Below are 53,908 nucleotides of genomic sequence, written 5' to 3' on the forward strand. Positions count from 1 at the left end.
ATTTTCTTGGGTAGCACGTGCTATTTTCTTATATGGATTAGGCTTACGGATAGAACAAAACAATTGGTATTTTCTCATGAGTCGTTGAATTTTTTTGCGGTTCATTTTGATTCCTTGGTGTAATAGGCGCATATAAATCCCCCTAGAGCCACACGCTTTTTCGTATAAATGATAAGCCTTTAGGATGATCGTAAAATCAGCTTGGTCTTTTTCTTCTTTTGCCTCACGATATTCTTGGCGCTTTACCCAATTGTAATAGCCAGACCGAGACACTTGAAGGGCTTCACATACCCATTTAAGAGTCAATAAGTTCTTGCCATGAAGCATCAGGCATTGGATGAAGGCGAATTTTTCTTGCGTTTCATTGCCGCTTTCCGGTTGAAAAAAAGATTTTTTTTTAGAACTTCAATTTGTTGGTCTTTGACTTTCATTTGATGGCGTAAGTAGTCGATTTCTTCTTGTTCTGTTCGTTTTATACGGCCGGTTCTAGGTGCGTAAGCGCGCTGATCCTCCACCCCTTCGGGTCTTTTGGCATAGCCTTTTACCCGTCTAGAAAACTCTTGGATCCTAGCTTGCCCAAGCACGCTCGCATCAAAACCAGCCTCACGAAAGATTCTAGTAGGGAATTTTCCTGAGGCATATTCACTGATAAAGTGCTCTTTAAAGCTGTCGGCGTAGGTGATTGTCGTAGAACTGACCTTTTTGACATAGGGGTTCTTTTTCAATTCCTCTACCTGTTCTTGTGTAAAATAGTTTAACATCATATCAATCGCTCCAATCCACTGGTTGTATTCATTGTACGATACTAGAGTAGAATCGACAAATGAACCCTATAAAATGAACACTGTTTTTTTGGTCGTGTCCATTTTATAGGGTCCATTTTACCAGGTTAAAACTGATTTTTTGTTATTAGGTGGACCGCGTCTAGGAACCTATTACTTAGAGACTGGAGTTGGTCAAAGGCCGGCTTCTGTGATATATGATAGGGCTCATTCTAGTTTTGCGGATATGAATATAGAAGAATGGGATTTGGAGACACTGTTTAAAGGTGTAACTCTTTTCCATATTAGTGGTATTACTGCTGCTTTGTCCCAATCATGGCAAGTCGCTACCTTGAAGTTGATACAAACAGCCAAAGAAAAAGGGTGTAAAATTAGTTTTGATATCAATTATCGTGGCAAACTTTGGACGCAAGAAGAGGCTGGAGAATTTTTGAAGCAAGTTTTACCTCATATTGACTACTGTTCAGCTGGTAGCTTGGATGCTAGATATCTACTTGGTATTGACGAAAAAAATAATTCAGAAAATCAACTGATGGATGACTACCAAGAAATTCAAAAACGCTATCCTAACATTACGGTTCTCTATTCAACAAAACGCGAGATTATATCCGCTAGTAATAATTCTCTAAGTGGTACTATTTGGATAAATAAGAAATTCTACCAATCTAAAATGCATCAAATCACCCCAATTGTGGACCGTGTTGGCGGTGGAGATGCTTTTGCGGCCGGTGTTTTACATGGTTTAATTCTAGAAATGGAGCCGCAAGAATTGATTGACTTTGCTACAGCAGCATCTGCTTTGAAACATACGGTTCACGGAGATTGCAATCCGTTTAGTGTTAATGAGATTAAAGCATTTTTGGCTAGTGGAACAGGAAAGATTAGTCGCTAAAGAGTAAATGGTTATAATTAGTTCGTTTATCATGTAGACTTTCATTTAATTTGCTAAAGCTCTTTCTTCCACTCCCTATATTCGCTATGTATAACCAGTAAAGAAAGTTAGACACTAAAGTCTGTAATGACTAAATTTACTTCTAGATCATAAAAGAGTTTCCAAGAAAAGCATCAGAAATGACGGTGGTACCGTTATTTCTGATGCTTTTCTTGGAAACCCTTTTGCTTTATTAGGATAAAGCCCTTTGATTAGTCTTCCTTACTGGTTATACATGATTAAGTTTGTAGGTCATATGTCTATTTTAGTATTTCTTGATTATTCTTTTGAGAGTATTGCGTAATATCGGTAACTTAAAAATCTATTTCCTACTCACAACATACTATAGAAAGTTTGGAAAAATAAGAAAAAACGATTTTATATGGAAAAACGGCAATAGTTTTAAAGGATTGATTTGATGTAATTTTGTGGAGATAGTGATGTAATTCGTTTAAAAGCTCTAGCAAAAGTAGAGTAGTCTTTGAAGCCTAGTGAGTCAGACACATCATTGGGTAAGGAGCTGTTAGCCAATAGTTCCTTGGCTAGGGCAATTTTATTGAGCAGAATATAGTTGTAAATGGAGATGCCCAAGTCATTTTTAAAGACACGATTCAAGTAATGACGGTTCATGTTCAAATTGGTTTCCAAGTCTGACAGAGAAATGGCTTGATGAATATTAGTACGAGTATAGTCGATGATTAATTGAGCGATTTCTGAAAGGTGGTTTACTTTTTTCTCTAATAGTGGAGGAGTATCTTTGAGTGCTTCTCGGTTAATCAAAATCAGAAGATAGCAGAGCATATTATTAATCAAAATATCATCGCCATAGACAAATTTACTCTGTTTTTCCATTTCTTCCAAGCGGTCAGTAATGTCTATAAATGTTGCAATATCTTCTTCAGATAGATGAATCAGGTGATTTTTTTTACTATTAGGACCAATGAAGCATTTTAATAAATCCGTATCCTTCGTTGACAAGTTGTTCGCAACTTTTGGTGAAAAATGAATGATGGCACGTTCATAAACGGAATCTGACAACACTTTTGGGCCATGAATTTGGGTATTGTTGATTAAAAATAAGTCGCCTCTTTGAGGTTGGATAGAATGCCCATCGATAAAAAACAAGACATCACCATCTAAGAAAAGATTGACTTCATAGTGATTATGAAGGTGTGGAATAAAGATGGATTGCTCACTTGTATGTCCATGTGACGTTAAAGTGTTGGTTTCAAAATGCTCAATAATATATTCCATGAGGATAGGTTCCTTCCTATTAAAGAATTAGGGACGTATTTGCCTAGTCCCATTGTCATTACTATTATACAAAAATTTCGATTAAACATAAAACTTTCTATAAAAAATTGCAGCTTTTCATTAGAAAACAAAGGCCATAGCTTAGATCTAGTTTTTTTTTGTATAGTAGTAGTTTTTTTTCGTTCTTCCGACCGTGAAAGCGTTACACTATAATTGGTTCATAAGTAAGAGTAAGGGAGTTAGATGGAATGGCAGAGAGAATTAGTCAAATGAATTGGGTCGCAGACGAATTATTTAGAATTGATCATAAGATGCAAGCTCAATTAAAAAGAATTGGCAATGGGATTCCCTATATCTCTTTAAAGGGAAACTATGACAACAAATTGAAAACGGATATTGCTTGGTGGACAAATGGTTTTTATGGAGGTGTTAACTGGCAACTATTCAGTATCACAGGTAACAAAATATACAAAGAAAAAGCTATTAACTTAGAAAATCAATTAGATTTGGCCTTATCAGAATTTGAACACCTACATCATGATGTTGGATTTATGTGGTTGCCAACATCGGTTATCCATAACAAATTACTTCCCAACAGGCGGTCGTATCAAAGAAGCATTCATGCTGCCAACATTTTGGCAGCTAGATACAATTCAAAGGGGCAATTCATCCGTGCTTGGAATAGGGAACAAACAGAAGTGGACTGTTCAGGTTGGGTGATTATTGACAGTATGATGAATATACCGCTCTTATTTTGGGCAAGTCTAGAGCTAGATGATCCTCGGTTTAAACAAATTGCGGTTAATCATGCACACAGTATTGCTAGAAATTTGGTCAGAGAAGATGGTTCTGTTAACCATATAGGTGTCTTTGATGCCTATACAGGTGATTTCTTAGAAAGTCAGGGAGGACAAGGTTTTTCAAGTGATTCATCTTGGTCAAGAGGACAGGCTTGGGCAATTTACGGATTTGCTTTAACCTATAAATATACAGAAGATGCTTTCTTTTTAAATGTTGCTAAAAAAGTTGCCCATTATGTCTTGAGTCATCTAGCACAAACAGATTACTTAGCTCGAATTGACTTCAGAGCACCAAAGACGACAGAAGATACAGACGCAAGTGCTACTGCAATTATTGCATGCGGATTACTGGAAATTTCCAATCATGTTGAAGGAAATGAAAAAGCATTTTACCAAGACAATGCCATCAAAATATTAGAAAAACTATCTGAAATAGCTAATTATGATGATAATTATGACGGAATTATCCATGGTTGTGCTGTTAGATACCATGATGAATTAGAAAAAAATTCCTCATTAATTTATGCAGACCACTATTACATTGAAGGGCTGTTAAAGCTAATTGGTAAAGAACTAGAAATTTGGTAGAGAGGAGAATTATAATATTAATGATATTAATTGCCATATAAATTAAAAGTACCGCTCAATCATCAAATGATGAGCGGTACTTTTAGTTTTAAGAGATACTCAACACTGTCAAAATCTCTTAATTATTCTTAGAAAAATACTCCACAAGAAAACCAATAACATCAAACACAACCGGAATCAGAGTTAGGGCACATAATATACCAATCATTGTTTGATGAAGTCTTTTGGTTAGTACCAAGTAACCAACATATTCACGAATAAAGGCAGTTGGTAAGTAGTAGAGTCTAGTTTTTGAACCAACACCTCGCACAGGTATTCCAAGTGAATGAGCTAGTTTACCAGCACGTAAGATGTGGTAATTGTTGGAAGCAACTACAACTGATTTCTTAGAAAAGCCGGCAATACCGTCATGTTCTTGAGCAACAGCTTGCGAGAAGAGTAGGTTCTCTTTGGTATTAGTGGATTTGTCTTCGAGATAGAGTTTATCGACAGCATAGCCTTTTTCTTGAATGTAGTTAGCCATGGCTTGAGCCTCAGAGATCTCTTCGTCCGCACCTTGTCCACCAGATAAGATAATAGTAGGCTGGTACCCTTTTGCGATTTGCTTGTTATAAAGTTTAAGGCCCGCTTCAATGCGGCTTGCTAATAAAGGGGTGACTTTGTCCTTATCTAAACCAGCTCCAAGGATAATAATGTAGTCAACCGGCTTTCTGATAGGGTACTGATTAAATAAGATGGATGTCAAAGCATATAAAATAAACAATAAAGCAAAGTAAACAAAGCAAGAGTTAATTAGGGTCATTATACTCAAAATGGTTACATTAGTAACAGTCCTTATCACAACCCAAAAAATAAGCTGAAAAAGGATAATGGCACTTCCAACAATCAAGGGTAAGAAGTTGGCAAATGATGCTCGTTCGTACTTTAGTAAAACTCGTTCATTCCAAAATAGAGCAATCGCCATTGCATAAACCCCAAAAACTGCAAAGAATAATAAAATAATAGCCAAAGGTATTGCAATGGCTGCCGCCAAGAAAGTAGAAACCTGTTCTATGAGCACTACTAGAATAATAGTACTACAAGCCGCAAATAACAAAAACCAAAAGCCTGTCCATAAACTAGTTGGTTTTTTTCGTATCCAATAAGCAAAAGTAAAAAAAGGAAATAATAAAATAGCAAACGCTAATAGTTGATACAAAATAACTCCTCCCAAGCATAATTTTTAGAATAGTGTAGCATAAATCCCGTTTTTAAACCATATTTCTCTTATTGAAATGTGGGGTATTAAGTTGGGATTAGTTGATCAGAGGTTTAGTAATAAAAATAAAATGGAGTTGGAAAAGAAGTTTCTAGTATAACAAAACAAAAGAGTTCCCGAGAATTATAACCGAAATAACGGTGTATAGCATAGCTGACGCACAGTGGATGTTTCGGCTTCAGCCGATTTACAGCCACGTAGACAGCTAAGCCAGTGAGACCAAGGCTCACGGCGGTGCCACCGTTTCGATTTCGGCTATAGTTCTCGGGAACTCTTTTGTGAATTAGAAATTGACTCTACTCACTAGCTCTTGTTGCTTAAGCTCGAATACCTCAAACAAAAAAGAGACTAATAATCTAGTCCCTTTTAAGTTAAAAATATTCAGTTGTTTTAGAATAGTTTTATTCTTTAGCATACGCAGCAGATTGTGTTCCTGCTTGACGACCGAAGATAATGATATCAGCAACAGCATTTCCACCGATACGGTTTTGTCCATGAATTCCACCAGTTACTTCACCGGCAGCATATAGACCATTAATGACGCTTCCATCTTCTTTTAATACCTGTGTATTGGTATTAATTTTAACGCCACCCATTGTGTGGTGGATACCAGGTGCGATTTTAATAGCGTAATAAGGAGCAGTTGCCAAAGGATTTTCCATAGCAGTAGTACGCCCAAATTCGCTATCTGTTCCAGATTCTACAGATCCATTCCAGTTTTCTAAACTTGTTTTTAAGGCATCGGCAGGAACACCAATTTTTTCAGCTAAGGCTTCAAGTGTTTCACCTGATTCAACGACGCCTTGTTTTTCATAGAAGGCAATGGCTTTGACACGGTCTTTTAGACTAGCATCAAAAATTAGATAAGCATATTTTTCAGGCAATCCGATAATAGCTTGAGATACTTTATCACGAGTTTCCATTTCATTAAAGAAACGAGTTCCAGCTTGAGATACTAAGATAGCCCCTTCACCACGGACAGCTTCTGTGATTAACATAGAAGTCTTTTGTTCAACAGTAGGGTGAATTTGAATAGCTTCGATTTCGGTAGTAGCAGCACCAAGTTCTTGAGCCATTTTGATACCGTCCCCAGTACTTCCGGATTGATTAGTTGTGACAAAGCCATCTAATTGTGGTTGGTATTCCTTAACCATATCCATGTTAGCACCATAACCACCTGTTGCAATAACCACTGCTTTTGCTGAAATAGTCTTCTTGTCTTTGCCGTTAAGAACTAGTTCGACACCGGTAACTTTTCCATCTTTCTCGGTGATTTTAACCACGTCTGAATTAACGAACAGTGGCACTTTGCGATCGTATAGATTGCGTAGTAAGCCAGCAACTAAATATTCACCAACTGCAGAACCATCAGTTGGACGGTGAGTACGTTTTTGGCTCATTCCACCAGTTGTGGTTAAGTTGTCTAGAGTGATGCCCATTGAATCCAACCAATCAATAGCAGATGATGAGTTATCTACAAGGTAACGTAATAATTCAGGGTCATTTGTCCCTTTTCCACCTTTTAGTGTTTCTTCATAGAACAAATCGTTTGAATCCGTGATGCCTTCTTTTTCTTGGAACTTAGTTTGTGATGCGTTCATACCAGCAGATGATTTGATGGTATTTCCACCAGCAACAGGCATTTTTTCAAAGATAACTGGGTTCAGTCCAGCATCTTTAGCTTGGATGGCAGCAGACATACCAGCACCACCACTACCAATGATGATGATATCATAGCTATCTTTCATCTCTGCTGGGTCGGTGTATTGTTGTTCGGATGCACCTGTTACGACTTCTTCAGAAGATGACGATTGTGAGCTTTCTGATGAGCTAGTTGACTCACTAGTCGCACCATTTCCACAGGCAGCTAAAAACAACATAGCGGCAAGTGTCAAACTTGATAGTAATTTCTTTTTCATGTTTTCCCCTCCAAAATAAATTCTATTCCATATAGAAATAATAACATATGATTGTGAAAAATCAATCATTTAATGGAAAAAGCTCTTATTTTTTTCATGAGAAAACTATTAGATATGACATTTAAAAGAAGGGCAACGATATTGGCAGAAAATATTTTTTCACAAGAGGGCAACCTAGAAAAAGCAAGGCAAGTATTGAGAAAACTATTTTTTCACGATTATAGATTATTTTTGTGGTTAGACGTATGATATAATGAGTGCAATTGAGAAAATAATTTCCAGGAGAATGCCATGAAAGATTACGCAAAAAAATTAATGGATACAGCCATCCTCGCCGGACAAATCATGTTGGAGTGCAATGCCGAAACTTACCGTGTTGAGGAAACGATGAACTATATTTTATCTACGTCTAATTTTGAAACCTGTGAGGCCTTCGCCATGGCAACTGGGGTCTTTGCGACTTTGGATGACAAGTGTATTGACTCGTTGACAGAGATTAGAAGAGTTTCTAAGCGTGAAACCAATCTGAATCGAATCTATAAAGTAAACAATATTTCTAGGAGATTGGTTCTAAATCAAATTAGCTTGGACGAAGCTTACGATAAATTGCAAGAAATTGAAGCATCCGAATATTCACCTTTAATGCAACGCTTAAGTGTTTTGGTTATGTGCGGAGGCTATTCAGCGCTCTATGGGGGCGGACTTTTAGAAATGTTAGTTGCCAGCTTTGTGGCCATTGTTCTTTTATTTGTGACCAAACTGGATGCCAAACTTAGCATGGGTAACTTTATTACAAACGTTTTATCCTTAATCCCAATGGTGCTACTGATTGTGCTAGTGAAGAATACACTCTTGCCAAATCTGAATGCGGAGGTAGTTATCGTTGGGGCTATGATGCCTTTGGTACCTGGGACTGCCATTACCAATGCCATTCGAGACACTTTACGTGGAGATTATAATTCAGGGGTGGCTCGAGCCTTGGAAGCCTTTGTCACGGCGCTTTCTGTAGCTTTAGGTGTAGCCATTGCGATGATTCTAGCAGGAGGTGCCGAGTTATTATGATGTTTCAAGTAGTCAGTGCCGTTATTGCAGTATATTTTTCTTGTATTTTTTTTGATGCACCTAAAAAGCTATCTTGGTATATCGCCCTATTAGGTGGAGCGGGTTGGTTAGTGTTTTTGATGTTTCAGGAACGTCTAGGAACCTATAGTGCTACCTATATTAGTGGCTTGTTTATTGCCTTTCTTTCTCATCTTGCAGCGCGTAAGTTTAAAACGCCTGTGACCGTCTTTTTTATACCGGGATTCTTTCCTTTGGTACCGGGAGCCGGCATGTATCGCACCGTCTATTGGTATATTATGAAGGATCCTGAGATGGGTAAACACTATTTAAACGAAACCTTTATGGTTGCTGGTATGATTGCTCTAGCGATTTTCACCATTGATTCACTATTTAAGGTTTATTCTATTATCTCCAAAGACTTTAGAAATCATCTTTGGCATTCAAAATAGGTCGGTTTTGTTTCTAGACATTAAAACAAGAATATGTCACAATAAGACCATGACGCTATAGCTCAGTGGATAGAGCAAACGTTTCCTAAACGTTAGGTCGGGAGTTCAAGTCTCTCTAGCGTCGTAGGTTTATGCAGTAAGTATACAAACAGTCAAGGCTAGTTCTCGACTGTTTTTTTGTTCAATCCAGAAAAGGAGGTTATCCCTTGCAAACAATCACCAAGATAGAAGTTCAGAAAAAAAATAAGGAACGCTACTCCATTTATTTAAACGAACAGTATGCTTTTGGTGTACAAGAAGCAACTCTCATCAAGTTCGCTCTATTTAAAGGTAGCCAATTAAGCCCCGAGCAAATCAAAGAGATCGAGCATGAAGATTACCTACAAAGAGCCTATAGCTTGTCTTTAAAATATTTAACTCACCAGATGAGAACCGAAAAAGAAGTTCGACAAAAGCTACTTAAGAATGAAATTAGTCCAGCAGCTATTGAGGCAACTATCCAACGCCTAAAAGAACAAAAATATATTGACGACCAATTTTATGCTGATAGCTTTACCAGAACCAGTGCCAACCTCTCACGAAAGGGACCAAAACTTGTTGAACGGGAGCTCAAGAATAAGGGAGTTCTGCAACCAGAAATCCAACAAGCCCTAGAAGAATACAGCCCTGAAGAACAGGTTGAAAATGGAAGAGAAATCGCTCAAAAATACTTAAACCGTCTTTCAAACGTCTCACCAAGAGAAGCCAAACAAAAAGTCATCCAATTTTTGATGCAAAAGGGCTATACCAAAGAGATATATGAACAAATTATTCCTCAACTTTCCTTTAAGAGACAAGAAGAGATGGAATTAGATATTCTGGCCAAACATGCAGAAAAAATGTTTGCGACTTATAGTAGAAAAACTACTGGTAAACAGTTGATTCAAAAGGTTAAATCAGCTTTGTATCGAAAAGGTTTTGTACAAGAAGATATTGATGCCTATATGAGACAAAAAGAAATGGAATTGGAAGAATGAACTTAGAAGATTACGGTGTTGACATGTGGTCAACTGAAAAAATTGAAGATTTTCGCTCTAAACTCTTAGCTTGGTATGACCATAATAAAAGAGACTTACCTTGGCGTCATACCAAAGATCCTTATGCTATTTGGGTTTCAGAAATTATGTCCCAACAAACTAGGCTGGATACGGTCATCCCTTACTATCTTAGATTTCTCCAGTGGTTCCCTACCATTGAAAGCTTGGCCAATGCGCCTCAAGACAAGCTTCTAAAAGCTTGGGAAGGGTTGGGCTACTATTCAAGAGTTCGCAACATGCAGCAAGCTGCTCAGGAAATGATGGATAAGTTCCAAGGGCAATTTCCACAAACTTATGAAGAGATTCTTTCCTTGAAAGGCATTGGTCCCTATACGGCTGGGGCAGTTTCTAGTATTGCTTTTGATTTGCCTCAACCGGCAGTAGATGGGAACCTCATGCGTGTCATCAGCCGCTTGTTTGAAGTGGAGGCGGATATTGGAGACCCTGCCAATCGCAAAATTTACCAAGAAATTGCGGAGCAACTCATTGACCCTAAGCGTCCGGGAGACTTTAACCAAGCTCTGATGGACTTAGGAGCTGATATCGAAAGCCCTAAAAATCCAAGACCAGAAGAGAGTCCTGTTAAAGAATTTTCAGCTGCTTATCTACATGGAACCATGGACAAATATCCGGTTAAAAAACCGAAAAAAAAACCGAGGGCAGTTCGTTTCCAAGCCTTTATTATTCAAAATGAAGAAGGGCACTACCTTTTAGAAAAGAATATCCATTCTGATCTTCTCAGTGGTTTTTGGCATTTCCCAATTATGGAGAACTATCAACCATTTGACAGCCAATTGGATTTATTTTCAGCGAATCAAGAAGGCCATTTTGGATTGGTGGCAGAAAATATAGGTCATGATTACCCTAACCAAGGGATACCCTTAACTAGTCAGTTTGAGAAGCATTACAATCTTCGCCCGTCTTGGCAAGAGGAGATAAGTGTTGCTCAGATAACTCATGTCTTTAGCCATCAAAAATGGTACTTGGATTTAACTTTTGGTAGCATTGATTCTTCTGATGAAAATCTGCAATTGTGTACCCAAGTTGCTGATAAGGAAGTTCGTTGGGTGGCAAAAGAAGATTTTGACAGCTATGCCTTTGCCAAACCACAACAAAAAATGTGGCAAAGTATTCAACAGTTAGAAAAAAATAAAAAAAGACAATGACTTATTGTTTGAAAATCCCTTTTTTCCTTTGTTTGTGCTATACTATTCTAGAATTGAAAAAACATGAAGACTTCCATTTATTGGGAGAAACTTCAAATCGTTATTTAGAAAGTTGGGCACCGTGATGCAAAATCCAAAAGAGGGAGATTTCATCACTGTCAAGAGTTACAAGCATGACGGAAGCCTACATCGCACATGGCGTGACAGTATGGTTCTAAAAACAAGCGATCAATCCATTATTGCTTGCAATGACCATACCTTAGTAACAGAATCAGACGGGAGACGATGGGTAACAAGAGAACCGGCTTTATTGTATTACCATAAACATTATTGGTTTAATATAGTAACCATGATTCGCCAAAAAGGAATCTCATATTATTGTAATCTCGCTTCCCCTTATGTTCTTGATCAAGAGGCTCTTAAGTACATTGATTATGACTTAGACATCAAGATTTTTCCGGATGGAGAAAAACGCCTGTTAGATGTAGACGAGTACGAAATGCACCGAAGACAAATGCATTATTCAAAAGATATCGACCAGATTTTGAAAGCAAATGTCGAAATACTCGTGGATTGGATTAATAATCAAAAAGGTCCTTTCTCACCAGCTTATGTAGATATGTGGTTTGAACGCTACTGTCAGCTAAGCAATCAAAACAAGTAACTCGCGATAGTGTAGTGGATTGAAGCGAATGAGCTAATTCATTCGTTTCTTTTTTCTTTTCTGGTAGAATATGTATTATCATGAAAAGTGATAGTATAAATTTCACAAACAAAATTCAAAAAACTAATTTAACGATTAGGTTAAAAAATATAAAACCATAGACAATTAATTAAGGAGAATAACCATGAACGTTGCGGGAAGCCGTTTAGACGATAATATTGTATTTGAAGGAACAAGTCATATCTTTAAAATTGATTTGCCACCTGAAAGAATTAGAGAATTACAATCGGAGGAGTTTGACCAAGAATATGCTTATGATGGGGAGCTTGGTGCTTTATACCATACTAATTATACTGATTTTAGAATTTGGGCCCCTACGGCAGATAGAGTAGATTTAATTTTATTTGATGGTCAATACAGTGGCGAAGGCCAAGTTATCCAAATGGAAAAAGAAGAGCGTGGGGTTTTTGAACTTCATCTGTATGGAGATTTTTTATTTAAGTCCTATGTCTATCGCTTGTACTTTCCCGATTATGACCAACCTGTGATTACGGTGGATACTTATTCAAGAGCAACAACTGTTAATGGGCAACGTTCAGTAGTCGTTGACCTTGATAGGGCTAAACCCATCAATTGGGGTGGCCGCTTACCAAGTTTTACAAGTCCGAGTGACGCTATTATTTATGAATTGAATATTCGTGATTTTACAACTGCTAGCAATAGCGGTGTGGTCAATAATGGACTTTTTATTGGCTTAACCGAAGAAGGAACTAAGTCTCCAGCTGGTCTATCTACTGGTTTGGATTACCTAACAGAATTGGGTGTCACTCACGTTCAATTCCTGCCTATAGCTGATTTTGAAACATTAGATGAGCGTTACAGAAGTCGATACCAATACAATTGGGGCTATGACCCTGTGAACTACAATGTTCCTGAAGGTACTTACTCAACAAATTCTTTGAACCCAGACTTACGAATTAGAGAGTTACGGTCTATGGTACAAAGTTTCCATGACCGTGGTATCCGTGTCATTATGGATGTGGTCTACAATCATGTCTACAAACCAGCCCAACAAAGCTTAGGAAAAACGGTGCCGGGTTACTACTTCCGTTACAACGAGGATGGTACCTTAGCTAATGGTTCAGGTTGTGGCAATGAAACGGCTAGTGAACGTAAGATGATGCGGAAATATATCGTAGACTCTGTTCTCTACTGGGCCAAAGAATTTCATATGGATGGATTCCGTTTTGATTTGATGGGCTTGCATGATATCGACACCATGATGGAAATTAGGAAGGCTTTAGATGAAATTGACCCTTCAATTATCATGATTGGTGAGGGCTGGGATATGGGTTACAATTTGCCGGCCGATAAAAGAGCGACACAAAAAAACGCCAACCAATTACCTGGAATAGGTTTCTTTAATGATGCCATTCGTGATTCCTTAAAGGGATCTGATTTTGCTGGAATGAATACACACGGATTTGTATCTCATAAAATATTGGAAGAAGGCTGGCTCTATCAAAATATTGCAGGGGCTATTAATTTTCCAAGCAATCGTGGTACTTACACTAGTCCACAACAAGTCGTGCAATATGTAGAAGTTCATGACGGCTTCACTCTTTTAGACAAATTACAAATCTCTATGATTGGTGAGCCAGATATGAATATCATTAAACGCCACCGACTAGCAACCACCATCATTCTTTTGTCACAAGGGATTCCCTTCTTGCACAGTGGCCAAGAATTTTTGAGAACCAAGTACGGTGTCGAGAATAGCTATGCTTCACCAGAATCCATCAACAAGATTGATTGGTCAAGACGTGATCGGTATGCGAGCTATGTTGATTATGTAAAAGGCTTGATTTCCCTTAGAAAAAATAGCCCAGCATTGCGCTTGCAAAACTATGAAGAAATTCAAGCAAGTTTCCGGATGATCCGAACTGACTTTCATATTATTGCCTATAGTATTGAAACGGAAGAGGAAACCTTAGTAATTGCCTTTAACGGGTTAGACCATTTTGTAGACATTCCTGTTCCAACTGGAGACTATTTGGTTTTGGTTGAAGATGGCACGGTCAAAGAAGATGGTAGCAAATTGATTCCTGAGACGAATATGGTTCGAGTGGATGCCTTAGATAGTCTGGTTGTCCGCTTGCGTAAACCTGTTAACTAGTGAGGACAGAGATGAGATTTATAAAGAATATATGCTTGTTGAGTGTATTCCTATTAATTTTGTCCGCTTGTGGAAATTCTTCAGGCTCTGCAAATGGCAATTCTTATAAGGCTGGTAACTATGAAGGCACTGCTCTTTTACAGGATGGTAAGCAGATTAAAGCCATCGTGATGGTATCTTCGTCTAAAATTGATAATATTCAGTTCGAGATTGAAGGGGATGCCAGCTCTCAGTCGGCGGCCTATGTTAACCAGATAAAAAAACAAATTTTAGAAAATCAAAGTCTGGATGTGGATGTTGTCTCTGGGGCTAGTCAAAAACCAGACGCTGTACTAGAGGCTGTGTCAAAGGCGCTGGACCAGGCTAGACAATAAGCGAGTAAATTCATACTATTAAAAAATAAAAAGCACCCCCATAAAAAGCCAAAGCTACTTGTTGAGGGTGTTTTTTGGTTAAATGTACCTTAGCACAATAATCATGTGGTTAGGGAAAAATTATATGATAACAAAACAAAAGAGTCCCCAACAAAAGGACCAGAAATAACGGTGTATCAGCATAGCTGACGCTCAGTGGATGTTTCGGCTTCAGCCGATTACAGCCACGTAGACAACTAAGCCGTGAGGCCTCGGCTCACGGCGGTGCCACTGTTCTTATTTCTGCTCCCTTTGTCGGGGACTCTTTTGTTATAATTACCCAGCTCTAACCAATTATTTACTCGTCAAAGCAATAAACTGGTCAATGCTTTCTTCAACTTGTCCTAAAGCTTTAGACCAAAACTCTTTCTTAGTCAAATCAATGCCCATTACTTTTGCGGTATCTTCTACGCTAGAAACGGTTGTCATGTAGAGCAATTCTTGGTATTTTTCAACAAATCCTTGAGGGTTTTCTTGGTAGATAGCATAAAGCCCTTTAGAGAAAAGCCCACCAAATGCGTATGGGAAGTTGTAGAAACTTAAATGAGCTGAGTAGTAGTGCCCTTTATTAACCCACATATAAGGATGTAAGTATTCTGGGTCTAGTCCATCACCATAGGCTTCTTTTTGTGCATCTAACATCATAGTTTCTAATTGATCAGCAAACAAGAAGCCAGATTGGCGCTTCTCAAAGACAGCAGATTCAAATAGGTAACGAGAATAGATGTCCACAATGATTTGTGTGGTGTCTTGTAATTGTGACTCAATCAAGGCAATTTTTTCAGCATCATCTGCTTCCTTGATAGCAGTATTCATAATGATATTTTCGTTAAAAGTTGAAGCTGTTTCAGCGACTGGCATAGAGTAGTCACGATTTAGGATTTGATGGTTCTCTATATGAAGGCCGTGGTAGGCATGTCCTAATTCGTGAGCCAATGTAACAACATCGCTAAGGGAACCGGAGAAGTTGGTTAAAATACGAGATTGTTTAATGAATGGCAAGTTCCAACAAAAGGCTCCACCAACCTTGCCTTTGTGAGGTAGGAAATCAATGTAGCTCTTGTCATAAAATTCTTCCGTCATATCTGCCAAATCTTTAGAAAAGGTTGAAAAATTCTCTAGGAGAAAATCTTTTGACTCTTCAATAGTGAAGCGACGGTTACTTTGACCCATTGGAGCAAATAAATCATAGAAAGGTAGTCCGTTACTGTGTCCCAATAAAGATGCTTTGTGTTTGAGGTAACGACGAAATGCTGGAAGAGAGTCTTGCATGGCAGATAATAAAGCATCTAAAGTTTCTTTCTTCATGCGAGAATGGTGTAAAGCCTGGTCAAGTCCACTTTCGAAATCACGCAATTCGCATACGGTATTCACTTGAGATTTAATATTATTTAAGGCAAAAGCGATGGGTTCTTTAATCGTTTGATACATATCAAGCTCAGCAAGAAAGGCATCCTTACGTACTTGAGGGTCAGCATCAAAAGCCAGATTGCGGATTTCGCTTAAGGTAGTTTTTTGATCCTTGAAGTCCGTTTCAACAGTAGACGTTAGATAACTTTGTAGCTGTTCCCAAGCGTCTCCCGCACTGACAGTCAGTTTGGCAATCACTTCCTCAACGTCATCGGATAAGATGTGACTCACTTCCTTAGAAGCTTCTTCAAAGAGGAAGGTATAGCCAGCTAATGTAGGATCTTGGCTAAGGTCAACCTGTGTAGTGCCGAAGAATTTTCTGAAACGTGCCAACTCTTTTTGGAAATTAGCATTTTTTTGGCTAAGCAAACTCATATCGTTGTTTGCCACCGGATCACTTGTGTTCGTGGTCAAGGTTAAGTTAATAAAAGCACTTAAGCGAGAAAGCAGCTCATTGTATTCTTCAACCAGATTGATGGCTCCTTTAACGCCTTCAAGAGTATCAACTAACTGGTACTCTTGCATTTCTTTCAGTAGACTGTCCAACCGTTTAAAGTCCGCTTGATATTCTGGACTGGTAAATGACGTGTATAAGTCATCTAATGACCATTTGTACATGAAAATGTCCCCCTTAGTTTAAGCTAGCCATATGAAGCTACTAGCGATTTGTCTATAAAGTTAAGGATACACGTCCTAGTTTTATCTTTCAAGTTCAATTACTTGTAATTTTATATTGTAATTGATAAAATTACATATATAAGAGAAGGAGAGTGACCCTATGGCAAAACACGTAAAAAATATTATTATCGGATTCGGTAAAGCGGGCAAAACGTTAGCAGGATATTTAGGTTCTAAGGGTGAGAGCGTCATTTTGGTGGAAGAGTCAAAATTAATGTATGGTGGAACTTGTATTAATGTTGGTTGTATCCCTTCCAAAGCCTTAGCAACTTCTGCGGAGCGCAGAGCTTATAGCAATATGGATAAGGAAGAATATTACAAAGAAGCAGTTAAGAAGAAAAAAGCGCTTATAGCCGCTCTTAATAAAGCTAACTACGATAAAGCAGATGCGGTTGAAGCTGTTGAAGTAGTGGATGGAAAAGCACGTTTCTTAGATGAGCATACAGTAGCGGTTGATACGTCAGAAGGTACACTTGAATATGTCGGCGAGCGTATTTTTATTAATACAGGAGCAAGACCATTTGTACCGCCAATCAAAGGCTTGGAAATCGGTGGACCTATCTATACTAGTGAAGAAATCATGAACCTTGAAACCTTGCCAGAAAAACTTTTGATTATCGGTAGTGGTTATATCGGTTTAGAGTTTGCTTCTATTTATCGCCAATTCGGTTCAGAAGTGACAGTAATTGACTTGGCAACAGACTTTTTGCCACGTGAAGATACTGATATTGCACAGGCAGTCAAAGTAGCTCTAGAAAACATGGGGGTTACCTTTGAGTTAGGCGTTTCTATCGTTTCTGTCGAAACAGATGGCAAATCGGCTAGTGTCACTTATAGTGTTGATGGACTTGAAAAAACTGTTCAAGTAGATGGCGTTTTAGTGGCTACAGGAAGACGAGCAAATGTAGAAGGCCTAGACCTAGACAAGGCTGGCGTTGAATTGACGCCAAGAGGAACGATTGCAGTCAATGAGTATTTACAAACCAATAAGGACAATATTTTTGCTCTAGGTGATGTCAATGGTGGACCACAATTTACCTACGTTTCACTAGACGATTTCCGTGTGGTTAAGAGTTTCTTGTTTGAAGATGGCATTTATTCAACTAAAAAGAGAGGTTTGATTCCAAACTCAGTCTTCATTCACCCAACTTTATCTAACGTAGGACTTTCCGAGAAGGCAGCGCAAGAGGCAGGGTACAAGATTAAGGTTGCGACTTTGCCGGTGACGGCTATTCCAAAAGCAAAAATTCTAGGCAATCAAGTTGGTCTCTACAAAGCTGTTGTTGATGCAGAAACTTCGCTCATCTTAGGAGCAACACTTTTTGCGGAAGAGTCTCATGAAGTGATTAATACCATTTCTACAGCTATGTCGGCAGGCTTACCTTATACTAGCTTACGTGACCAAATTTATACGCACCCAACCATGTCAGAAGCTTTAAACGACTTATTTGCTTTAATCTAAACATCAATTTATGAAAAAATGTGCATATTTCTTGTTCTCTTTGGTGGAATTCAGTAACATAGTAAGGGATTGAAACTTAGGGAGGAAGTAGTGACATGAAGAATGATTTTTCGGTTGCAACACATTGTTTGGTATTTCTAGCGCACCACCCAAATCAGCGTTTTTCAAGTAGTCAGTTGGGCGAGAATGTTTGTACCAACTCAGTGACGATTAGGCGAGTTTTAGGGAGTTTGCACAAGAAGAATCTGGTTGATGTAGTCAATGGTCCAAAGGGTGGTTATTCCTTAGTCATGGATCCTAATACCATTAGACTTGGAGATTTGTATCGCCATGTTGGAGCAGATACGGCTACGGCAAAACAATATACGGGTTCGGTAGATATTGACTGTTTGGTATCGTCCAATATGGGGAAAGTTATGCAGAACTTATCCGAGGAGTTGATTCAAGAACAAATTCGTTACTTGAACACAAAAACAGTGGCAGATATTCATGAACAGATTAAGAGTTTTCAATAATATAATATTGGAAATGGTGCTGTGAGATCGAGTCGCTAGATAGTTTGACAGAAAATCAATTCGGTGGCACCGTCCTGAGCCTTGGTCTCAGGACTTGCCTGACTACGTATCTGTAATTCGGCTAAAGCCGAAATAGCTACTGTGCGTCAGTCATGCTTTACACCGTGATTTTCTGTCAAACTGTCTAGCGATTCTTTTTGTCTGCTGAAAAATGTATAGTTTAATTCTAATAGAGAAGCGTTCTGGGCTACCTTGACAAATTAATGATTACTGAATATAAATACTCGTCTACTCATATCAATATGTTAAAGGCACAAAAGAGTTCCAGAATAACTATCAGAATTTAAAATGGTGACCCTTGATCTCAGTGCTTAGCTGTCTACATATTTGTAAGAGGTTGGAGAAAAAGTCAAGGCTACTATTCAAACAAAAGAGTTTTGCGAAAATCTTATCAGAGATAACGGTGCAAAGCATAGCTGACGCACAGTGATTGTTTCGGCTTTAGTCGATTTACAATCACGTAGACAGCTAAGCTGTGAGACCAAGGCTCACAGCGGTGCCACCGTTCTCATTTCTGATAAGATTTTCGCAAAACTCTTTTGTGATTTAAAAATAACCACTAGTCATTATGGACTTTTTACAGATACGTAAGCAGCTAAGCACTGCACCATTATTTCTGATAGTTATTCTAGAACTCTTTTCACCTTGTAAGAAAGAGAAACTAGAATCTTCTTTCAATCAATCAACCTTTTCTGTATACTATTTGTATTGCCTTTGTAAGATGGCGAGAAAAATATTAAGCTGAAAAGCAAATGAATATAGAATAATCCAAAAAGGATAGGTTGAATGATGGAAGGAGAACTACAAGCAGTGATAGTTTTAGCTGGAATGATTGGTGCTGGCAAGAGCACCTATACAGAGATGATTGCCAAAGAATTAGGCAGTAAACCATTTTATGAAAGTGTCGATGATAACCGTATTTTAGAAATGTTTTATGAGGATCCAAAACGTTGGGCCTTTGCCTTACAGATTCATTTTCTTAATACACGCTTTAAAAGTATTAAAAAGGCTCTGGTTGATAGACACAATGTCTTAGACCGTTCCATTTATGAGGACGCACTTTTTACTCAGATTAATTACGAAACAGGCCATATGAGTGATGCAGAAATGGATACCTATCTTTCTTTATTAGATAATATGATGGAAGAATTGGATGGTATGCCAAAGAAAGCACCAGACTTGTTAGTCTACTTGCGTGGACCACTTGATATCCATTTAGACCGAATTCAAAGACGTGGTAGAGAATTCGAACAAATCGATGACCAAAATCCTGGACTGTTGGACTACTACAAAAATTTGCATAGCCGGTATGATGAATGGTTTAAGTCGTATAATAAGAGTGAAACTTTAATTCTTCAAATTGACCAGCTTGATATTGAAAAAGAAGAAGACCGGCAAAAAGTCATGACACAAATTCGAGAAAAGCTTGATAAAATGAATATTCCAGCCAAGTAAGGGATAACACAGTATCGGTAACAATTAAATAAAATAGAGATGTTGGATTAAAAGTCCTTCAAATTAATAAAGCAAAAGAGTTTCCTAAAAAAGAATCAGAAATAATGGTGTAAAAGCATAGCTGACGCACTGTAGCTGTTCGGCTTCAGCCGATTACAGATATGTAGACAGCTAAGGCGTGAGAGCTGGGCTCACGGCGGTGCCACCGTTTCGATTTCTGATTCATTTCTAGGAAACTCTTTTGTGATTTAGGGATAGATTTATTTTTTACAAGCTTCTTACCTAGCAACTACCATCAGTTTTTTAGCATTATTTGTAAACGGTTCAAAAAAACGCTTTTATTTTCAATCAAATGTGGTATACTTCAAATGTGAGTGGTATAGTCCACTGGAAAATGTGGATAGATGGATACCAATCATGCGAAATAAGACAGATGTAACTAAGTAAAGAAGCCAAACAGTACAAGAAAAGGAGGAGTCAGATGTTTTATCAGTTTCCTGAAAAATTTTGGTGGGGTTCCGCAGCTAGTGGGCCTCAAACAGAAGGAAGAGTTGATGGTGATGGCAAAGGGGACAGTATCTGGGACATGTGGTATAAGAAAGAACCAACGATGTTTTTCAATCAAGTAGGTCCAGAACATACCTCCGAAGTCTATAAGCACTATAAGTCAGATGTTGCTCTCATGAAGAAAATTGGTCACAATTCATTTCGGACGTCAATCCAATGGAGTCGATTGATACCAGATGGTGTAGGGGAGGTTAATCAAAAAGCAGTCGATTTTTACAATGACTATTTTGATAGTTTGATTGCCCAAGGGATTGAGCCTTTTGTCAATCTCTATCATTTTGACATGCCTAACGAGTTACAAAAAATTGGTGGTTGGGAGAATCGTCAAGTCGTCGATGCTTATGTGACATTTGCCAAAACTTGTTTTGAATTATTTGGAGCAAAGATTCGAAAATGGTTTACCCATAACGAGCCAATCGTTCCGGTAGAAGCTGGTTATCTTTATCAATTTCACTACCCAATGTTGATTGATATGAAGAAAGCTGTTCAAGTAGCCTACCATGAAGCCTTGTCGAATGCTTTAGCCGTTCAAGCTTTTAAAGCTGGAGGATATCAAGGGGAGATTGGTATTATCTTGAACTTAACACCATCCTATCCTAGAGATAGCAATGATGCTGAAGATGTGCTGGCTGCTCACCGTGCCGATCTTTTCTTTAATCGCTCTTTCTTAGATGTGACTGTCTTAGGACATTACCCACAGGATTTGATTGATTTGATTAAAGAAAGCTACTGTATGCCTGAAACTGAGCCAGATGATGCAGCTATTTTTGCCAACAACACGATTGATTTGTTGGGAATCAACTATTACCAACCTCGACGAATCAAAAAGAAAGAATCTCCAATCACCAACCCGGAAATTCCAATGCCAGATCATTATTTTGATATCTATGAGATGCCGGGCCGTAAGATGAACCCGTACCGTGGCTGGGAAATCTACGAAAAAGGTATCTACGACCTCTTAATCAACGTTCGCGACAACTATGGCAACATTTCTTGTTACATCTCTGAGAACGGGATGGGTGTAGAAAATGAAGAACGCTTTATCCAAGAAGATGGTTCCATCCAAGATGACTACCGTATTGAATTTGTTAAGGACCACTTAAAGTACGTTCATCAAGCGATTCAAGAAGGTGTCAATGTTAAAGGCTATCATATGTGGACTTGTATGGACAATTGGTCTTGGTGCAATGCTTATAAGAACCGTTATGGCTTCATCTCCGTTGATTTAGACAATGACTACAAGCGAACCATCAAAGCCAGTGGTTACTGGTTTGCGGATACGGCCATGAGAAATGGGTTTGAAGACTAGAATGATTTTAAAAAAGAGAGGGGTGAAGTATGATGCAGGTTAGTCACGTGTTGCAAGCAGAGGCTAGTCAAATTTATAAAGCACTATTAACATCCATTCAGGCTCAAGTCCAAGCTTCCCTTGGACAAGATATTCGTATAGAAGATATTCAAGAAGGCCTATCCTACCAATTGGGAAATCAAGGAGGAACAGGCCAAAAATCAAGTGCTAGACTTACAATTGTTAGTTTGATTCCTAATCAGGAATATAGCTATCAAGTCGCTAGCAACAGAGGACTAATTACAACGACATTTGACATGAAAGAAAGAACAGATAAGACGACCGAAGTGACCTACAGTGAAGAATTTTCTAGTCAGGATTTTTTTGTTAGATTGAACCACAAGTTGCTATCATTTTTGATGGGATCAAGATATAGAAAATGTGCCAATATGCTATTGAACAATCTTGAAACCTACACTTTGGAACAAATTCAGTAAGAAATGAAAGGGGAGAGTATCTTGAGTGAACCTATGTATATAACAATTAAGAATCAGTTATTGAAGGTCATTAGCCAGATGCATCCCAATGAAATGATTTTGTCGGAGAGAGAGCTGGTCAAGCACTTTGATGCTAGCCGCATGACGGTTAGGAAGGCTGTTAATCTATTAGTAGAAGAAGGTGTTCTCTACCGGGATGCCAATAGAGGGACTTTCGTTTCAGATAGCGCAGTGGCTGGTAAAGGTCAGATGGTCTTGAGTGGGACAGAGAATTATCAATTTCAAGTCATCTATTTCGCGCTCAAATATCAGCCAGACCACCACGTCGACCACCGCATTATAAGAAAGTTGAAACTAGAAATGGAAACTAGTATCTTACGTGTAGTACGCATGGTCAAAAAAGGGGACACGGTTATCGGAATTCAAGAAGGATACATGTCAGAGAAATATGTTCAAAATCACGAATTCTCAGATGTTGATACCCTGTTTGATATTGAAAAGTTACTACAAATTTCGGTGCTAGAACAAAATTTTGAAGCCGTTATAGTCCCCGCTCAATACGCTAATCTTTTAGCGGTACCAATACAGACACCCATCATCAAAAGTGAAGGACTAATGAGCCATCTGGATGGTAGACCATTTCTTTATTTGGTTGAATACCACCATCCCAAATATAGTCAGCTCTCTCTTATCACACGACCACAAGTCTCACAATAGAATGGGAAATACAAAACAAAAGGAGAATAGAAAATGAATAGATTTATGGAAATTTCAGCAAAAATTGGTTCTCAAAAGCACCTAGTTGCTGTAAGGGATGCTTTCATCGCTTTAATGCCATTAACCATGGCAGGTTCTGTTGCAGTATTAATTAATGTATTTTTTAGAGATATCCCTACTGAATTAGGAAACACAGGCTTTGTTGAGTCAATGCAATGGTTAATTGGTATTAACGGGAATGTTTGGTTTGCAACATTAGCCATTATGGCCATGGTTTTTGCCTTTACCTTGGGATACAATGTTTCTAGAGCTTACAATGTAAATCCTCTAGCAGGTGGATTAGTTTCCTTTGCTTCTTTAATCGCAACTGTTCCTCAATCAGCTACTTTCTTTGCTGGTTTTGAAGGTGTGGCACCTGACCAATTGTCTAAGTTAACTGGCTTAGGGGTTAATGCAGTTGTTAATGAAGCAGCTGTGGGAATTGAAGCAAATTCATGGGGCTTCATTAATGTCAACTACTTGGGCTCAAACGGAATCTTTACAGCTTTAATTATTGGGATGCTTGCATCTATCGTTTATGCCAAATTAATGCAACGTGGTTTGGTCATTAAATTACCAGACTCAGTGCCACCAGCAGTAAGCAGAGCTTTTGAAGCTATTATTCCTGGTATTATTGTTATTTATTTAGTGGCTACTCTATCTTACCTGTCTGTTACTTTCTTAGGTAGCCCAATCAATGATTTTATTCTAAAATACATTCAAATGCCGCTACTAGGCTTGTCACAAGGATTCTTCAGCGTCTTACTCATGAGTTTCTTGGTCCAATTATTCTGGTTCTTCGGACTTCATGGACACAACGTATTGGGGCCAATTATGGATGGTATTTATATGCCAGCACTTTTGGAAAACACCAATAACTATCAAATGTACCATGACATCAGCAAGTTGCCTTACCTTTGGACACGTGGTTCATTTGATGCCTACGCTCAAATGGGTGGTTCAGGTGTTACCATTGCCTTGATTATTGCTATCTTTTTCCTTTCAAAAAGAGAAGATCACAGAGCCGTTGCCAAATTAGCCGCTCCAATGGGTATCTTCAATATCAATGAGCCAATTACATTTGGTATGCCAATCGTATTGAACCCTACCTTCGTTATTCCTTGGTTAATCGTTCCACCAATTTGTGCCGGTGTCGCTTATGCCTTTACGGCAGCAGGAATTATTCCACCAGTCTTTGTAAGTGTTCCATGGATTACACCTCCAGGACTATACGCTTATCTGGCTACTGGAGGAAATATTCTAGCAGGTCTGGTTTCCCTATTGAATGTCGGAATAGCTTTCGCTATCTGGGCACCATTTGTCATCATGGCTAACAAACAAAAGGTAGTTGAAGAATAGAAATTCAAGGAGGTTTTGCACATGGAAAAATGGGGACTGTTTTTATGCGCCATTGGTTTCCTATCAATAGCATCAAGTCCAATTCTTCCCTCACCAAGATTGGTTATCATTATGGGTTTTGTTGAAATTGTGGTAGGATATATAGTGATGAGACGGGCAAAACCAAAAAAGAAGTAGTATCAAGGAGAGGATGAAGAATATGTCAAAAGTAAGAATTATGCTAGCCTGTGCAGCAGGTATGAGTACCAGTCTTTTAGTGACGAAAATGCAAAATGCAGCTAAAGCAAAGGGCATTGATGCAGAAATTTATGCCTTATCTGTAGGAGAAGCTTCAGTAAAAATCGATGACAAACCAGAGGAACTAGACATTGTCCTATTAGGCCCACAAGTTAAGTACATGAAAAATGATTTTGCTAAGAAAGTTGAAGGTAAATCCATTAAATTAGATGTCATTAACATGATGGATTATGGCATGATGAATGGTGAAAAAGTTTTAGACGCTGCTTTGGCACTGTAGGAGGTCGTATGGAAGAACAAGCAAATTTAGAAGTGATTATGAAGTTAATCATGTTTGGTGGAGATGCCAAAAGTAATGCCATGGAAGCTATTCGCTTTGCTAAACAAGGTGAGTTTAACCAAGCAGACCAATCACTCGCAGCTGCTGATGCTTCTTTACTTGAAGCTCATCATGCGCAAACAGGTCTCTTAACCCAAGAGGCACAAGGAAACCCCGTCCCTGTCAGTTTATTAATGGTTCATGGACAAGATCACCTGATGACTTCAATAGCTTTTTGCGATTTAGCAAAAGAAATTGTCGAACTCTATAAAGTGCAAAAGTAATAAACAGTGTAGCCATATGTAGACGGCCTAGTATCCGTCTACGTGTGGTTTTTTTGGAATCTATTTGAGAAAAATTTATAAATGTATTGAAAAGTAGAAGTGCTTTAAGCAAGATGGTGAAGAAGTTGTGTCACGAAAGGAGAATGTCTATGTTAGCTGCTATTGAAGCAGGCGGAACTAAGTTTGTTTGTACAGTATCTGATGCAGAACTGACTATTGTCGAGAGTATCAAAATTAACACTAGCAATCCAAAACAAACCATGGGCCAGGTCTTTGAGTTTTTTGATAAATACCCCATAAAGGCAATTGGGATTGGGTCATTTGGTCCGATTGATGTCAACTCTAGATCAAAAACGTATGGGAATATCACTACAACACCTAAAGTTGCATGGAGAGATTACCCTTTACTTAACCAAGTCAAAGAAAGATATGCAGTACCAATCGCCTTTACCACCGATGTCAACAGTTCGGCATATGGGGAGTATAAATTGGGCGCTGGCAGAGGTTTAGAAAATATTTTGTATCTCACCATTGGAACTGGAATTGGTGGAGGCTATATCTCGCATGGACAAGTCTATTCAGGGGTTAGCCATCCAGAAATGGGGCATATTCTCATTCAGAAAGAAAAGGATGATGAAGGGCAATCCATGTGTCCATTCCACGAGAATTGTGTAGAAGGCTTGGCAGCTGGCCCTGCTATTGAAAACAGATGGGGTCAAAAGGGAATTGAATTGGGTCAAAATGCCCAAGTCTGGAAATTGGAAGCCAACTACCTAGCACAAGCCTTAGTGACTTATACGGTGTCCTTGAGACCAGATATTATTATCTTAGGTGGAGGCGTTATGCACCAACCAAGTCTGTTAGGTCTGATTCAAGAGGAGTTTCAAAGGCTATTGAACGGCTATGTCGAAATACCTGCCCTAAAAAGTTACATTGTCAAGCCAGTTCTAGGAGATTTAGCTGGGACTATGGGTTGCTTGCTCCTAGCACAAGAACAGTTACAAGACTTATAACATCACATGGAGGTTCTTATGAACGAAATTTTATTTTTACAACCAGTTTTACAAGAAAAAATATGGGGTGGTAGGCAACTAGCTCAATTTGGTTATGATTTGCCCTCAGATAAAGTAGGAGAGTGCTGGGGAATCAGCGCCCATCCAAATGGAGAAAGTGTCGTAAAAAATGGTAGCCTAGAAGGTCAAACCTTATCTCGCGTGTTTGAAGAAAATCGAGACTTATTCGGTGACTCTAAGGCAGCAGAATTTCCACTCTTGATAAAAATTCTAGATGCTCAAGATAATTTGTCCGTCCAAGTTCACCCGGATGATGAGTATGGTAAAGAGCACGCTGGAGAATTAGGCAAAACCGAATGTTGGTATGTGATTGATGCCAAAGAAGGTGCTGAAATTATTTTTGGGCATACGGCTAAGACTCATGAAGAATTCAATCAACGGATTGATAAGAAAGAGTGGGATCAGTTATTCACTCGAGTCCCAGTTAAGGCTGGCGATTTCTTCTATGTAAAGGCAGGGACCTTACATGCTATTGGCTCCGGTATTTTGATTTTAGAAACCCAACAAAGCAGTGATACGACTTACCGTGTGTATGATTACAATCGTCTGGGAGATGATGGGTTGGAGCGTCCCTTGCATATCCAAGAGTCCAAAGATGTGACCATGGTGCCTAATGTAGATGGTACTTTAGCAAGAAAAGAGGTTCAGGTTGGTGATAGCCAGCTGACTTCTTTTGGAGACTATGATTATTTCTCTGTTGAAAAATGGGATATCGATGGTCAGGTGGCTTTTACCAAAAAACAACCTTACCAACTATGTACGGTCATTGATGGACAAGGAAGTATTGAGATTAACTCTGCTACAGATTATCCACTAAAAAAGGGTGATCACTTTATCTTGACCTCCAATTGCAATGAGTGGACCATTATTGGGAAGTTAACTATTATTAGCTCACACCCTGGTGACTTGAATCAATAAAAAACCAAAGAGAGCTTCAAAAATCCTACAAGCTAAAGGATTTTTGAGACTCTCTTTGGTTTTTTTGCCCATCCCATTTTAAAGTTAGTCGATGTCGCCCCACTCTTCGTAAAACTCTTTTAAGTAGCACACCATAAAGTCATGACGTTTTTGTGCCATTTTCTTACCTTCTGCTGTGTGCATCAGGTTTTTAAGCAGTAACAGTTTCTCATAAAAATGTTCAATAGCGCTGCCATTTTTCGTACGGTAGTCATTAGCAGATTGGCTAGGTTGAAAGACCTCGTTACCGAGATAAATGGGACGTTTTTTTGCGCCAGAGTAGGCAAAAACTCTAGCTATACCAATAGCTCCAATAGCGTCTAGACGGTCAGCATCTTGTACAACCTTATCCTCAATAGAAATAACGGGAACTTGATTAAAGCCTCCTTTGAAACCCACTGCGTCCACAGCATGAAATATTTTTTGAATACTTATTTGGTCGATGCCCAATTCAGATAGATGTACCATAAACATTGTCTTCACTTTATCAGGATCAGCAACTAGTTTATCATCAAAACGATCATGAAGTAACGCCGCCATTTCGATAATAAAGCCTTGTGCTTCTGGTTCAGTTTTAGCAATCTTAATGGCATTATGTCTCACTCGTTGAACATGAAACCAATCATGTCCAGAGTTGTCATTCTTAAAAAAATCTTCCATTTCAGTTTCAATGACTGCCAATGCCTTCTTTTCAGTGGAAGTATAGTTGTCCATTATTGTCTCCTTTTAAGACTAGTTTTGTTAAGTATACCAGAATTTCGGTTCCAAGTTGAACCCCTGTAAATCTTTGTTCTTAATAAGTGCAGGTTACTATTTGGACTTGTTGCTAGCTTCTTTCCTATGTTTCTGACAGATATGCTTATGATCTTGTTTGAGCACCTCGCCAAATTATCAAAACCCATACTTATGGTAAGCATTTTCAAAATAATTCTATTATAATAGAAGATAGTAGATAAAAGAAAGGATGATACAAATGACAAAAGTATTTCCAGAGGGATTCTTGTGGGGAGGCGCTACAGCAGCCAACCAATACGAAGGAGCCTATAACCTAGATGGCAAGGGACTTACTGTTCAAGATGTTACTCCAAAAGGTGGTTTCGGTCCTATTACAGAAGAGCCAACACCGGATAACCTTAAGCTAGAAGGTATTGATTTCTACCATCGCTACAAAGAAGATATTGCTTTATTTGCTGAGATGGGCTTCAAAGTTTTCCGAACATCCATTGCATGGGCACGTATCTTTCCAAATGGAGACGAAATCGAGCCTAACGAAGCAGGTTTGCAATTCTATGATGATTTGTTTGACGAGTTGGCCAAATATGGGATTGAGCCACTAGTAACCCTGTCTCACTATGAAACACCGCTACATCTTGCCAAAGAATACGACGGTTGGACCAACCGTAAGCTAATCGGCTTCTTTGAACGCTATGCCAGAACAGTCTTCACACGCTACAAAGACAAAGTGAAGTACTGGCTAACCTTTAACGAGATCAATTCCGTATTGCACGCACCATTTATGAGCGGTGGGATTCTGACTCCACCTGAAAAGTTATCTAAGCAAGACCTTTATCAAGCAGTTCACCATGAGTTGGTGGCTTCCGCTCTGGCGACTAAGATTGGGCACGAAATTAATCCTGACTTCAAGATTGGTTGTATGGTTATCGCTATGCCAGCCTATCCTCTAACACCAAACCCAGTTGATGTACTTGAGGCAAGACAGTTTGAGAACCAAAACTACCTTTTCTCTGATATCCATGTTCGTGGTAAATACCCCAACTATATTCAACGATTCTTCAAGGAAGAAGGGATTGAAATTGACTTTGCTGAAGGGGATAAAGAGTTGATGGCAGAGAATCCAGTTGACTTTATCTCTTTCTCCTATTACATGAGTGTCACAGCAACGGCCGATCCAGAAAAACAAGCTCGAGCAAAAGGCAATATTCTAGGCGGTGTACCAAACCCATATTTAGAAGCGTCTGAGTGGGGGTGGCAAATCGACCCAATTGGCTTACGCATGGTCTTAAATGCCTTCTACGACCGCTATCAAATTCCGCTATTTATCGTAGAAAATGGCTTAGGTGCAAAAGATGTGTTAGTTGACGGACCAGATGGACCAACTGTAGAAGATGATTACCGTATTGACTACTTGGAAAAACATTTGAAACAAGTTGGGGAAGCAATGAAAGATGGGGTTGAGTTATGGGGCTATACCACTTGGGGCTGTATCGATTTGGTATCAGCATCCACGGCCGAAATGAGCAAACGTTATGGCTTTATCTATGTAGACCGTAACGATGATGGAAGTGGTACTCTGGCTAGATATAAGAAGAAATCCTTCAATTGGTACAAAGACTTAATTGCTAGCAATGGAGAAAACTTATTTTCTTAAGGATTGATATTATCTGACAGATTCAATAAAGATAGCTTTTGACTTTAGTAAGTTATGCTTGCCTCTTCGGTCAAAAGAGCCAAAAGGAGATAGACTATGAAAAAAACACTATATATCATGCGACACGGGCAAACATTATTTAACCAACAGCAACGAATTCAAGGTTGGTGTGATTCTCCCTTAACCGAAGAGGGTGAGAAACAAGCTTTAAAGGCCAGAGAGTATTTCCAAAATGAGGGGATTACCTTCGATGAATGCTATTCATCCACCCAAGAACGGGCAAGTGACACCTTAGAACTGGTTACTAATCACGCGCCCTACATTCGATTGAAAGGCATCAAAGAATGGAACTTTGGCAAGTTTGAGGGGGCTAGTGAATACCTCAATCCTCCAAGAAACCGTAAAGGACAACAATCTTATGAGGATTACTTCGTTGCCTATGATGGGGAATCCAATGTAGATGTGGCAAAAAGAGTCCGCCAAACGCTAGATGACATTTTCGAGGAAGATGAGAGTAAAACAGTTCTGGCTGTTAGTCACGGTGGTGCTATGTGGGCATTTTTCTTAAGCCTAAACTTAGAAAAATACCCAACTTACATCTCAAGTAATTGCTCCATTCACAAATATGAAATTGAGGACGGTCACTACCAGCTGGTCAAAGTCATTGATCCAGTCAATGGTATTGTCCATGATTTGGAAGACCAAACGCCAGAAGAGACTCTTATCAAAGACCATGTTTTCTGGCAATAAGCTTTAAACGAAGCGAACAATAACAAATAAAACAGGAGGAACAACATGGTATTATCAAAAGATTTTTTATGGGGCGGCGCAGTTGCTGCCAATCAATGTGAGGGAGCTTACCTTGAAGATGGGAAAGGATTGGCTTTAGTAGATATTCTCCCATCTGCACAAGAAGACCGTTGGGGAGCTCTTTTAGACCCGAAAAAAGCTATGGAGACGACTTACAACTTCTATCCAAGTCATGAATCAATCGATTTTTATCACACTTATAAGGAAGATATTGCTTTGTTGGCGGAGATGGGGTTTAAAACCTTTAGAATGTCATTTGCCTGGACTAGAATCTTCCCAGAAGGAGATGAACTTGAACCCAATGAAGCTGGTCTAGCTTTCTATGACAAGGTGTTTGATGAATTAGCTAAGTACAATATTGAACCTCTTGTAACCATCAACCATTTTGACACGCCGCTAGGGTTGGTGACCAAGTATGGTGGATGGCGCAACCGTAAGTTGATTGATTTCTATGTTCGTTATGCGGAAACACTCTTGACTCGCTATAAAGGCAAAGTCAAGTATTGGTTAACCTTTAACGAGATCAACATGATCTTGCACATTCCTTTCTTTGGTGGTGGTTTAATCTTTGAAGAAGGCGAAAATACAGAGCAAGTCAAATACCAAGCAGCCCATCATCAACTGGTAGCCAGTGCCCTAGTAACTAAGTTAGCTCATGAGATAGACCCAGAAAATAAGGTAGGCTGTATGTTAGCTGCTGGGATTGTCTACTACAATACACCGAATCCAATCGATGTTCGTGCTGCTCAAGAGTCCAACCAAGAGCAATACTTCTTTGTGGACGTGCAATCACGAGGTTATTACCCATCTTATGCCAAACGCAAATTTGAAGAAGCAGGATTTGAGATTGAATTTGAAGATGGCGATGAAGAAATCCTTAAAAACACAGTTGATTTCATTTCTTTCTCCTATTATTCATCCCGTATTATTAGTGGCGATCCAGAGGTAATGAAACAAGTCAAGGGCGGAAATGCCTTTGCTTCTATTGCCAATCCTTATCTTGAAGTCAGCGAATGGGGCTGGGCTATTGACCCAATCGGCCTAAGAGTGACCATGAATGAAATGTATGACCGTTACCAAAAACCTTTGTTTATTGTGGAAAATGGTCTGGGTGCGGTTGATGAGTTAGTAGACGGTACGGTTCAAGACGACTACCGTATTGATTATATGCGCAAACACCTAGAACAAATGATAGAGGCTGTAAAAGATGGTGTTGAATTATGGGGCTATACGTCATGGGGCTGCATTGACTTGGTATCTGCAGGTTCAGGTGAAATGAAGAAACGGTATGGTTTTATTTATGTGGACCGTGATAACTTTGGAAATGGAAGTAACAAACGATACAAAAAAGCTTCCTTCGACTGGTATAAAAAAGTTATCGCAAGTAATGGTCAAGAGTTATAAGATAGGTAGATGTCACTACTAAACTAGAAAATCAAGGTTTAGGGTAGTATATACTAATTAGCAAGACAAATTTTTAAGTCGAAAAGAGTCTCTAGGTCATCTGACAGAAATAGCGGTGTAAAGCATAGCTGACGCACAGTGATTGTTGGGGCTGGGCAAAAAGTTTGTAGTAAAATAAAAAAGTTTCTAAATCATAAAATAGTTCCCCAGAAATCTATCAGAAATGGGAACGGCGGTGCCACCGTCTTTATTTCTGTCAGATGCTCTAGAGACTCGAACACAATAAGAAAAAATTATCCAACTAAATAAAATACTCTACTATTCTGATGTAAAAGCTATTTTTATAAGAATAGTAGAGTTATTTTTTAGCCTTCTAGGAGACATAATATTACATTTTCGTAACGATTGTTAAAAGGTTATGAAAATTATTAGAGTTTGCTATTGATATTTTTGTGAAAAATTGAGAAAATAAGATATGAATGTAAAGCGTTTTACAAGAACTAAGCAATCAAATGAAAAGTTATCGTTCATTGTTTATAGTATAACTTCAAACAAGATCAGGAGGGGTAAGGATGAATTTTTTAAAACGTGCATGGTTAAGTGTTAGTAGGAGAAAAGGGAAATCAGCACTCTTATTCGCTATTGTTTTTATTTTAGGGAATGTGATTGCTGGTGCAATTTCGATTCAACAATCAACCAAGAATGTGGAGAATAAAATTAAGTCAGATATGGGAGCAACAGCAACCATATCATTAGACTATGAAGCTTTAACTAAGGCTGGGGAAAGTGACCCAAATATTTTTGAAACCATCGTTAGCTTAACTCCTGAACAAATTGAAGCAATAGGGAATCTTTCGTATGTGAAATACTATGATTACTCTACTCAAGCTAGTATAGGCGCAGATGCTTTGAAAAATTATATCCCAGATATGATAAAAGAACAGATGGGTGGAGCCGAAGATCCTTTCAGTAAATACTATGGTTTTAGTTTGAAAGGTGTTCAATTCAATAAAATTATCCAAATGGAAGAAGGCGCCATTACTTTAGAAGAAGGGCGAGTTTTTACAGAGGATGAAATTGCCAAGAATGCAGATGTTGGTTTGATTTCTAAGAAGACGGCAGAAACAAACCAAATTAAAGTTGGAGATACCATTGTCTTGTCTTCATATACCTTGGATTATGGTACATCTGGCAATGCCAGCGAAGTTAAACCACTCTCAAAGAAAGACTATGCTGTTGAAGTCATTGGGATTTTTGGAACACCTGCACAAGCACCTAAGAAAGATTCAGATAAAAATGATACAAATTCTGGCGGTCTTACCCAAGATGAATGGACCAAGGCTTACCAAGAACAGACAACCATGAATACTATTTATGTTCCAAATGGGTTTGTTAGAACGATTAATGCAGAAAATATGGCCCAAAGAGCTACTGAAGATCCAGAAATGGACTTGAGCAAAATTCAAGATTACTACACACCAATCTATGTGTTGAACAAACCGGAAGACGTGGATTACTTCAAAGAAGAAGCACAAGCAATGTTGCCTGAATACTATGTGGTTAAGGCAAGTTCTGATGCCTACGATACCATTGCTGCACCAGTTCAATCTATGTCTAAGATGGCAGGATACGTTTTGATTGTGGCTATCATCGCTACTATCATGATTATCACTCTTGTCGTACTTCTCTTCCTACGTGACCGCAAACATGAGCTAGGAATTTACCTGTCATTTGGAGAAGCTAAGGGTAAAGTTGTTGGTCAAGTCTTAGCAGAAGTATTTATGATTGCATTTGTTGCCATCAGCCTTTCTGTTTTTAGTGGGAATATGATTGCCAAAGGCTTATCAGGCTCTCTCATTCAAAACCAAATTGAAAATCAAGCCAGTCAAAATGGTGGAAGCATTACCTATGACTTATCCATGATTGAGTTCAATCAAAATGATTATACCCAAGAGGATGTTGTGGCAGCCTATGAGGTTAGTTTAACACCAGGCTATATTGCTGCTATGTATAGTGTTGGTTTAGGAACGGTTCTAGTCGCAACACTTGTACCAATGATTTATATTGTTCGCTTAAATCCTAAGAAGATTATGATGTAGGGAGGGAAATGTATGCCGTTATTAGAAACGAAAGATTTGACTTACTATTACCAAGATGGTGAAAACAGACGTTATATTTTAAAAGGAACCAATGTATCATTTGAAAAAGGGAGATTTTATACAATCCTAGGGCAATCAGGCTCTGGTAAAACCACTTTCCTATCCCTAATTAGCGCTTTAGAAGAACCTCGTGAAGGCACAGTTTATTATGAAGGTAAGAATATCAAAGAAATTGGTTATGAACATTTTCGTAGAAACAATATTGGAATCATCTTTCAAAGCTATAATCTGATTCCTTATATGACAGCCGTTGAGAATGTCTTAGTCCCAATGTCAATCACAGAAAATGAACTACCAGACAACAAGTCTGAGGTGGCATACAACCTGTTAGATTATATTGGAATTGTTAAAACCAAGGCAGATCGTATGGTTAACCAACTCTCAGGGGGAGAACAACAACGGGTTGCCATCGCTAGAGCCCTAGCGACTAATGTTGAAGTTATTCTGGCTGATGAACCGACAGGAAACCTTGATGAAGAAATGGAAATTGAAATCGTAGAGATTTTTAAAAAATTAGCTCATGAGCATGGCAAATGTGTGATTGTTGTTACTCACTCGAAAGAGATTGCCGAACAATCAGATGAAATTCTCTACCTGAACAAAGGAGTATTGAAAGAATATGAGTGATTTCTTGTCGAAGTTTTCTGGAAATAAATACAAAGACTTGTTAGAAGAGGATAAGAAAGGTACAGATGTACCTACTGAAAAAGAAGGTGAAAGTGGTCCTGAAGTGGTTGACCCAACTACTAGAAAACGACCAGTTCCTAAAATGTCTGCCTTCGAAGCTGACCCTACTGTAAGCTTAGACCCAGAATTGGCTTCGACAAATCAAAAGAATGAAGAGGCAGCAGCCAACAAAGAAATTCCTAGTCGGCAAGAAGCTAGACAAACTGCTACTTCCACACCACCACCTGTGCCACCAACTAGTGGACGGCGGGATGATTTTGAAGAAGAAACCGAAATAGACCCTACTTATCAAAACAAGAAAAAGCGTAAGCGGCTGATGTTTATTGGTGGTGCTATTGCGGCCTTGCTATTGGTTATTTTTGCAGTCTATCAATTGACACATGTTACGATTCCAGATTTTGTTGGGAAACCAGTATCAGAGTTGCGTGCATGGGGCACTAAAAATGGTGTTGATTTTACGGCTGAGCAAGCCTTCAATACAAGCATTGATGCTAACATGATTGTTTCTCAAGAAGCAAAGGGTGGTAGCAAAGTTCGTAAAGGGTCTACTGTTGCCATCGTGGTTTCTAAAGGGGCAGATCCAGAAGAAGTAATTGCTTTACCAGATTTTGCTAATCTATCAGCAAGTCAAGCCCAATCTTGGATTGATGAAAACAAAGCGTCCAATTTAAGGATGGTGAAGCAATTTGATGAAGCTACGCCTGCTGACCAATTCATGAAGTTAGAGATTACATCGTCTGGTGTGACCGCTAGTGATTATAAACGTGGAGACCGTGCCATTGTTTATTATTCTAGAGGGCCTGAAGTATTAGAAAAGAATATTGATGTTCCTGATTTTGCTGGTAAAACCAAGACTGATGTGGAGACTTGGGTTAGAAGCAACGAGATTGCGATGACCTATACAGAGCAGGCTAGTAATACCATTGAGGCCAATAAAGTTATTTCCCAATCCATTACAGCCGGTCAAAAAGTGGCTAAAAAAGATAAGATGGAAGTTGTTGTTTCAGTTGGAAAAGGTGTTACTGTTCCAGATTTTTCACAATTATCTCCTGATATGGCTGCGACAGTAGCAGGCCTTACCCCTCTTGTTAAGTACCAATTTAGCACAACAACCCCTTATGGTTATTTGATTTCCCAATCGATTGAATCAGGGGCTCAATTAACTGAAAAGGATGATAAGAATATTGTATTGGTCTACTCACAAGGGGAGCCTTATTTAAAGGATTTAACTGGTAAAAACAATAGTGAGTTGCAAAAATACTTCTTCGATGAATTCCAAGCTAAGGGAGCAGATGTGACCTATGTGGCTTATTATGTGGATTCTAGCCAGCAAAAAGGTACAGTGGTCAGACAAAGTGCCTATGAACAGATTATTCCGCTAACCTTTGAAGTGTGGTTAGGTATTAGTAACGGTGTTTATCATGATGGCAGTGGCGGTGGAGATAGTTCTACTTCTGACACATCAAGTACCTGGACCAATGCTCGAGATGAACAACCCAAAGAAGAAAAAGAGTCAGAAGAGTAGAAAGTTTGTCGTATGAAATGGAAATTGAGTGAAAAGTTTCTAATCAAATAAAATTAATTTTTAATCATGAAAGAGTCTCCAAACAAGTGTCAGAAATAAGGGTGTTAAGTATTGCTTACACTCGGTGATAGTAACGGTTTTAGCCGATTACAACCACTTAGACCAGCTAGGCCTGAAAGCCTTGGTTTACGTCAATGTCACCGTATTGATTTCTGCCCCTTATTTGGGGACTCTCTTGTGTGAGTTAAAAAATGTAATTTTTTCCAATCTAGAAATCTCTTGCTTTAATAAACGAATGACAATCAAGAGACTTAATCTTAAGATTCATTAAGACAATTGAAAATCTAATTTGGATACATTAGAATAGTTATAAATAAGTAGGTCTAGTTTATGGGAGGAGGATGTCAGTGGATTCAAAGCTTTATACAGAGGCAGTGCTTCGTTTAAGAAGAGAAGGTATTCGTGTTACTCCACAAAGAGAAGTTATTTTGAATTTATTAGTGAATGGACCTGTAGATCACCCAAGTGCGGATGAGATATATCAAGCCTTGGCGCCAGAATTCCCTAATTTAAGTGTTGCGACAATCTATAATAATCTCAGGCTCTTTACAAAGATTGGTTTGATCAAAGAGATGACTTATGGAGATGCGTCTAGCAGATTTGATTTTTCATCAACACAGCATTATCACGCCATTTGTCAAAAATGTGGTCGTGTAGTGGATCTTTACTACCCAATCCTAGATGATGTAGAGATGGTAACAGAGAATTTAACTGGATTTAAAGTTTCAGGACATCGAATGGAAGTATATGGAATTTGCCAGCAATGCCAAGAAGATGAACGTGTTTGAAGAGGAATGTTAAGAGGGGTGGACAATGAGAAGAGATAAAAGAAAGCAAAGTGGAAGAAAGAAAACAATGTTGGTATTTTTGGGCATATTGGCTGTCGTGTTAGTGGTTGTAGAATTAATTTTTGTGAAACAATACATAGAAGGCAAGGCATACCAAAAATCGATTGACTATGTCGAAAAAGTCGAATCCCAAGATGCCCAGGTTAGCAATGTAGCTGTGAATGAAACCAAAGAAGACATGGATGGAGTAGAAGTTATCACATACTATCCAGCAAACAAAGAAAAAGTGTCAGAATCTAACACCCAACAAGCTTTAGATGCCTATAAAAAAGATACACTTAGCGGTAATATAAAAGCAATGAAAGACAATAATGTAGAGAGAGTCTACTTGAAGTCACATCAAACAGCCTGTTATAGAGGCATTAAGCTACATAAATTTTTTCAGTCAACCTATCAAAGGAAAAACAATCATCTAGTGCAAAAGGACTTAAAAGAAGTAAACCATATTTACGTCCAAGAAGGAACGCAGCAAGTTGTAACAGTGAATGACTTGTTTGCCAATCCAGATACAGCTAAGCAGGAGATCAATCAGATTCTAAATAGAGTTATGGAAGAAAAACAAATTGCTCCTGAAAAGCAGGATCAAATCAGAGAACAGTTTGCTGCAGATAAGTTACCGAACCTAGAATTTTCCTATGCCAATAAACTAATCAGTTTTGAACTTCCAAAAGAATTAGCTCAAGACAACTTTTCAAAATTAGATATCGAACTTAAAACCCTATATCCTTACCTAAAAGGTGATATGGTACCTGAAGCTGAGGAAACAGACTACCAGAAATATTTAGAGGAAGTTAAATCAAGAACTTTAGTAGCCCTAACTTTTGATGATGGTCCTAGCAGAGAGACTACTGCACAAATCTTAGATATCCTAGCTCGCTATAAAATGCATGCTACTTTCTTCCTACTTGGAAAAAATATTCCGGGCAATGAGGATCTTGTGCAACGAATGATTAATGAAGGACACCAAGTTGGTAATCACTCGTGGAGTCACCCTGAATTAACCAAAGTTTCGAGTGAGGAAGCCCAAGCACAAATTCAACAAACACAAGATGCTATCAGTAAAGCTACTGGTAGAACTACTGCGAGTGTAGTCCGTCCACCTTATGGGTCAATTAACCATAGTGTGGCTTCGGTTATTAAATTGCCAGCTGTAAACTGGTCAGTTGATACGCTAGATTGGAAGAGTCATAATCCGGCCGCCATCCTTGAGGTAGTTAAGAAAACGGTCTATCCAGGTGCTATTGTCCTCATGCATGATATTCATCAAACGACGGTAGATTCTTTGCCAGCGGTTTTGGAGTATCTGAGAGATAACAACTATAAAGGGGTTACGATTAACGAACTCTACCATAGCGAACCACTTCAAGCAGGCAGATTATACTTTGACGATAAGACCAGTAATGGCTTATAAAATGAATGAAAATTATTGAAGACCTTCATTGAAGGGTGCTGTAGAAACAAAATCTTGATTCTACAGCATTCTTTTGCGTATTAAGCTTAAGAATTGGGCAAAAGTCTGCATTATAACTAAACAAAAGAGTTTCCGAAAAATAGACCAGAAATAACGGTGTTTTAGCATAGCTGGCGCACCGTGACTGTTTGGAGTTTGGAGCTGGGCAAAAAGTCCAAATGGCAACCCAATAAAATAGTTCCCCAGAAATCTATCCGTACAGAACGGTGTAAAGCATAGCTGACGCACAGTGGATGTTTCGGCTTCAGCCGATTACAGCCACGTAGACAGCTAAGCCAGTGAGACTAAGGCTCACGGCGGTGCCACCGTTCTCATTTCGGATAGATTTCTGGGGAACTATTTTATGATTTAGAATGCTTTTATTTTATCACGAACTTTCTGCTCAGTCTTATTACTAATTTCTGCCAGTAGATTTGGAATCTAGAATACAGTATATAAAAGAGCACTTTCATTAGTGAAGAAGTCAAAAAAATGGTATAATAATAGGCAAATAAGACTATAAATGAGGTGATTGTATCGTAACATTAAAGGACGTAGCTAAACGTGCCAATGTTTCAAAAATGACTGTATCTAGAGTCTTGAATCATCCACAATTGGTTACACCAGAATTAAAGGAATTAGTCTATCAAGCTATGAACGAACTCGATTACCGTCCAAACACCATAGCCAAAGCCTTAGCCAAGAATAGAACACTAGTAGTAAAGGTACTCATACTAGAGGAAATGGATGTCACAGAACCTTACTACATGCATTTAATTAATGGCATCGCTAAAGGATTAGACCATTATCATTATGCTCTTCAACTGATTACAGAAAACTCGGTTGATTTTGGAGAAAGTGATGGCTATATTGTTACAGGTATGAAGGAAGATGATTATGAATGGGTTAAAAAAATCGATAAGCCTGTCATCGTTTTTGGAGAAAATAGATATCATATGCCATTCGTCGATTCAAACAATCGATTAGGTACCGAAACAGCAACTAGATATGCTATCGAACGCGGCTACCAAGACATTATATTTGTTGGAATTGATGTACCCGAACTCTTTGAGGAATCTAGAGAAATAGGTTATAAGTCTGTTATGGAACAATACCCGGATAAAAGTGTCCAAATTCATCGCATTCGAAACAGCTCATCTCAAGCAGCCAACTTAGTAAAAAGCTTGTCCTTAAAAGAGAATACCTGCTTCATTTGTGCATCTGACAGGATTGCTATTGGAATTGAGAGAGGTTTGCAAACAATGGGAAAGTCCATCCCAGAAGATTTTGGCATTATCGGCTTTGATGGTGTCTTTTTAGACCAAATTGCGGCACCTATGTTGACTACTATGAAACAACAGGTAGTGGCAATGGGTAGTGCCTGCGTAGATCAACTAATGCTTTTAATAGATGGGAAAGAATTAGAAGAAGAGGCCTATTACTTCGATGCAAAACTATTAGTAAGAGGCACAACAAAGTAATTAAAAAACCTAATAACATATGTAAATGAATTTTTAAGCCTCAAGAGGAAACTGGCCATAGAAATCTGTTTTACATGAAAAGACCTTATGGAATCAGCAAACATCTTGTTCATTTCATAAGGTTTTATTTGTGTGGCAAACATTTCCGAGACAGAAAACTCATAAGGATAAGGCAAGGGAGACCCGGATACGCACAGAAAAAAACTCCCACTTCAACCAATCAGATTCTGATACCGGTAACTGATTGGAAACGGTTGTAAGTAACTCATTACTTCGGTAAAGTATAAGGGAAATATAAATGATGAGGAGTGTAAAAAATGACAAATCAAGTAGAACCATGGTGGCATGGAATAGTTCTCTATCAAGTGTATCCAAAAAGTTTTCAAGACTCTAACAATGACGGAATTGGTGATATCAAAGGGATTACTTCTCGACTAGATTACTTAAAAGACCTAGGAGTAAACATGTTGTGGCTTAATCCTGTCTTTGCCTCACCGCAAGTTGACAACGGCTATGACGTATCAGATTACCATAGCATTGATCCGGAATTTGGAACGATGGAAGATGTAGAGGAATTGATTGAAGAGGCACACAAAAGAGATATCAAGATTATCTTTGATTTTGTAGCTAACCATACATCAGACCAACATCCTTGGTTCCTAGAAGCTTTAAAGGGCAAGGATAACCCTTATCGTGACTATTATTTGTGGGCAGACGGTAAAGAAGGCGGTCAATTAGCCCCAAACAACTGGCAGTCATTTTTTGGAGGGTCTGTATGGGAGTATGATGCAAACTCTAATCAATACTACTTCCACCTGTTTGCAAAAGAAATGCCTGATTTGAACTGGAGAAATCCACAAGTTCGTCAAGCTTTAAAAGATATTGGACTATTTTGGTTGGGCAAAGGGATCGATGGTTTTAGAGTAGATGCCTTCATTCATATCGATAAAGAAGACGGCTACCCTGATGTGTTTGGCTTGCCAGAAGGTGAGATTGGATTGGCGGAACACTTCTATGCCCATCAACCAAGTGTCAATGGCTATATGAAGGATTGGGCCGATGCCTTACGTCAAGAGTACCCTGATATTTTCATCGTTGGAGAAGCTTCTTCTTCCAGTCCAGAACTTGGTTTATGGTATACCGACCCATACCAAGGGGGATGTAACTCAGTGATTACTTTCCGTTATTTCACGGATGATGAAAGCTTGAAAGATCATCGCCTGCCATCAAACCTCCAAGAATCAAAATTAGAAATTAATTCCTTTAAACAAATTATTTCTGCTTGGCAGTACACCATGATGCATCGTGGCGGTCCAACACTGTATTGGAACAACCATGACTTAGCACGTGCTGTTTCTAGATTTGGAAATGAAAATCCAGAATTCCGTCAACAAAGTGCTAAAATGCTAGCGATTCTCATGTATTTACAAAAAGGAATTCCTATCATTATGAATGGTGAAGAGATTGGGATGAGAAACTTACAATTTCACTCCTTAACGGAATTGGAAGCACCTGAAACCAATGCCTTTATCGAAAAGGCACGCCGTCTTGGCTACTCAGATGAAGGTATCTTGAAAAACCTACAAGCAACCATCAAAGATTCAAGTCGTGGTGTTATGCAGTGGGATGATTCAGAATATGCAGGTTTTTCTGAGCATGAGCCATGGAGTGGAGTTAACGTAGAAGGAATCTACAATGTGAGAGATCAAGTAGGAGATCCGAGCTCCATTTATCACTTCTATAAACAAGTCATTGACTTGAAAAAAACCAACTTCTTCATTGAGGCATACTGGCGTTTGATTGATACCAACAATGAATTCTATGCATATGAACGCCAAATAAATGGCAGAGTCGTTTTGGTTATCTGTAACCTAACCGACAAAGAAAGAGAATTCGATAGTCTACACCAATGGTATGGACAAGGTCATACCGTCCTACTAGAAAATGATGGTGTTAGACATGAGGGAACAAAAGTCATTTTACCACCTTATGGGGCAAGTGTTATTGAACGTATATAAATAAATAGATAGACTAGATAGTTTTGCAAGAGGAGGAAACAAACGAACACATGGAAAAATCAGCAATTTATCATAGACCAGAATCTGAATTTGCCTATCTTTATAACGAAGATACGATGCATATTCGCTTACGTACCAAAAAGGATGACGTTTTAAAAGTCACCTTATACTACGTGGATCCTTATTTAGTAGGTGTAGAGGGCTATAGCCATGCACTCGATATGGAAAAAGTAGCAAGTGGTCTGGAATATGACTATTGGCAAGTAGAAGTCTCTGTTGAGTTTCGTCGCATACAGTATGTCTTCCGCGTGACGGGACTAGATTTATCCGTTGTCTTGTATGGTGACTTAGGAGTGCTTCAAGACAGCGATGATAACTTTAAACACATCGGCAACTATTTTAGATTGCCATATTTTCATGATATTGACCGCTTTAAATCGCCAGAATGGGTCAAGGAAACCGTTTGGTATCAGATTTTCCCAGAACGTTTTGCAAATGGCAATCCCGATTTTTCTCCAGCCAATACCTTGGAGTGGGATTCTACCATTACACCAAAACACGATGACTTTTTTGGCGGAGATTTACAAGGTGTTTACGATCAATTGGATTACCTGCAAGACTTAGGGATTAACGGATTGTATTTCTGCCCAATCTTTGAAGCAGCAACCAACCATAAATATGACACCATTGATTATTTTGAGATAGACAAGCATTTTGGTGATAAACAACTCTTTAAACAACTAATTGACGAAGCCCATAGACGTGGCATGCGTGTCATGTTGGATGCTGTCTTCAATCATATCGGAAGTCATTCTTCGGAATGGCAAGATGTCATAGAAAAGGGAGCTGAATCTAAATATGCAGATTGGTTCCATATCCGGGAATTCCCAGTTAGTTCGCACCTGGACCATGAGAGTAAAGAAACTTTTAAAGAATTGAACTATGACACCTTTGCTTTTTCACCGAATATGCCTAAGTTAAACACGGCCAACCCAGAGGTGAAAGCTTATCTCTTAGATATAGCTACCTACTGGATTCGTGAGTTTGATATAGATGGTTGGCGCTTGGACGTTGCTAATGAAGTGGATCATCGTTTTTGGAAAGAATTCAACCGACAAGTCCTAGCCATTAAACCTGACCTATATATTTTAGGTGAAATCTGGCATTCTTCCCGCTCTTGGTTAGTTGGAGATGAGTTTCATGCGGTAATGAACTATGCGTTTACAGGTAGCATTAACCAATATTTTCTCCAAGAACAATTAGGTATCAAAGAATTCATTAGCCGACTATATGAGCAACAAATGATGTATCGTCGACAAACTAATGAAGTTATGTTTAACCTTTTAGATTCGCATGATACGCAACGAATCTTGACCACAGCTCAAGGGGACAAAGACCTGGTTAAAGCAGCCCTAGCCTTCATGTTCTTACAAATGGGAACACCATGTATCTATTATGGAACAGAATATGGTTTAGCAGGTGGACCAGACCCAGATTGTCGCCGTGTTATGCCGTGGAATCCAGACCAACAAGATACCGAGATGTTCGCCTTTATGAAGGACTTGATTGCCTTGCGTAAGGCATACAATAAACTAATCGTCTATGGTCAAATGAACTTAATGGAAATTAGCAGTAAAAGTAAGTTCCTCCGCCTAGAGATTGACTACCAAGGACAAATGCTAAATGCTATTTTCAATAATGATAGCCAAGACTACTCATTGCGGTTAAGCTCTAGCAAACATATCCTACTGGGAAATGGCTACAACCTAAGGAAAGACGAAGTTATTGTTGAGCCAAACGGATTCATTATTTTTAAATAAATAGAAATATTAGATGATACAAAAATGTAATATCAGAAAGAGGGAATAAAGTGACCGTTCAAACAGATACAGCTCTAAGAAAAGAACTAATTTATAGTATTTTTATTCGTAATTTTAGCCCTGAGGGAACTTTTAAAGGGGTCATTCCACAGTTAGACCGTATTAAAGCTCTAGGAACCGATATTATCTGGTTTCTACCTTTCTACCCAATTGGAGAAAAGAACCGTAAAGGACAAGCAGGGTCACCATATGCTATCAAGGACTACCGTGCAGTAGACCCAAACTATGGAACAATGGAAGATTTTAAGAACTTATGCAATGAGATTCATAAAAGAGGCATGAAGGTGATGATTGATATCGTCTATAATCATACATCGCCAGATTCCGTCTTAGTTGAAACACATCCAGAATGGTTCTTCAAAAAAGCTGATGGCTCTATGGGCAACCAAGTAGGTGACTGGACCGATATCGTTGATTTGGACTACAAACAAGCAGGGCTTTGGGAGTATCAGATTGAAACTCTAAAACAATGGGCTAAACTAGTAGATGGTTTCCGCTGTGATGTAGCACCGCTAGTACCAGTAGACTTTTGGGTAAAAGCTCGCCAAGCTGTGGAAGAAGTGAAGCCTGGCATCATTTGGTTGTCTGAAACAGTTCACTTGAGTTTTATCCGTGAATTGCGCAGCCTTGGTGTGTTAGCACACTCAGATAGTGAAATTTATCAAGCATTTGATATGACCTATGACTATGATGTGAGAGACCTGTTTGATGCCTACTTAAAAGATGAGATTCCTTTGAGTACTTATGTCAACCGTCTAGATATTCAAGAAGCTATCTTCCCAGCTAACTACGTAAAATTACGTAATATTGAAAACCATGACAATCCAAGAGCTAAGGCACTTATCCCTAACGAAGAAAGTTTACTGCAATGGACTAGCTTTATCTATCTACAAAAAGGAGCCACCTTGCTCTACAACGGTCAAGAAGTTCAAGAAGATCATGTGCCAACACTTTTTGACGACGATAAAATCAACTGGTCAGCCGGTAGAAACATCAGTCAAGAGTTAGTTACTTTAGCTAAGATTCAAAAAGAAGACATTCCAATGGATGCTGCCTATAGTGTCACAGCTGTTGATGATTTAGATACGGCTATCTTGACTTATAAAGAAGCAGACCAAAGTTTTATTGGTATCTGCTCATTTAAGAATAAGTTTGGCAAGGTATCAGTACCAGTTTTAGATGGAACTTATATCAATCTTATCAATGGAAAAGAAGTTACTGTTAAGGACGGACAGGTTGAAACAGAAAGCATTTCCATTGCCTTTAAAGCGCCAAACAAGTAGGTATACATTCTGTTACCGTTAACAAAGAGAAAACGATTGCAAATAAGCAAAAGCTCAAGCATAATTAACTTATGAATTAAAGCAGTTGCCTAGGCAACTAAAAAAGGAGGACCCATTTTATGAAATGGAATTGGAAAAAAATATCAATCGGTACACTATCAGCAGTAGCAGCTTTAACCTTAGCAGCATGTGGTGGTTCGCCATCAACAGAAAGTAGTTCATCAGCAGCGGCTGGTGGCGAACAAGAAACATTGTTAATTTCATCAGCGGGTTTATACGATTATCTTTCAGTTAACATTGCTGATTTTGAAAAAGCGAACAATGTTAAAGTTGAAGTATTAGACAAAGACATGTTTGACGCTTTAGATGGTCTTTCACTAGATGGACCTGCTGGGACAGCTCCAGACGTATTGATTGCACCATATGACCGTATGGGATCACTTGGACAAACAGGTCAGATTGCAGAAGTGAAACTAAATGAAGCAGCTGCATACGATGAAACAGACAAACGACAAGTTACTGCAGAAGGCAAAATTTTCGGTGCACCAGCAGTTATCGAAACCTTAGTTATGTACTACAACAAAGACTTGCTTCCTGAAGCACCAAAAACATTTGCTGAAGTTGAAGCGCTTGGAAAAGACCCTAAATATAACTTTGAAGGTGAAGCTGGTAAAAACACTGGTTTCTTAGCAAAATGGACTGACTTCTACTTCTCTTACGGATTAATTGCTGGATACGGCGGTTATGTATTTGGAGACAACGGTACAAAAGTTGACGATATTGGTTTGAATTCAACAGGTGCTGTTGACGGTATTACTTACGCAACTAAATGGTTCCAAGAAGTTTGGCCTCAAGGTATGCGTGATGTGAAGTCAGCTGGCGAATTTGTTAACCAATCATTCTTAGATGGCAAAACAGCAGCGATTATCAATGGACCTTGGGATGCATCTAAATTCAAAGAAGCTGGCCTAAACTTCGGCGTAGCTAAAATCCCTACATTAGACAATGGCAAAGAATATGCACCATTTGCTGGTGGTAAAGGATGGGTTATCTCTAACTACTCAACTAAGAAAGAATTGGCTCAAAAATTCTTAGACTGGGTTACTTCTGAAGAACAACAAAACAAGATGTATGAAGTGCTTGGAGAAGTTCCAGCTAACCAAGTAGCTCGTAAAAAAGCTACTGAAGCTAACAGTGAATTAACAAACGCGGTTATCGATGTTTATGCTAATGCAGTTCCAATGCCTAACATCCCTCAAATGGGTGAAGTATGGACTGGTGCAGAAAACTTAATGTTCGATGCAGTTTCAGGTAACAAAACTCCTCAACAATCTGCAGACGATGCTACTAAGTTAATCAAAGAATCTATTCAACAAAAATATTAAGAACTAGTAAGGAACATAAAAGACTATCTGGTGAGCCTAAGAGCTCGCCAGATTTTTTAAAAGAAAAGAGGGCACACCATGGAAAAGACGCAAAATCCAAAACAAGATGTCAAAAAAGCCATGCTTCTGTCAATTATCCCTGGATTAGGGCAATTCTATAACCGCCAAGTTATTAAAGGGGTTATATTCTTAGCAATCGCAGCTTTATTTGTAGTAGAAATGGCACTATTCGGCTTTGGAGCATTAGCAGATTTTATTACGCTTGGAACAGTTCCTGGACAAGATCATTCACTTTTCATGATGATTCGTGGAACGCTCCAAATTTTAGTTACTGTTATTTTTCTAATTTTTTATGCATTCAATATTCGTGATGCGAAAAAAGTGGCTGAACATTGGAATGCTGGTCTACCAGTTAGCCAAACGATTAAAGAATTAGCAAACAATATCTATACTAACGGTTTCCCATACTTATTGATTATTCCATCTTATTTCTTTATGGCTTTCGCCATTATTTTCCCCGTTCTCGTTACTATTTTTACAGCCTTTTTAAACTATGATTTTAAGCATATCCCACCTGCATTCCTTTTGGATTGGGTAGGCTTTAAAAACTTTACAGATATCTTCTTCTTGAGCACCTTTAGAGATGCTTTCTTGTCTGTTTTCTCATGGACAATTATCTGGACAGTTTTAGCAACCAGTTTACAAATCTTTTTAGGTGTCTTCACCGCAGTTGTTGCCAACCAATCATTTATCAAAGGAAAACGTATCTTTGGGGTTATCTTCCTCCTACCTTGGGCTGTACCAGCGTTCATTACCATTTTGACATTCTCAAATATGTTTAATGACTCAATTGGTGCGATTAATACTCAAGTAATTCCTTTCCTTAATAACTTTTTACCTTTCCTTTCAATCGGAAATATCGCTTGGAAGACAGATCCATTCTGGACCAAAGCCGCTATTATTATGATTCAAGGTTGGTTAGGTTTCCCTTATATTTATGTAATGGTCACTAGTATCCTTCAATCTATCTCTGAAGACTTATATGAAGCAGCTAAAATTGATGGTGCTGGAGCCTTTAAACGATTCACTGCTATCACCTTGCCTGTTATCCTATCTGTAGCAGCACCAATTTTTGTAACCCAATACACTGGTAACTTCAACAACTTCTCTATGATCTATCTATTTAATATGGGTGGTCCTGGTAGTGTTGGTGGTGGAGCTGGAGCAACGGATATCTTGATTTCTTGGATTTATAAGTTAACTACAGGAAACTCACCACAATACTCTGTTGCAGCAGCCTTGACCTTGATTATCTCAGTTATTGTTATCTCTGTATCCCTAATTGTCTTTAAACGGACAAATGCCTTTAATATGGAGGATGCCTAAGATGAAAAAATTAACTAGCTCAGCCAAATTCGGCAAATATTTAAATCAATTCTTTACCTATCTATTTCTTATTATCCTATCAGTCGTGATTATTTATCCACTGTTGATTACTGTTTCATCTGCCTTTAAAGCAGGAAATGTAACAGCTTTTGCCTTAGATTTAAATGCCAAATGGACTTTAGACAACTTTACGCGACTATTCAATGAGACACCATATCTAACTTGGTACAAAAACACTATGATTGTAGCAACCATCACCATGGTTGCCCAAGTATTCCTAATTACTATTGCTGGATATGCTTACAGCCGTTACAACTTTATTGGACGTAAGAAAAGCCTATTGTTCTTTCTAATCGTACAAATGGTACCAACTATGGCAGCCTTGACAGCTTTCTTCGTAATGGCGTTATTACTAGGTGCGATTAACAAATTCTGGTTCCTAGCACTGATTTATATCGGTGGTGGTATTCCAATGAATACATGGTTAATGAAAGGGTACTTCGATACCGTACCATACGACCTAGACGAATCCGCTAAACTTGATGGAGCAGGGCACCTACGTATCTTCTGGCAAATCGTCTTGCCGTTAGTTAGACCAATGATTGCTGTTCAAGCTCTGTGGGCATTCATGGGACCTTTCGGAGACTTCATGCTTTCCAAATTCTTACTAAGAGACGAAAAAATGTATACCGTTGCTGTAGGGCTACAAACCTTTATCAGTGACACACGTAACCAAAAAGTAGCACTATTTGCTGCTGGAGCGATTTTGATTGCTCTACCAATCTCTGTCCTATTCTTCATGTTACAAAAGAACTTTGTATCTGGCTTAATCAAGGGTGGAACAAAAGGTTAGTCACCTGCAAACGACTGAAAAACTACCGGAAAGGGTGTAAACTTTGTTTTTAGTCAACTATTTTAGAGCGATGGTTTCGCCTGTCAGTAGTTTTATGCAACGAAATTATTTAAACATCTGGCAAAAAATCCTAATTTTGCTCATGCTGAACAGTCTCTTACTCATGCCAATCTCATTAGCAATTGGCCGTCAAAACAGAGCAGACTTGAAGGATTATATGCCTCAAGCGATGACTTTGCTAGATGAAACGATTGTTAGCAAACTCCATGATGTAGCTGTCAGAGAAGAACAACTGGTCATTGATGACGTTGAACTTATCAAAGATGATGCAAGTGGTATTGTTGGTTTGGCTCCATCAAACGAAGCTGCACAAACAGTGTTAAGTGGCAAGAGTGGTATCGTGTTCACACCTCAAGAATTTTATATGAAGGAGGAAGGACGCGGTCAATTAAGTCAAGCCTATCTTTTGGATTCACAACTGACAAAAGTGACAACTGTAGAAGAGCTAAAAGAGGAACTAAGCCGACAATGGTTTGAATCAAACCGACTGGCTATTGTCCTAACCAATTTTATCAATACTAGCATTCTATTGTTGGTTAGCTTTTTGGGACTAATTTTAGGCTCAAGTCTATTCCTATATTTGACTAAATTTTCTAGAATGTATAGCATCCAAACCTTCTCAGAAGCCTTTACCGTTTGTTTGAACGGATTTGGATTGCCAACCGTTTTAGCTGTGCTAGTTGGTTTCTTCTGGGTAGATCCAATTATGATGCTGACTGTTCAAGGGTTTGCCTTTGTTGGCATGATTCTTTGGATCTATTGGAAGACACATTTTAGAGATGAATATGTCTTAGAAAAAAGTAAAAAAGATTAATTTAAAATCAAGTTTATGGAGGTAACATCATGATTAAACGCCTATTCGAGGTTGATCCTTGGAAAGTAGAAACGCATCAATTAGATAAAGAAAACAGACGCCTACAAGAAAGCTTAACTTCAATCGGGAACGGCTACATGGGTATGCGTGGGAACTTTGAAGAAGGATACTCTGGTGATCATCACCAAGGTTCTTATATCGCAGGAGTTTGGTTCCCAGACAAAACACGTGTCGGTTGGTGGAAAAATGGCTATCCAGAATATTTTGGAAAAGTTATCAATTCAACCAATTTTATCCAAGTTGGTATCACCATAAATGGTCAAGTGTTAGATCTAGCAACAGATCCAGTCGAAAATTTTGAACTAAACTTAAACATGAAGGAAGGTATCTTGTACCGTGGCTTTACGGTTAAAAAAGCTGGTGCAACGATTCAATTCAAGTTTGAACGTTTCTTAAGTGTTGCCGTAAAAGAATTAGCTTACATTAAAATTGAGGCGACAGTCTTAGAAGGTCAGGCTGATATTACCTTTACCTCAGCACTTGACGGCGATGTAACTAACGAAGACTCAAACTATGAAGAACGTTTCTGGTTAGAAAAAGGACATGGTATCTACGATGATGGCGGCTTTGTCACTACGCAAACAGCTGAAAATAATTTTGGCACGCCAAGATTCACTGTAACGACAGCAATGAAAAACGAACTTTCAGGTGCTCAAGCTGAAGCTGTTTTACATGAAGAAGATTTCAAAGTTTCACAAGAATACAGTTTGCACCTTGAAACAGGGAAATCAGTTACACTTTTAAAAACAGTTGCAGTTATAACTAGTCGTGACGTAGAAGATGATAAGCAAGTTCAAGTAGCTCAAGAATTACTAGAGTCTGCTGCTAGAGGCTCTTATGCACAAGCTAAAGAAGCACACATTGCTGAATGGGCGAACCGCTGGCATAAAGCGGACGTTGTCATTGACGGCGACCAAGAAGCGCAACAAGGAATTCGTTTTAATATCTTCCAACTATTTTCTACCTATTATGGTCAAGACTATCGCTTGAATGTTGGTCCTAAAGGTTTCACTGGTGAAAAATATGGCGGTGCAACTTACTGGGATACAGAAGCTTATATCGTACCAATGTACCTATCTGTTACCGACCAAGAAGTAACTCGTCAACTACTTTTATATCGTTACAACCAATTAGACGGTGCTTTCCATAATGCTAAGCAACAAGGTCTTAAAGGTGCTCTCTATCCAATGGTTACTTTCACAGGTGTCGAATGCCACAACGAGTGGGAGATTACATTTGAAGAAATTCACCGTAATGGGGCTATTGCCTATGCTATCTACAACTACACTAACTATACTGGTGACGACTCTTACGCTAAAAATGAAGGGCTAGAAGTATTGGTAGGAATTTCACGCTTCTGGGCTGACCGCGTTCACTACTCTAAACGTGCTCAAAAATATATGGTGCATGGTGTTACTGGGCCAAACGAATACGAAAACAATGTCAACAATAACTACCATACAAACCGTATCGCAACCTGGACCCTAGAATATACGCTTGAACAATTGGCGAAAGGACAAGCAGACGTCTTAGACAAACTAGCTGTAAGCCAAGAAGAACGTGAAAAATGGCAAGACATCATCGACAATATGTACTATCCTTATGATGAAGAATTAGGTATTTTTGTACAACATGATACCTTCCTTGACAAAGACTTAACACCAGTTAGTGAATTGTCACCAGAAGACCGCCCACTTAACCAGAAATGGTCTTGGGATAAAGTCTTGCGTTCTCCATATATCAAACAAGCAGATGTTTTACAAAATATCTACTTCTTCTCTGACAAATACAGTTTAGAAGAGAAAGAACGCAATTTTGATTTCTATGAGCCTTTAACTGTTCATGAATCTTCACTTTCACCATGTGTGCATTCAATTCTTGCAGCAGAACTTGGAAAAGAAGAAAAAGCGGTTGAACTATATGCTCGTACAGCTCGTCTAGACTTAGACAACTACAATAACGATACCGAAGATGGCCTGCACATCACTTCTATGAGTGGTAGCTGGCTAGGCATTGTTCAAGGTTTCGCTGGTATGCGTATTACAGACGGCCACTTGAGCTTTGCACCATTTGTTCCAAGCAACTGGGATGGCTACAACTTCAAGATTAATTTTCGTGGACGTTTATTGGACGTAACAGTAACAAAAGACTCTTGCCAAATCACTTTATTAGAAGGCGAAGCGCTTGATATTACTGTTAAAGACCAAGTGGTAAGACTTGAAGACAAGATTAAAGTAAGTATTTAAATATCAAAAAGGGTTATGCTATCTTGTATAACCCTTTCTTTATAGTAGGAGGGAAATTTATGACAGTTAAGGGATTTATATTTGATTTGGATGGTGTCCTAACCGATTCGGCAGAGTACCATTATCTAGCATGGCAAGAATTGGGGCATAAGATTGGTATAGCATTTGACCGAGATTTCAACGAACAACTCAAGGGTGTAAGTCGTATGGATTCTCTTGAACGCATTTTAGCATTTGGTAATAAGAGTGATCACTATAACCAAGCTGAAAAAGAAGAGTTGGCCGACGAGAAAAACGAACAATACAAATTATTGATCAATAATGTATCACCAGCAGACCTTTTACCAGGTATCAAAGAATTTCTGGACGAATTAAAAGCAAAAGGGATGAAGTTGGCCTTGGCCTCAGCAAGTAAAAATGGACCATTTCTTTTAGAAAAACTTGAAATTGCTGACTATTTTGAAACAGTTGTAGACCCAGCAAGCCTATCTAACGGCAAACCAGATCCAGAAATATTTGTTAAAGGAGCACAACAATTAGGCTTACCTTTATCAGAGTGTATCGGAGTAGAAGATGCTCAAGCAGGAATTGAAGCGATAAATGCAGCTCCAATGTTTTCAGTTGGTATTGGTTCAGCAGACTCACTAGGTTCAGCAGATTACTTAGTACCTGACACTAGCAAGCTGTCATTAGAAGCAATTCTGCAAGCCTTCAATGCTAAACAATAATTTAATACTATTGTGCTTAAAACCGAGTTTTTATGACTCGGTTTTTTTGTATTTTGACAGGAATATGGCATGTCAAAATGATAGGCTATATGCCTCGTTCATTGAGAAAAAATATCAAAAAGATAGACTTTCCTACGAGAAAAAAAGAAGAAGATTTTGCGAGTAAAACGCTTGCATTTTTTTGTTACTTCCCTTATACTATGAGTGTAAAGAAGATTACATCATTTGGTAGTTTTCTTTCACAGAATAATTGGTGGTAGATAAAGTTTACGAGTTTAGTTTTTAGAAGGTTTTAAACTTTTTCTATCAAGGGTGATTTACTAAAAGTAAGTGTTCCACGTATGAATCACCTAAACCAAACTCTTTGTAGCTTGTTCCTAATCAAAAAAACGTTTCATTCAGGAAGAAAGTTTAGAAAGTAAGTTTTGTGTAAGAATGAAAAGAAAGTACCAAATCTCCACAATAAGAAGAATAGTGAATCGAAGATTTTCGAAGACCGTTAGAATTAAGAAAGACAGATTTATGATAGGTCAGAAAACTTATTGATGGAAAGTATCCAAAAGAAAGGACCCTAGAGGTCAATCCTGGAACGTTGCTACAAAAGAGCTGAGAGAGCCGAGGTAGTTTATCGGCTCTCTTTTTTTCTCTAAATATGGTGTTTCTTTACATCTATCCAACTATATGTAGATTGTCGTAAAATTTCTGTTTATTATCGTTGACAGATAGCTAGAACCTATGGTAATCTAACTCTACTGTTTTAATTCATGAACAAGTTACTGATAAGTGAAGCGCTTTTATTTTTTTAAATAAAATAAAAAAACTTCAAAAACTTGTTGACATGTAACAGAGACGGTGATAATATATAGAAGTTGTCAAAACGACAACGAAAGACATTGACCTTTGAAAACTGAACAAAGAAGACAAACC

At 38.6% G+C, this 53,908-nt stretch carries 45 protein-coding genes, 1 tRNA gene and 1 pseudogene; 40 read left to right on the forward strand and 7 right to left on the reverse strand.

The features are described 5' to 3' along the window. Nucleotides 1–273, reverse strand: a 273-nt coding sequence (locus NPA36_RS08870; protein ID WP_256945773.1) for an IS3 family transposase, incomplete at its 3' end; no start/stop codon positions are given. A gap of 53 nt (nucleotides 274–326) precedes the next feature. Next, entirely contained in the window at nucleotides 327–764 is a 438-nt protein-coding gene (locus NPA36_RS08875; RefSeq protein WP_256945774.1) for an HTH domain-containing protein, read from the reverse strand. Between the two features lie 118 nt (nucleotides 765–882). Here NPA36_RS08875 and NPA36_RS08880 point away from each other — a divergent pair. Continuing rightward, nucleotides 883–1,674: pseudogene (locus tag NPA36_RS08880) on the forward strand (PfkB family carbohydrate kinase); the annotation flags it as partial. A gap of 441 nt (nucleotides 1,675–2,115) precedes the next feature. Here the strand turns inward: NPA36_RS08880 and NPA36_RS08885 are convergent. After that, nucleotides 2,116–2,967 carry an AraC family transcriptional regulator gene (locus tag NPA36_RS08885; protein ID WP_256945775.1) on the reverse strand — a complete coding sequence of 284 codons (852 nt, stop codon included), beginning with the start codon at nucleotides 2,965–2,967 and terminating at the stop codon, nucleotides 2,116–2,118. A 248-nt stretch (nucleotides 2,968–3,215) separates the two neighbouring features. Here NPA36_RS08885 and NPA36_RS08890 point away from each other — a divergent pair, with 248 nt between their 5' ends. Next, entirely contained in the window at nucleotides 3,216–4,355 is a 1,140-nt protein-coding gene (locus tag NPA36_RS08890) for a glycoside hydrolase family 88 protein (RefSeq protein WP_256945776.1), read from the forward strand. Between the two features lie 118 nt (nucleotides 4,356–4,473). On the opposite strand, the gene NPA36_RS08895 is transcribed toward NPA36_RS08890, so the two are convergent. Both NPA36_RS08895 and NPA36_RS08900 read right to left on the reverse strand, forming a co-directional pair. Then, nucleotides 4,474–5,553 carry a YdcF family protein gene (locus NPA36_RS08895; protein WP_256945777.1) on the reverse strand — a complete coding sequence of 360 codons (1,080 nt, stop codon included), beginning with the start codon at nucleotides 5,551–5,553 and terminating at the stop codon, nucleotides 4,474–4,476. Nucleotides 5,554–6,014: 461 nt separating this feature from the next. Continuing rightward, nucleotides 6,015–7,532 carry a flavocytochrome c gene (locus tag NPA36_RS08900; protein WP_256945778.1) on the reverse strand — a complete coding sequence of 506 codons (1,518 nt, stop codon included), beginning with the start codon at nucleotides 7,530–7,532 and terminating at the stop codon, nucleotides 6,015–6,017. Between the two features lie 291 nt (nucleotides 7,533–7,823). Here NPA36_RS08900 and NPA36_RS08905 point away from each other — a divergent pair, with 291 nt between their 5' ends. The 8 genes from NPA36_RS08905 (at nucleotide 7,824) to NPA36_RS08940 (ending at nucleotide 14,499) form a co-directional block, all read left to right on the forward strand. After that, nucleotides 7,824–8,594: a threonine/serine exporter family protein gene (locus NPA36_RS08905; RefSeq protein WP_256945779.1), complete on the forward strand. Its 771-nt coding sequence runs from the start codon at nucleotides 7,824–7,826 to the stop codon at nucleotides 8,592–8,594. Then, nucleotides 8,591–9,043: a threonine/serine exporter family protein gene (locus NPA36_RS08910; protein ID WP_256945780.1), complete on the forward strand. Its 453-nt coding sequence runs from the start codon at nucleotides 8,591–8,593 to the stop codon at nucleotides 9,041–9,043. Before NPA36_RS08905 ends, NPA36_RS08910 begins: the two co-directional genes overlap by 4 nt. Nucleotides 9,044–9,094: 51 nt before the next feature. Beyond that, nucleotides 9,095–9,167: transfer RNA gene (locus NPA36_RS08915), tRNA-Arg, on the forward strand. Nucleotides 9,168–9,249: 82 nt separating this feature from the next. Next, the gene (recX, locus tag NPA36_RS08920) at nucleotides 9,250–10,059 is read left to right on the forward strand and encodes a recombination regulator RecX (RefSeq protein WP_256945781.1); all 810 of its coding nucleotides are present in this window, start codon (nucleotides 9,250–9,252) and stop codon (nucleotides 10,057–10,059) included. Beyond that, nucleotides 10,056–11,285 carry an A/G-specific adenine glycosylase gene (mutY, locus tag NPA36_RS08925; protein ID WP_256945782.1) on the forward strand — a complete coding sequence of 410 codons (1,230 nt, stop codon included), beginning with the start codon at nucleotides 10,056–10,058 and terminating at the stop codon, nucleotides 11,283–11,285. Before recX ends, mutY begins: the two co-directional genes overlap by 4 nt. Nucleotides 11,286–11,409: 124 nt before the next feature. Continuing rightward, nucleotides 11,410–11,949 (forward strand): nucleoside tri-diphosphate phosphatase, encoded by a 540-nt coding sequence (ntdP, locus tag NPA36_RS08930; RefSeq protein WP_256945783.1) that lies wholly within the window; start codon nucleotides 11,410–11,412, stop codon nucleotides 11,947–11,949. A 184-nt stretch (nucleotides 11,950–12,133) separates the two neighbouring features. After that, entirely contained in the window at nucleotides 12,134–14,125 is a 1,992-nt protein-coding gene (gene pulA / locus NPA36_RS08935) for a type I pullulanase (RefSeq protein ID WP_256945784.1), read from the forward strand. 11 nt (nucleotides 14,126–14,136) lie between these two features. Next, on the forward strand, nucleotides 14,137–14,499 hold the full coding sequence (locus NPA36_RS08940) for an FMN-binding protein (RefSeq protein ID WP_256945785.1): 363 nt from the start codon (nucleotides 14,137–14,139) through the stop codon (nucleotides 14,497–14,499). Between the two features lie 333 nt (nucleotides 14,500–14,832). Here the strand turns inward: NPA36_RS08940 and NPA36_RS08945 are convergent, their stop codons facing one another. Then, complete coding sequence (locus NPA36_RS08945) at nucleotides 14,833–16,566, reverse strand: M3 family oligoendopeptidase (protein WP_256945786.1); 1,734 nt, start codon at nucleotides 16,564–16,566, stop codon at nucleotides 14,833–14,835. Between the two features lie 160 nt (nucleotides 16,567–16,726). On the opposite strand from NPA36_RS08945, the gene NPA36_RS08950 reads away from it, so the two are divergent. From NPA36_RS08950 to manA, 12 genes are all read left to right on the forward strand, one after another. After that, nucleotides 16,727–18,088, forward strand: coding sequence for an FAD-dependent oxidoreductase (locus tag NPA36_RS08950; protein WP_256945787.1), 1,362 nt, complete (start codon nucleotides 16,727–16,729; stop codon nucleotides 18,086–18,088). A 95-nt stretch (nucleotides 18,089–18,183) separates the two neighbouring features. Then, entirely contained in the window at nucleotides 18,184–18,603 is a 420-nt protein-coding gene (locus NPA36_RS08955; protein WP_256945788.1) for an RrF2 family transcriptional regulator, read from the forward strand. Nucleotides 18,604–19,452: 849 nt separating this feature from the next. Further along, on the forward strand, nucleotides 19,453–20,118 hold the full coding sequence (locus NPA36_RS08960; RefSeq protein WP_256945816.1) for a deoxynucleoside kinase: 666 nt from the start codon (nucleotides 19,453–19,455) through the stop codon (nucleotides 20,116–20,118). Between the two features lie 481 nt (nucleotides 20,119–20,599). Beyond that, nucleotides 20,600–21,994: a glycoside hydrolase family 1 protein gene (locus NPA36_RS08965; protein WP_256945789.1), complete on the forward strand. Its 1,395-nt coding sequence runs from the start codon at nucleotides 20,600–20,602 to the stop codon at nucleotides 21,992–21,994. 32 nt (nucleotides 21,995–22,026) lie between these two features. Next, nucleotides 22,027–22,470, forward strand: coding sequence for a DUF3284 domain-containing protein (locus tag NPA36_RS08970; RefSeq protein WP_256945790.1), 444 nt, complete (start codon nucleotides 22,027–22,029; stop codon nucleotides 22,468–22,470). A 21-nt stretch (nucleotides 22,471–22,491) separates the two neighbouring features. Further along, nucleotides 22,492–23,187, forward strand: coding sequence for a GntR family transcriptional regulator (locus NPA36_RS08975; RefSeq protein ID WP_256945791.1), 696 nt, complete (start codon nucleotides 22,492–22,494; stop codon nucleotides 23,185–23,187). Nucleotides 23,188–23,220: 33 nt separating this feature from the next. Then, the gene (locus tag NPA36_RS08980) at nucleotides 23,221–24,585 is read left to right on the forward strand and encodes a PTS sugar transporter subunit IIC (protein WP_256945792.1); all 1,365 of its coding nucleotides are present in this window, start codon (nucleotides 23,221–23,223) and stop codon (nucleotides 24,583–24,585) included. A 21-nt stretch (nucleotides 24,586–24,606) separates the two neighbouring features. Further along, nucleotides 24,607–24,762 (forward strand): hypothetical protein, encoded by a 156-nt coding sequence (locus NPA36_RS08985; RefSeq protein WP_256945793.1) that lies wholly within the window; start codon nucleotides 24,607–24,609, stop codon nucleotides 24,760–24,762. 22 nt (nucleotides 24,763–24,784) lie between these two features. Continuing rightward, a complete protein-coding gene (locus NPA36_RS08990; RefSeq protein ID WP_256945794.1) occupies nucleotides 24,785–25,102 on the forward strand; it encodes a PTS sugar transporter subunit IIB in 318 nt (105 codons plus the stop codon). A gap of 8 nt (nucleotides 25,103–25,110) precedes the next feature. Then, nucleotides 25,111–25,425 (forward strand): PTS lactose/cellobiose transporter subunit IIA, encoded by a 315-nt coding sequence (locus NPA36_RS08995; protein WP_256945795.1) that lies wholly within the window; start codon nucleotides 25,111–25,113, stop codon nucleotides 25,423–25,425. Between the two features lie 143 nt (nucleotides 25,426–25,568). Next, nucleotides 25,569–26,438 (forward strand): ROK family protein, encoded by an 870-nt coding sequence (locus tag NPA36_RS09000; protein WP_407932812.1) that lies wholly within the window; start codon nucleotides 25,569–25,571, stop codon nucleotides 26,436–26,438. A gap of 18 nt (nucleotides 26,439–26,456) precedes the next feature. Continuing rightward, complete coding sequence (manA, locus tag NPA36_RS09005; protein WP_256945797.1) at nucleotides 26,457–27,416, forward strand: mannose-6-phosphate isomerase, class I; 960 nt, start codon at nucleotides 26,457–26,459, stop codon at nucleotides 27,414–27,416. 84 nt (nucleotides 27,417–27,500) lie between these two features. Here the strand turns inward: manA and NPA36_RS09010 are convergent, their stop codons facing one another. After that, nucleotides 27,501–28,169 (reverse strand): HD domain-containing protein, encoded by a 669-nt coding sequence (locus NPA36_RS09010; RefSeq protein WP_256945798.1) that lies wholly within the window; start codon nucleotides 28,167–28,169, stop codon nucleotides 27,501–27,503. Nucleotides 28,170–28,428: 259 nt separating this feature from the next. On the opposite strand from NPA36_RS09010, the gene NPA36_RS09015 reads away from it, so the two are divergent. The 18 genes from NPA36_RS09015 to pgmB all read left to right on the forward strand — a co-directional run bounded on the left by NPA36_RS09015 (nucleotide 28,429) and on the right by pgmB (nucleotide 52,981). After that, nucleotides 28,429–29,844 (forward strand): glycoside hydrolase family 1 protein, encoded by a 1,416-nt coding sequence (locus tag NPA36_RS09015; protein WP_256945799.1) that lies wholly within the window; start codon nucleotides 28,429–28,431, stop codon nucleotides 29,842–29,844. 96 nt (nucleotides 29,845–29,940) lie between these two features. Further along, the gene (locus NPA36_RS09020; protein WP_256945800.1) at nucleotides 29,941–30,594 is read left to right on the forward strand and encodes a histidine phosphatase family protein; all 654 of its coding nucleotides are present in this window, start codon (nucleotides 29,941–29,943) and stop codon (nucleotides 30,592–30,594) included. A gap of 45 nt (nucleotides 30,595–30,639) precedes the next feature. Continuing rightward, nucleotides 30,640–32,058 carry a 6-phospho-beta-glucosidase gene (locus tag NPA36_RS09025; RefSeq protein ID WP_256945801.1) on the forward strand — a complete coding sequence of 473 codons (1,419 nt, stop codon included), beginning with the start codon at nucleotides 30,640–30,642 and terminating at the stop codon, nucleotides 32,056–32,058. A gap of 572 nt (nucleotides 32,059–32,630) precedes the next feature. After that, nucleotides 32,631–34,157 (forward strand): ABC transporter permease, encoded by a 1,527-nt coding sequence (locus NPA36_RS09030; protein WP_256945802.1) that lies wholly within the window; start codon nucleotides 32,631–32,633, stop codon nucleotides 34,155–34,157. Nucleotides 34,158–34,169: 12 nt separating this feature from the next. Further along, on the forward strand, nucleotides 34,170–34,844 hold the full coding sequence (locus tag NPA36_RS09035; protein WP_256945803.1) for an ABC transporter ATP-binding protein: 675 nt from the start codon (nucleotides 34,170–34,172) through the stop codon (nucleotides 34,842–34,844). Then, nucleotides 34,837–36,429, forward strand: coding sequence for a PASTA domain-containing protein (locus NPA36_RS09040; protein WP_256945804.1), 1,593 nt, complete (start codon nucleotides 34,837–34,839; stop codon nucleotides 36,427–36,429). The genes NPA36_RS09035 and NPA36_RS09040 overlap by 8 nt, the downstream gene beginning before the upstream one ends. 407 nt (nucleotides 36,430–36,836) lie before the next feature. After that, complete coding sequence (locus NPA36_RS09045) at nucleotides 36,837–37,277, forward strand: Fur family transcriptional regulator (protein ID WP_407932813.1); 441 nt, start codon at nucleotides 36,837–36,839, stop codon at nucleotides 37,275–37,277. 25 nt (nucleotides 37,278–37,302) lie between these two features. Next, nucleotides 37,303–38,748 (forward strand): polysaccharide deacetylase family protein, encoded by a 1,446-nt coding sequence (locus NPA36_RS09050; protein WP_256945806.1) that lies wholly within the window; start codon nucleotides 37,303–37,305, stop codon nucleotides 38,746–38,748. A gap of 575 nt (nucleotides 38,749–39,323) precedes the next feature. Continuing rightward, complete coding sequence (locus NPA36_RS09055; RefSeq protein ID WP_256945817.1) at nucleotides 39,324–40,268, forward strand: LacI family DNA-binding transcriptional regulator; 945 nt, start codon at nucleotides 39,324–39,326, stop codon at nucleotides 40,266–40,268. Between the two features lie 317 nt (nucleotides 40,269–40,585). Further along, a complete protein-coding gene (locus NPA36_RS09060) occupies nucleotides 40,586–42,286 on the forward strand; it encodes a glycoside hydrolase family 13 protein (RefSeq protein ID WP_256945807.1) in 1,701 nt (566 codons plus the stop codon). A gap of 50 nt (nucleotides 42,287–42,336) precedes the next feature. After that, nucleotides 42,337–44,106 (forward strand): glycoside hydrolase family 13 protein, encoded by a 1,770-nt coding sequence (locus NPA36_RS09065; RefSeq protein ID WP_256945808.1) that lies wholly within the window; start codon nucleotides 42,337–42,339, stop codon nucleotides 44,104–44,106. A gap of 50 nt (nucleotides 44,107–44,156) precedes the next feature. Continuing rightward, nucleotides 44,157–45,449, forward strand: a complete 1,293-nt coding sequence (locus tag NPA36_RS09070; RefSeq protein ID WP_256945809.1) for an alpha-amylase family glycosyl hydrolase — start codon at nucleotides 44,157–44,159, stop codon at nucleotides 45,447–45,449. Nucleotides 45,450–45,568: 119 nt separating this feature from the next. Beyond that, on the forward strand, nucleotides 45,569–46,834 hold the full coding sequence (locus NPA36_RS09075; RefSeq protein ID WP_256945810.1) for an extracellular solute-binding protein: 1,266 nt from the start codon (nucleotides 45,569–45,571) through the stop codon (nucleotides 46,832–46,834). 78 nt (nucleotides 46,835–46,912) lie between these two features. Beyond that, nucleotides 46,913–48,220 carry a carbohydrate ABC transporter permease gene (locus NPA36_RS09080; RefSeq protein ID WP_256945811.1) on the forward strand — a complete coding sequence of 436 codons (1,308 nt, stop codon included), beginning with the start codon at nucleotides 46,913–46,915 and terminating at the stop codon, nucleotides 48,218–48,220. Between the two features lies 1 nt (nucleotide 48,221). Further along, on the forward strand, nucleotides 48,222–49,073 hold the full coding sequence (locus tag NPA36_RS09085; RefSeq protein WP_256945812.1) for a sugar ABC transporter permease: 852 nt from the start codon (nucleotides 48,222–48,224) through the stop codon (nucleotides 49,071–49,073). 43 nt (nucleotides 49,074–49,116) lie between these two features. After that, nucleotides 49,117–49,947 (forward strand): hypothetical protein, encoded by an 831-nt coding sequence (locus NPA36_RS09090; protein ID WP_256945813.1) that lies wholly within the window; start codon nucleotides 49,117–49,119, stop codon nucleotides 49,945–49,947. A gap of 29 nt (nucleotides 49,948–49,976) precedes the next feature. After that, entirely contained in the window at nucleotides 49,977–52,253 is a 2,277-nt protein-coding gene (locus NPA36_RS09095) for a glycoside hydrolase family 65 protein (protein WP_256945814.1), read from the forward strand. Nucleotides 52,254–52,312: 59 nt separating this feature from the next. Further along, a complete protein-coding gene (pgmB, locus tag NPA36_RS09100; RefSeq protein ID WP_256945815.1) occupies nucleotides 52,313–52,981 on the forward strand; it encodes a beta-phosphoglucomutase in 669 nt (222 codons plus the stop codon). Nucleotides 52,982–53,908: the final 927 nt, after the last annotated feature.

Source organism: Granulicatella seriolae (assembly GCF_024543085.1).
Taxonomy (GTDB): Bacteria; Bacillota; Bacilli; order Lactobacillales; family Aerococcaceae; genus Granulicatella; species Granulicatella seriolae.

What these genes read in the sequence shown, in the direction of transcription:
- NPA36_RS08875 (WP_256945774.1), bottom strand. Translation starts at nt 764, where the DNA reads ATGATGTTAAACTATTTTACACAAGAACAGGTAGAGGAATTGAAAAAG.
- NPA36_RS08885 (WP_256945775.1), bottom strand. Translation starts at nt 2,967, where the DNA reads ATGGAATATATTATTGAGCATTTTGAAACCAACACTTTAACGTCACAT.
- NPA36_RS08890 (WP_256945776.1), top strand. Translation starts at nt 3,216, where the DNA reads ATGGCAGAGAGAATTAGTCAAATGAATTGGGTCGCAGACGAATTATTT.
- NPA36_RS08900 (WP_256945778.1), bottom strand. Translation starts at nt 7,532, where the DNA reads ATGAAAAAGAAATTACTATCAAGTTTGACACTTGCCGCTATGTTGTTT.
- NPA36_RS08905 (WP_256945779.1), top strand. Translation starts at nt 7,824, where the DNA reads ATGAAAGATTACGCAAAAAAATTAATGGATACAGCCATCCTCGCCGGA.
- NPA36_RS08910 (WP_256945780.1), top strand. Translation starts at nt 8,591, where the DNA reads ATGATGTTTCAAGTAGTCAGTGCCGTTATTGCAGTATATTTTTCTTGT.
- mutY (WP_256945782.1), top strand. Translation starts at nt 10,056, where the DNA reads ATGAACTTAGAAGATTACGGTGTTGACATGTGGTCAACTGAAAAAATT.
- ntdP (WP_256945783.1), top strand. Translation starts at nt 11,410, where the DNA reads ATGCAAAATCCAAAAGAGGGAGATTTCATCACTGTCAAGAGTTACAAG.
- pulA (WP_256945784.1), top strand. Translation starts at nt 12,134, where the DNA reads ATGAACGTTGCGGGAAGCCGTTTAGACGATAATATTGTATTTGAAGGA.
- NPA36_RS08940 (WP_256945785.1), top strand. Translation starts at nt 14,137, where the DNA reads ATGAGATTTATAAAGAATATATGCTTGTTGAGTGTATTCCTATTAATT.
- NPA36_RS08945 (WP_256945786.1), bottom strand. Translation starts at nt 16,566, where the DNA reads ATGTACAAATGGTCATTAGATGACTTATACACGTCATTTACCAGTCCA.
- NPA36_RS08950 (WP_256945787.1), top strand. Translation starts at nt 16,727, where the DNA reads ATGGCAAAACACGTAAAAAATATTATTATCGGATTCGGTAAAGCGGGC.
- NPA36_RS08955 (WP_256945788.1), top strand. Translation starts at nt 18,184, where the DNA reads ATGAAGAATGATTTTTCGGTTGCAACACATTGTTTGGTATTTCTAGCG.
- NPA36_RS08960 (WP_256945816.1), top strand. Translation starts at nt 19,453, where the DNA reads ATGGAAGGAGAACTACAAGCAGTGATAGTTTTAGCTGGAATGATTGGT.
- NPA36_RS08965 (WP_256945789.1), top strand. Translation starts at nt 20,600, where the DNA reads ATGTTTTATCAGTTTCCTGAAAAATTTTGGTGGGGTTCCGCAGCTAGT.
- NPA36_RS08970 (WP_256945790.1), top strand. Translation starts at nt 22,027, where the DNA reads ATGCAGGTTAGTCACGTGTTGCAAGCAGAGGCTAGTCAAATTTATAAA.
- NPA36_RS08980 (WP_256945792.1), top strand. Translation starts at nt 23,221, where the DNA reads ATGAATAGATTTATGGAAATTTCAGCAAAAATTGGTTCTCAAAAGCAC.
- NPA36_RS08985 (WP_256945793.1), top strand. Translation starts at nt 24,607, where the DNA reads ATGGAAAAATGGGGACTGTTTTTATGCGCCATTGGTTTCCTATCAATA.
- NPA36_RS08990 (WP_256945794.1), top strand. Translation starts at nt 24,785, where the DNA reads ATGTCAAAAGTAAGAATTATGCTAGCCTGTGCAGCAGGTATGAGTACC.
- NPA36_RS08995 (WP_256945795.1), top strand. Translation starts at nt 25,111, where the DNA reads ATGGAAGAACAAGCAAATTTAGAAGTGATTATGAAGTTAATCATGTTT.
- NPA36_RS09000 (WP_407932812.1), top strand. Translation starts at nt 25,569, where the DNA reads ATGTCTATGTTAGCTGCTATTGAAGCAGGCGGAACTAAGTTTGTTTGT.
- manA (WP_256945797.1), top strand. Translation starts at nt 26,457, where the DNA reads ATGAACGAAATTTTATTTTTACAACCAGTTTTACAAGAAAAAATATGG.
- NPA36_RS09010 (WP_256945798.1), bottom strand. Translation starts at nt 28,169, where the DNA reads ATGGACAACTATACTTCCACTGAAAAGAAGGCATTGGCAGTCATTGAA.
- NPA36_RS09015 (WP_256945799.1), top strand. Translation starts at nt 28,429, where the DNA reads ATGACAAAAGTATTTCCAGAGGGATTCTTGTGGGGAGGCGCTACAGCA.
- NPA36_RS09020 (WP_256945800.1), top strand. Translation starts at nt 29,941, where the DNA reads ATGAAAAAAACACTATATATCATGCGACACGGGCAAACATTATTTAAC.
- NPA36_RS09025 (WP_256945801.1), top strand. Translation starts at nt 30,640, where the DNA reads ATGGTATTATCAAAAGATTTTTTATGGGGCGGCGCAGTTGCTGCCAAT.
- NPA36_RS09030 (WP_256945802.1), top strand. Translation starts at nt 32,631, where the DNA reads ATGAATTTTTTAAAACGTGCATGGTTAAGTGTTAGTAGGAGAAAAGGG.
- NPA36_RS09035 (WP_256945803.1), top strand. Translation starts at nt 34,170, where the DNA reads ATGCCGTTATTAGAAACGAAAGATTTGACTTACTATTACCAAGATGGT.
- NPA36_RS09040 (WP_256945804.1), top strand. Translation starts at nt 34,837, where the DNA reads ATGAGTGATTTCTTGTCGAAGTTTTCTGGAAATAAATACAAAGACTTG.
- NPA36_RS09050 (WP_256945806.1), top strand. Translation starts at nt 37,303, where the DNA reads ATGAGAAGAGATAAAAGAAAGCAAAGTGGAAGAAAGAAAACAATGTTG.
- NPA36_RS09060 (WP_256945807.1), top strand. Translation starts at nt 40,586, where the DNA reads ATGACAAATCAAGTAGAACCATGGTGGCATGGAATAGTTCTCTATCAA.
- NPA36_RS09065 (WP_256945808.1), top strand. Translation starts at nt 42,337, where the DNA reads ATGGAAAAATCAGCAATTTATCATAGACCAGAATCTGAATTTGCCTAT.
- NPA36_RS09075 (WP_256945810.1), top strand. Translation starts at nt 45,569, where the DNA reads ATGAAATGGAATTGGAAAAAAATATCAATCGGTACACTATCAGCAGTA.
- NPA36_RS09080 (WP_256945811.1), top strand. Translation starts at nt 46,913, where the DNA reads ATGGAAAAGACGCAAAATCCAAAACAAGATGTCAAAAAAGCCATGCTT.
- NPA36_RS09085 (WP_256945812.1), top strand. Translation starts at nt 48,222, where the DNA reads ATGAAAAAATTAACTAGCTCAGCCAAATTCGGCAAATATTTAAATCAA.
- NPA36_RS09095 (WP_256945814.1), top strand. Translation starts at nt 49,977, where the DNA reads ATGATTAAACGCCTATTCGAGGTTGATCCTTGGAAAGTAGAAACGCAT.
- pgmB (WP_256945815.1), top strand. Translation starts at nt 52,313, where the DNA reads ATGACAGTTAAGGGATTTATATTTGATTTGGATGGTGTCCTAACCGAT.